Source organism: Bradyrhizobium sp. LHD-71, assembly GCF_031157255.1.
Classification (GTDB): domain Bacteria; phylum Pseudomonadota; class Alphaproteobacteria; order Rhizobiales; family Xanthobacteraceae; genus P52-10.
On the sequence record NZ_JAVIFX010000041.1, the window covers coordinates 1 to 56,182 of the forward strand.

A 56,182-nucleotide genomic window follows, 5' to 3' on the forward strand; every position below is an offset into this window, starting at 1 on the left:
CGTTTATGGATCAGAAATTCGCACGTTGGACTCGCGGCAACGATGGTGCGAATTTCTGATCCACGACACTAGGGCGCATTCCGTTCAAATCGACGGAATACGCTCTGGTTTTTTGTGGTCGCATTTTCTTGCGGAAAGCCGGTATCCACCTTTCCGGAAAATGCTCTAAGCTGGAGTGAACGATGCCGGGGCTATATTTCGAGGAATTCCACGTCGGGCAGGAATTTCACCATGCGTTCAGCCGCACGGTGACCGAGATGGACAACACCATGTTCAGCCTGCTGACCATGAACCCGCAGCCGCTGCACATCGACGCTCATTTCTCCGAGAACACCGAGTTCGGCCAGCGGCTGTTCAACTCGATGTACACGCTCGGCATCATGATCGGCATGACGGTCTATGACACGACGCTCGGCACCACGATCGGCAATCTGGGCATGACCGAGGTGCGGTTTCCCAAGCCGGTGTTCCACGGCGACACGCTGAAGGCGCACACCAAGGTGGTCGGCAAGCGCGAGAGCAAGTCACGCCCGAACCAGGGCATCGTCGAGTTCGAGCACACGGCCACCAACCAGCGCGGCGAAGTGGTGGCGATCTGTCGCCGCTCGGGGCTCATGCACTGCAAGCCAAAGGCCTAAGATCGATGCGGTCCTTCCTGTTCGTTCCCGGCGACAGCACCCGGAAATTCGAAAGCGCGCGCAAGACCGCGGCCGACTGCCTGATCCTCGATCTGGAGGACTCCGTCGCCCCGGACCAGAAGGCGGGCGCGCGCGCCATCGTGCGCGAGATGCTGAACGCGCGCGAGGATCGGCAGAAGATCTACATCCGCGTGAATGCGCTCGATACCGGCCTCACGCTGGCCGACCTCGCCGCGGTGGTGCCGGGCAAGCCGGACGGCATCATCCTGCCGAAATGCGAAGGTGGCGCGGATATCGACAAGCTGTCGCTTTATCTCGACGCATTCGAGGCGGCCCACGGCATCGAGAACGGGCACATCAGGATCATTCCGGTGGCGACCGAGACCGCCATGGCGGTGCTGAAGCTCGACACGTTTGCCGGTGCGAGCCGGCGGCTGTGGGGACTGACGTGGGGCGGCGAGGATCTGTCGGCCGCGCTCGGCGCGACCCGCAATCGCACCGACGGCAAGTTCCACAGCCCCTACCTGCTCGCGCGCGATCTTTGCCTGATCGGCGCGGTGGCGGCCGGTGTGGTGCCGATCGACACCATCTACGCGGATATCGACAATCTAGAGGGCTTGAAAGAGGAAGCGATCGCCGCGCGGCGGGACGGCTTTCTCGGCAAGATGGTGATCCATCCCAAGCACATCGATGTCGTCAATGCGGCGTTCACGCCGTCCGATGAGGAGATTGCGCACGCAAAGAAGATCGTCGAGGCGTTTGAACAGAACCCGACCGCGGGCGTGGTGCGGATCGACGGCAAGATGGTCGACAAGCCGCACCTGCGGGCGGCGCAAAAGGTTCTGGGGCTCGGATAATGTCGGGCCACGCACCCGTTGCGCGAGCGCTTGGCGGCGATTTCGATTACGTCGTCGTTGGCGCCGGCACGGCCGGCTGCATCCTTGCCAACCGCCTGTCCGCCGATCCCAAAAAACGCGTGCTGTTGCTTGAAGCCGGCGGCAAGGACAACTGGATCTGGTTTCATATTCCGGTCGGTTACCTGTTCGCGATCGGCAATCCGCGTTCGGACTGGATGTTCAAGACCGAGGCCGAGCCCGGTCTGAACGGCCGTGCGCTGGCCTATCCGCGCGGCAAAGTGATCGGCGGCTGCTCGGCGATCAACGCCATGATCTCGATGCGTGGCCAGGCGGCCGATTACGATCACTGGCGGCAACTGGGCCTGACGGGCTGGGGCTGGGACGACGTGCTCCCCGCATTCCGCCGGCTTGAAGATCATTTCCTCGGCGAGACCGAGCACCATGGCGCCGGCGGCGGCTGGCGCATCGAGGAGCCGCGGCTGTCATGGGAAATCCTCGATGCTGTCGGCGATGCCGCGCGCGAGATGGGCATTCCGCAGCTCGCCGATTTCAACACCGGCGACAACGAGGGCTTTGGCTACTTTCACGTCAACCAGAAGCGTGGCCGCCGCTGGTCGGCGGCGCGCGGCTTCCTCAAGCCCGCGCTCGACCGCCCCAACCTGAAGCTTTTGACGAACGTCCTCGTCGACAGGTTGTCGATCGAGCAAGGGCGCGCGACCGGCGTTCACTTCATGCTCGACAACGAGCCGCTCGAGGCGCGCGCCAGGAGCGAAGTCATTCTCGCGGCCGGTTCGATCGGCTCCACGCAGATCCTGCATCGCTCCGGCATCGGTCCGCACGAGTGGCTGAGCGCGCTCGGCATCAACGTCGTCCTCGATCGCCAGGGGCTCGGGCGCAACCTGCAGGACCATTTGCAGCAGCGCGCGATTTTCAAGGTGCACGGCGTGCGCACACTGAACGAGACCTACCATTCGCTGTTCGGCCGCGGATTGATGGGCCTCGACTACCTGCTCCGCCGGCGCGGGCCGCTGACGATGGCGCCGTCGCAACTCGGCATCTTCACCCGCTCCGATTCCAGACAGGAGCGCGCCAACATCCAGTTCCACATCCAGCCTCTGTCGCTCGACAAGTTCGGCGATCCGCTGCACAGGTTTCCGGCGATCACGGCCTCGGCCTGTAACCTGCGACCGACGTCCCGCGGCACGATCCGGCTGCGCAGCACTGCGCCCGGTGACACGCCGGTCATCGCGCCGAATTACCTGGCGACGCCGGAGGACAGGCAGGTCGCCGCCGACGCAATCCGCGTCACGCGCAAGCTGATGAAGCAGGCGGCGCTCGCGAAATATCGTCCCGAGGAGTTCCTTCCCGGCCCTGCCGTCGGCGACGACGATGCCGCGCTGGCGAAAGCCGCAGGCGACATCGGCACCACCATCTTTCATCCGGTCGGCACCGCGAAGATGGGGACCGCCACCGACCCGCTGGCCGTTGTCGATGAGCGGTTGCGCCTTTACGGCATTCAGTCCTTGCGCGTCGTCGATGCTTCGGTGATGCCGACGATCACGTCGGGGAACACCAACACACCGACAGCGATGATCGCCGAGAAAGGCGCGGCAATGATCCTGGAGGACGCGAAGTCGTTTGGTTAGAGCGCCGACCTCGGCGAGATGGCCAATCCAAGGAAGACCAATAGCGCTTGATTCAAGCGCAGGACGTCTTCGTCGTCGAGCCTGCCGATCGTCTCGCCGATCTTCGATTTCGGAACAGTTGTGATCTTGTCCACCATGAGACGGCAACGGAATCGAAGTCCGTTTCGCGCGTTGGGCTCAACTTTGATCCGAAACAAAGGCGCATCGGTCTCGTTGGTTGTGAAAGCGCAAATCGTGATCGAATTCGTGCGATCAAACCGATCGTCTTGGACGATCACCACGGGACGCGGTTTGCTGGCGTAAGCCCCACCACCCGCAACAGTACAAACGTCGCCGCGTCTCACGCGTCGCCCTGCTCGGAAATCGAATCGATAAACGCTTGATCTTCCGCGTCCTGTGAACTCTCAGCTACAGCTTGCGACTGCTTTCGAGCGGCAGCGCGAAATGCGGGCGCGCGAACATCCGGCACCCAAATCTGAATAGGTCGCAAACCCTTGCGCCGCAGACGTTCGCGGTGCGCGCGAACCTTCGCGCGCGAAGTCGACGTCTTCGATTTTGAAATACCGGGCATAAGACAAACCCTCCGGTTACATGTAACCTAGCATGCCTTCCCAGCGAAGTCCACAGCCCAACGAAAACAGCCGGCGGACGGTGCCGCCGGCTGCTTCATCACGCCGCCCTCTCGATCCGGCGTGATACTTCTCAGGGAGGTCTTAGACTTCCAGAACCGCCACGATCTTCAGCGTGCGCGGCTCAACGATGACGATCTCATCGTTGTAGACGAAGTAGCGATAGCCGCGCCATGCCGGACGAACCTTGACGATTGCCGGCGGCACCTCGACCACGCGGACGTCGCGCGGAACCACCGTGCCGACGTTGACCTGGAAGTTCACGTTGTTGGCGCGCGGCGCGCGTTCGGTCAGCACCTGCTGACGGATCGTGGTGCGCTGCTCGGTGCTCAGATTCACTGCACCGGAGCCCGCCGCGCCGACCGTCGCGCTGTCCTTTGCGCCTTGCCGGCCTTCCCGGCTCATCTGCGACTTGCCGTCCATGCCCGGGGCGCGTTCCTGCGCCTGGTTGGACCTCGGGGCGTCCCGGCCCATCTGGTTGCCCTGCGCCTGGGACTTCTGGCCATCCTTACCCATCTGCTGGCCTTGCGCCCTATTCGCCTTCTGGCCGTCCTGTTCCCGCTGAGCCTGTGGCGGGCTCATGCGATCACCAGACGTCGAAGGATTCTGAGTCGAGGGCGCGCTTGAGCCGCTGGTCGGCCCATCCTGACGCTGCATCGTGTTACCCGCCGGCGCGCCGCCGGAGGAGCCCGGCGACGAGCCCGGCGAAGTGCCTGTCCCCTGAGCAAGCGCGACACTCGAAATGCCGAGCAACGCTGCGGCCGAAACCGCGGAAAGCAACCTTGTCGTCTTCATCGTCGTATCCCTTTGATGATTGCGACGCCCCTAGGTACTCAACTGGCCGGCTAACGTCACATCGATGTCGGCGTTCCTCTGGAGTTGCGTTCCCACAGCAATATCCCGCGAGCGACTGATTTTCGTTGCAGAGATGAACTCGTGTTCACGCGTGAACGGCGCAGACACACGCAGGCATAGCGTCCTCGCCGAAACGCCGGCCGCATGCTCTTCAACGCAGCGCTTTCCAAAGGTTGGAACAGGCAGACGTTCGCAGCTGCGAACGTTTCCACGAGGAACATGGGCCCCATGAATTTCCGCCGCGCGAACGCCCTTGACGTCCTCATTGCATGTGGAACAACAGAAACGAGCATCCGCAGCTACCGTCCTAACAAACAGGGAGAATACCCATGCATCTGAAGGGCAAATCGGCGATCGTCACCGGCGCAGGACGCGGCATCGGCCGCGACATCGCGCTTCTGCTCGCGAAGGAAGGCGCAAGCGTCATTGTCAACGATCCTGGCGTGGGCCGCGGCGGCGAAGCGACGACCGAGCGCCCGGCGGACGACGTGGTCGCCGAAATCAAGGCTGCGGGCGGCAAGGCGCAGGCCAACTACGACTCAGTCTCCGACTATCAGAAGGCTGGCGCCATGGTCCGCCAATGCGTGGAGGATTACGGCAAGATCGACATCCTGGTGAACGTGGCCGGCATGCTGCGCGAGAAGATGATCTGGAACATGTCCGAGGACGATTTCGATGCAGTCGTCAACGTGCATCTCAAGGGCCATTGGAACATGTCGCATCACGCGATCAAGTACATGCGCCAGGCCGGCTACGGCCGCATCATCAACTTCTCGTCCGACGCCTTCAAAGGCTCGGTCGGCCAGTGCAACTACTCCGCCGCCAAGGCCGGCATCATCGGCCTCACCCGCTCGATCGCCAAGGAATGCGCCAAGTTCGGTATCACCGCCAACGCGATCTGCCCGGCCGCCGATACGCGCATGATGATGAATGATGCGGTGATCGCCAACCAGAAGCGCAAGCTGGAAGCAGGCCTCATCACCCAGGAGCAGTACGATCGCTTCTTCGCCGGCCGCGGCCCTGAGCACATCGCACCGCTCATCGCCTATCTGGCGCTGGATCAGGCCGACATCATCAACGGTCACCTCTTCCACGTCGAGAAGGGTCGCATCAACACCTACATGTTCGGCGACGACTACAAATCGCTGTTCAACGACGGTTCGCTGTTCACCATCGACGAACTGATCGAGCGCATTCCGACCACGATCATGGTCGGCCTCACGCCCGTGGTCCCGGCCGTGAAAATGCAGGATGCGGTCAAGTCCGGCGAGATGAAGAAGGCAAGCTGAGCGTCATTGCGAGGCATAGCCGTTCGAAGAACGGCGTCGCTTCGCTCGCCTATGGCGGACGAAGCAATCCAGCGCAGCATTTGCGGCAAACTCAGACTGGATTGCTTCGCTTCGCTCGCAATGACGAGGGGGACATATCGATGCCAACAACCAACCGCACTGCCTTCATCACCGGCGCAGGCAAGAACATCGGCCGCGCGTGCGCGCTCGATCTCGCCGACCGCGGCTATAACGTCGTCATCAATGGGCGCGCCGACAAGGCCGCGTGCGAACAGGTGGCCAAGGAAGCGCAGGCGAAGGGCGTGAAGGCCTCCGTCATCATGGCCGACGTGGGTCTCGTTCCCGAAGCGCGGCGTGCGGCGAAAGAGGCGCTCGAGGCCTTCGGAACCATCGACGTGCTGGTCGCCAACGCCGCCATCCGGCCCGACAAGCCGTTCCTGGAGAATACGGAAGAGGACTGGCGGCGGGTGATGGGCACCAATCTGGAAAGCGCCATTTTCCTCTCACAGGCGTTCCTGCCCGGCATGATCGCGAAAGGCTGGGGGCGCATCGTCGTCATGACCGGACGCAACGCCATGCGCGGCTATCCGGGACACGTCACGACCTCGGTCGCCAAGCACGGGCTCTGGGGCCTGACGAAGACGCTGGCGCGCGAGTTCGGCCCGCAGGGCATCACGATCAACGCGATATCGCCCGGCGTCATCGACACGACCGACGATCCGGCGTGGGTCGCAAGGATGCAGAAGGTCGCCCAGACGGAGATCCCGGTGCGGCGGATCGGCACGCCGGCGGAAATCGCAGCGATGTGCGGCCTGCTCTGCTCGGATCAAGGCGGCTTCGTCAACGGTCAGATGATCGGTATCAACGGCGGCATCGATACATGAGCGCAGCGCGCTCGCCTGCGCGCCTCACCGGCAAAATGACGGTATAGTCGCCCGGTTCAGGTGGATCGAATCGGGGCGAGACATGCGTGCCTACATTGACGTTGCGATCGTCACACTGCTCGCAGGAGTGGTTTACTTCTGGATGGCGGCGCAAGTCGCGCGCGCCCGGCGCAAGGTCGGAATATCTGCGCCGGCAATGACGGGCGATCCGCTTCTCGAGCGAACCATTCGCGCGCATTACAACACGCTGGAATGGATGCCGATCTTCCTTCCGTCACTGTGGCTTTTTGCCATTTACTGGAACAGCACGATCGCGGCCGTCCTGGGCTTGGCCTGGATCATCGGACGGATCATCTACTTTCTCGGTTACGCAGCCGACGTCTCCAAGCGGGCGCCCGGCTTTTTCATTCAGGCGTGCGCCGCCGGAATTCTCCTGTTCGGCGCGCTCGGTCGCCTCGTCTATCTCGCCGTGACATCATGAACATGGCATCGGCGAGCTGATCGAAGCAACCTGACGCTGCACGCACCTCACTCCGGGAACGGGTTCTTCTCGCCTTCCGGCAGCGCCACCTGCGCTGTATTCAGCACCATCGAGACCAGCGTGTAATAGCCACAGATGCCGAGGATCTCGACCACGCCGTTCTCGCCGAACGTCTCGACGGTCTTCTTGTAGGTCGCATCGCTGACGCGCTTGGTGTCATGCAGCTCGGTGCAGATGTCGTACAGCACCGTTTCATCCGGCTTCATGCCGGTGGGCCGCTTGCCGAGGCGGATGGCCTCGATCACGTCCTCGGCGAGCCCGCCCTTCTGCGCCAGTGGTGCGTGGGCATACCACTCGTATTGCGCGCGCCAGTTGTAGGCCGTGATCAGGATCGCCATCTCCGACAGGCGTGGCGGCAGCGACGTACCGAACCGCATCAGCTCGCCGAGAACCGCCGCGCGCTCGCACAGCTCAGGGCTGCGCAGCAGCGCCGGAAACGGCCCGCGCACGCCGGCGCGCTTGCCAGCCGTCACCGCCTGGATGGCGCGGCGCTGCGCATCTGTGAGCTTGTCTTCGGCGGGCATCGGCAGGCGGGTCATCGCGATCTCCAACGCTTGGATCAACGTTTCAGGTTCACGCCCTGCATACGCAATCGCGCGGTGTTGCGGAAGGGCCTGTCACGCATGCAGGTTCCGCCCCCCAAAGGCCGAGATTTTTGCATCTGGCAAATGGGACCGCGCTGCGGACCGAAGCGTCCCGAACCGCGCCGCGAACGCGGCCGATCAAAGTGAGCGGCTTATCCGGACGCTACGCAGGTCGCGGTCCCAACGCCTCAACGAGCACCTGAGGTGGCAGCTTCTGCGACAAGGCTGTCAAAAGATTGGCCTCGAGATGTCGCAGCTTTTCGTCGAGTGTCGACAAGCCGGCAGCGCCGAACGCATCAACGTAACGCCCTGCCTCACCTTTGGCCAAGAACTCCACCAGCACGTTGCCGTCGATCCAGAGCTTTACGATCTTGAACAAGCCGGTCTCAATGTCCTCTGCCTGCCACCCCTCGCGTTTGGCGACGGCGTGTATCATCTCGCCTGGCACGGCGGCGCTCACCAGCACATGCGACGTGACCGGCTCTGATTTCGCAGGACGCTGACGCAGTCCGAGCGGCGCGTCGGGATCGAACACCGTCGTCGCCGGCAGGATCTCGAGAAAGGATCCCCGCTCGTCGCCGGACACGACCAACCAGGCGCCGTAAGGAAAAGGCGGCGCCGGGGCTCGTACGGGCTTTGCTTCCATCAGTTCGGCAAGGGCATGGGCGACACGATGGGGATCGCGCACGCCAAACGACATGTGGTGGATCACGGCGACCGATCTCTTTTGCTGGTCTCACGACGGCATCTGCATGGCCCCGGCCACACGGCGCAGACCACCCAGAGTAGTCTGCGTTGCGCGCCATAGGTTCATTGCTGCGACGTAACCAGATGAAGATCCGTGCGCCCGTCAGTCGAACGCGAGATTGTCGTTGCGAAGATCCATGAAATAGAAGGTGTAGGGACGCCAGGCGACGTTGCGCTTCAGTGCGTAAAATTCGGCGGGCTGATAGAGCACCGTGCCTGGCGCTTCGTCCTCCCATGCGTCCAGCATGGCCTTGAACAAGGCCTTGCGCTTCGCAGGATCGGTCTCCGCCTCCAGCGCCCGGCCGGCGGCATTGAACGCCTCGACACTGCGGAAGGCGCCGGATTTCTGGAATTCGGAACCCGGCCCCCATGAAATCCAGAGTGCGCCGATTGGATCGGGAAGCCGCGTGGAGTTGGAGTTGTTGCCGATCTGCGCCCCCTCGGCGCGCATCTGCGAAAAATTCTCGACAACCTGGAGACGCGCGTTGATGCCGACCGCCTTCCACATCTCGACAAGCACCTGGGCCGCGCGCAAGGCGTTTGTGTAGTAGTTCGGCATCGTCCGATAGACGATCTCCTCGCCGCGATATCCTGCGGCGCGCAGCAGGCGACCGGCTTCATCGGGATCGTAGCGAAGGCTCCGCCCCTCGAGGAACATCTGGCCGTATTCGGGATAGTTGTGCCCGTTCGGCACGACTGCCGAACCGTCCCAAAGCGTATCGACGAGCAGCTTGCGGTCGATCGCAAGCGCAAGCGCCTGGCGCACACGCTTGTCGCCCATCTGCGGCCCTCGCTCGTCGAATGTCAGGACATGCACGTTCGCGAGAACGACATTGCGGACGTCGATGCCGGGACTTTTCTTCAGGACGCTGACCTGATCCGGCGGAATATTCGTGATCATATCCACATCGCCCGCCTGCAATGCGGCGACCCGCGACGCCAGCTCCGGCACCTGCCGGAATTCGACGCTCTCAGCGTTTGGGCGCCCCATCCAGTACTGATCGAAGGCGTCGAGGACGATCTTCTGATCCCGCTGATGCGAGCGGTATTTGTAAGGGCCGGTGCCGACCGGTTCACGGGAGAAGCCGTCGAAGCCGCGCTCTTCATAGGCGCGCTTGCTGATGATCCAGCTGCACCAGGATGCCAGGCGCTGCTCCAGCAGCACGTCGGGAACCTTCGTGCGAAAGCGGACCGTCAGCGGCGCCGGCGAATCCACCGAGGCGAGCGTCGCGAAGTATGATCGCGCGTCCGGCATCAGCGGCTTCTCCCCGAACATGCGCGGCGACATGAACGTGTAGATGACGTCTTCGGCCGTCAGCCGGTCGCCATTGTGGAAGAGGACGTCGTCGCGCAGCTTCAGAACCAGTTCATCCGGCCCGTTGCGCGTCCAGGACACTGCCAGGTGCGGTTTGAGCCCCGCGCCGCCGCCGTCAGGCGCGCCCAGGAAGTCACGGCGGATCAGCGTGTCGAACATCGAATAGGTGACGCGCGTTCCGACATTGGAGAGCTCGCGGGCCGGCTCCAGAGTCGGAGGAATCTCCGCGACCGCGATGCGAAGCGCGGGCCTCGGCTTAATCGGTTCGGAGGACTGGGCGTTGGCTCTTGGTGCGAATGCAAGAGCCGATCCACCCGCCAGAACGCTACGGCGCGATATGGTCATTGCCAACTCCGGTTGTTCAGTTGGTTTACTTCAGGGTCGGATCGAGCCGGTCACGCAACCAATCGCCGATCACCGAAATGGCCAGCGTGGTGAGCACGATCGCCGCCGCCGGGCACAACATGATCCAGGGCGCACGCGTCAGGTATTCCCGGCCATAGCCGACCATGTTTCCAAGGCTCGTCATCGGCGGCTGCACACCCAGGCCGAGAAACGACAGGCCGGATTCCAGCAGGATCACCTCCGGAAACACCAGCGTCATCGAAACGATCAGCGTCGAGGCGATGTTCGGCAGGATATGCCTGAAGTAGATGCGGCTTGGACGCGCGCCGAGCTGGCGAATAGCGCCGGCGTAGCCCTGCGCGTTCGCGGAAATGGCAAGACCGCGCGAAATACGTGCGTAGCGCTCCCAGCCGAACAGGCCCATCAGCCCGACAAGCAGCGGAAGCGAGTTGCCGAAGAAGGCCAGCACCGCGAGTGCGAGAATGAGGAACGGCATGCTGGCCTGAAAGTCAGCCAGCATGAGAACGATCTGTTCCACCCATCCCCGGAAGTGCGCAGCGAGAAAGCCCAGAACGGTGCCCACGGTCGCGGAGATGATGGTCGCGCCGAACGCGATCAGCAGCGAGACGCGGATCGAGAAGACGAGGCGCGACAGCACATCGCGCCCGAGCTCGTCCGTGCCGAGCCAGTGGCCCACGGTCCCAGGTGGCGCAAGGCGGTTTCGCAGGTCAAGCTTGGTGAACCCATACGGAGCGATGATTTCGGAGAAGCACGCAAGCAGCAGCATCAAGGCGATCCAGCCGAGCGCGACGACAACGCTTACCGGCAAAGCCGGCCAGAACGCTTTGCGCGGCCGCGCCTCTCGATGGGCGACGACGACTTCGGTCATGCAGAGCCTGTGCGCGTTCGGAGCCGCGGGTCGAGAAAGCCGTAGAGAAAATCGACGATGAGGTTTGAGGTGACCATCGTCAGAGCCACGAGAAGCAGAATGCATTGAACCACGGCCAGATCACGGTTCGCGACGGCGACGACGAGAAGCCGCCCGACGCCCGGCCAGGAAAACACACTCTCCACGACGACGGCGCCCGCGATCAGCGAGCCAACCATGAAGCCGACAATAGTCACGGTCGGGATGGCGGCGTTCGGCAGCGCGTGGTTTGTCACCACCGCGCGCCACGGCACACCTTTGGCCGACGCGGTGCGAATATAGTGCTGGCCGAGGATCTCCAGCATTGCGCTCCGCGTGAACCGCGCGAGTACGGCCGCGCCGCCCACGCCAAGCGTGAAGATCGGCAGGATGGCATGGCGCCAGGAGTCCTGTCCGCCGGACGGCAGCCAGCCGAGCTGGACTGCGAAGACCAGCACCAGCAGCAGCGCCAGGACGAAGCTCGGAACCGTGAAGCCGGCCACCGCGGCAAGCATCACAGCCCTGTCGATCATCGAGCCGCGATGCAGCGCTGCATAGATTCCAGCCGGAATGCCAATGCCGATCTTGATGAGAAGCGCCGGCAACGTCAGCGCCAGAGTTGCGGGGATGCGTTCGACGACGAGTTCCACAGCGGGACGCCCGTCCCGCATGGAGCGGCCGAGCTCGCCCTGAGCGATCGCGCCGAAGTAGTCGAAATATTGCATCCAGATGGGATCATCGAGGCCCCAGGCTTTGCGGAAGGCCGCGATCACTTCCGGCGGCGCTTCAGGGCCCATGATCAACAGCGCCGGATCACCGGACAATCGAAGGACGACGAATGCGAAGGTGACGACGAGAGCGATCGTCAGCAAGGCCCGGCCGATCCTCAGCGCAAGAAAGCGAAGCATCACGCAGCGCTCCGCTGTCCATCCGCATAGAGGTGGCAGGCGACGCTGCGCGTCGCGCTCGGCTGCGACAGCGTCGGTTGCGTCACGCGACAGGCAGCAAGCGCATTTGCGCAACGCGGATGAAAGGCACAGCCCGACGGGCGGTCCGCTGGATTTGGCGGATCGCCCTGCAGAACAATGCGATCGGCGCTGCGCCGGCCGGGCGCGGGAGATGCCGAAACCAGAGCCCGCGTATAGGGATGAAGCGGGGCAGAGAAGAGATCGTCGGCCGATCCTGTTTCAACGATCTGGCCGAGATACATGACCGCAACGCGGTGGCTGACCTGGCGCACGACGCGCAGATCGTGGCTGATGAACAGCATCGTCAGCCCGAGCCGGTCCTGGAGATCGCACAGAAGGTTGACGACCTGCGCCTGGATCGAGACATCGAGTGCGCTGACCGGCTCGTCGCAGACGAGGAACTCCGGCCGTGTGGCGAGCGCGCGTGCAAGCACAGCACGCTGGCGCTGCCCGCCCGAAAGCTCGCCCGGATAACGGCGTCCGTGCTCGGCCGACAGATCTACCGACCGAAGCAGCTCAAGCGCCCGCTGGTCGCGTTCTGACCGTTCGCCAATGTCATGGATGTCCAGAGGCTCCCGAACCTGATCGAGAATGGTCAGACGCTTGTCGAGTGCGCCGAGCGGATCCTGATAGATCATCTGCACGCGGGCGCGCTGAGTGCGCCAGACCTGGGTACCCATTGACGGCATAGGCGCATCGGCAAACCGGACCTCGCCGTTGTCGGCCTGCTCGAGCCCGAGCACGAGGCGCCCAGTCGTCGATTTTCCGGAGCCGGATTCGCCGACGAGCCCGAGCGTTTCGCCTTTTGCAATCTCGAGCGACACGTCGTCGACCGCACGAACATGCGAGACGCGACCGAAGATGCCGCGCCGAGATGCGTAGACTTTCCTTAAAGCCCGCGCCTGCACCAGCGGCCCGGTCATTCCGCCGCCTGCCCGACATGCATCTGACGCTGCGCCGCGACCACATGACAGGCGACGTCGCGGCCCGGGCCGACCGGAACGAGCAGCGGCGGCACAGCTTTGCAGGCGGCGGTCTCAAGCGCGCAGCGCGGTGCGAACGCACAGCCGGCGGGCATGTTGCGCGGATCAGGCACCGTGCCGCCGATCGCCGTCAGACGCCGGCGCTCACCATCGAGCGGTGGCAGCGCGCCGATCAGTCCATTTGAATAAGGATGGCAGGGATCGTCGAACAGTTCGCCGGCGCGGGCCTTTTCCACCACCCTGCCCGCATACATGACGGCGACACGGTCGCAATTCTCCGAGACGACACCGAGATCGTGGCTGATGAGCACCATCGCCATGCCGGTCTCGCGTCGCACCCGGCCCAGCAGTTCCAGGATTTGCGCCTGGATAGTCACGTCAAGCGCAGTCGTCGGCTCGTCGGCGATCAGCAGGTCGGGATTACCCGAGAGCGCCATCGCGATCATGATGCGCTGGTTCTGCCCGCCCGAAAACTCATGCGGATATGCCGATAGCCGCCGCTCCGCATCGGGAATGCCGACGAGATCGAGCAGCCTTTTGCATTCAGCCTGCAGCGAGCGACCCGACAGGCCCCGATGCAGTGCCAGTGTTTCGGACAACTGGCGGCGGATGGTGAGAACGGGATTGAGAGCGCTGGCCGGATCCTGGAAGATCATTGCGACGCGACGACCGCGCACGTGATCAAGCGCGCCCTCCGGCGCGCCGAGAATATTCTGTCCGTCAAGAAGGACCCTGCCCGCCACTTTTGCCGACCGGGGCAGCAGGCCAAGCGCGGCAAGCCAGGTGACGGATTTGCCGGACCCCGACTCGCCGACGAGGCCCAAGGCCTCGCCCTTGCCGATCGAGAAATCGACACCGTGCAGAACCCGCGTCTCATCAAACGAGACCGTCAGGTTCTCGATCGCAAGCAACGGGCGCATCGTCAGGCTCCAAAGCTGCCGGGACGGAAGTCCATGGCGAACGCCGGCGATGCCTTCCACTTGATGGCCTTCGGCTTCGCGGTGAATGTCGCGTTCTGGTGCAGCACGGTGAAGGCAGGATCCTCCCGCTCGGCGATCTCGAGCATCCTGCGGAACGCCTTGCGGCGAGCCTCGCGGTCAGTCGAGGTCTCGAGGAACTCGGAGAGCTGGTTCAACTCGGCATTGGTCCACTCGCCGACCTGTTGTTGCTGGCCTTGCGGACCATGCTGCGCAACCAGCGACGACACGGGATCGTTGTAGGCGGCGGAATTGGACCAGTCGCGCACCGCGCGCGTGGGCGTGCGTTCGAAGATCTGTGTCCAGTTCTCCTTGGTCTCGATCTGAACGTTCAACCCGACGGCCTTCCACATCTCGACAAGGACCTGCGCCGTCGCCACCTGATTGGTGTAATAGTTGTTCAGAAGCCGATACGGGATCGGATCGCCCTTGTAGCCCGCTTGTCGAAGCAGATCCTGGGCAAGCTTCGGATTGTACTCCGGCACATTCCAGTCGGCGTGGAACATGTCCGCGTAGAACTCCCACTGCAGACCATGCGGCACGCGCGTGCGTCCCGCCCACAGACTCTCGACGATGGACTGGCGATCGATGGCGTGGGTGAACGCACGGCGAACCAGCGGATTGGCGAGCTGCGCGTGGTTCTTGTCGAACACCGTCAGGCGGTGATTGGAAATCGTGCCGCCCTGAACCTCGAACGCCGGGTTCTGCTCGATGGATGCGATCTGGTCCGGAGGAATGTCGCAGGCAAATTGATATTCGCCGGACAGGAGCCCGTTGATGCGGCTCGCCACCTCCGGCACCTCGACGAAGCGGATGCGCTTCAGCGGCGGACGGCCGCCCCAATATTCATCATGCGCTTCAAGCGTCAACGACACGTCGGGACGCATCTCCACGATCTTATAGGGGCCGGTGGTGACCGGCTTGCGCGCCCAATCCAGATAGCTTGACGCCTCGTCCCAGGCGCGCCGGCTTGCGATGTTCGACCCGGCACGCGACAGCCGCCCCTCGATGGTGACGTCCGGCGTCGCGTTGTAGAAGCGCACCGTATATTTACCGACGGCATCGACGCGCAGCAGGTCCGGCCAGATGCGCCGCGCGACGGCAGGAACTTCAAGCGGCAGCTCCTTGCCAGCCCGCGGGGTCGGAATGACCTCGAACGCCTTGATGGTCGACCGGCTCTTGGCTTCGGTATTGCCGAACATGCGCTCACGCCCGAAGCTGAAGACGACATCGTCCGCTGTCAGCTCGTCGCCATTGTGAAACTTGACGCCCTGGCGAAGCTGCAATTCGATGGTCTGATCATCGATCCGCCTCCATTCCGTCGCCAGCCCCGGAACTGCTTCCAGCTGGCCGCGCCAGTCTCGCGCGATCAGCCCCTCCCAGATCGAGGAAAAGAAGATGCGTTCGCCGACGTTCGACTGTTCGCGCAGCACATCGAGCACGTTGGAATTCGACACCTTCTGAACGGCAATCGTGATCGATGGGCGATTGTCCGCCTGTGCGATGGCGAAGCGGGGAAGGATCAGTGCGCCCGCGGCCGCGGAGCCCATGCCGAGAATCTGGCGGCGAGAATGTCCGGTCATCTTTGCGTTCCTGCTGCTCTAAGAATTCAATGCGGTGACCAACAGGACGGCGCGCGTGCGCGCAGTCGCGAGCTACTCGGCAAGGCCAAGCTCTGTCAGATGCCTGGCACCGGCCAGGACCGTGCCGTGGTCGCGCAATTCGATGATCAGACGCGGATTGGAGGTCAGCTGGCCAAGCGCGCGAAAGACCGCACCCCAGCGTATGGTTCCCTCACCTGGCGCCCAGTGGCGGTCGGCGTACCCGTCCGAGTCCTGAATATGAACGTGCGTGAGCATGTCGCCGGCAGCATCGACGTAGTAGTCGACCGGCGGCGCCCCGGTCGACGTGTAGGCATAATGAGCATGCCCGGTATCGAGCGACACGCGAACATTCTTGCTGTTCAGCGCCTTGGCGAGACGCACGCGTTCGTGCGGGTCCTTGTCTTCGATATTCTCAATGACCAGCTCGCAGCCAATCTGTTCGGCACGACGGATCACTTCGGACAGGGTCGCCTGGACACGCTCGATCGAGGCTTCCCGATTGCCGGGATAGAGATCGAGGTTGTTGTGGTCCCACGTCGTGTAAGGTGAATGGATGACCATCTGGGTGGCGCCGACAGCTTCCGCAGCTTCGAGGCCTTGCAGCATGCGGGTCCTGACGGCGTTGCGCACGAGCGGATCGTGGCTGTCGATCTTGAACCCCCAGAAAGGTCCATGGATTCCAAGCCGCCCTTCGAACCCATCAAGCGACTTCTTGAGCCTGGCAGCGACGTCCTGCCAGTCGCCGTCAAGCACGTCCGAGCGGAAGAAATCCTGCAGCTCCAGATCGCGCGGCCGCGACAGCAACCATTCACGATGGGCAGACAGCGAGGCGGTCGACAACGCCGCTCCAAGAACGGGCTTTGCTGGTGCGGGCATGGCAACTCCGGCGCGGTGACTCGTGCACGAACTGCTAGCCCCGCCACATGACGACGATATGAAATCGGCCGTATACGGCGATGTTCCCTGAGGAACACGGCGTCATTGCTGTTATCAGTCGGCCTTGGATGCCCCCGCTCTCGCAATGGCTTGTGCAAGATCCTCGCGCTCCTCGCATCCTTGCGGACACAACGTGGCAAGTCGCGCGAGGTTGATCTTTGCCTTGTCGAGCTGACCGAGCTCGACAAACATCTCGCCCTGGTATTCCAGCGCGCCCTTATGGTTTGAATCCAGATCGAGAGCCTTGGCGTAGAACGTCGCCGCCTGCGTCAGGTCGCCCGACTTGCGCAGGCTGAAGCCCATCAGATTGAAGACATCGGCATGTTGATGGGTCGCGAGCATCGGCGTCAGTTCGTCGATTGCCGCCTTGAAGTTCTTCGCCTCGATCTTTGCACGCACGGAAGCGAGATCGGGAGCATCGTTCGAGACGAGATTGTCGACTGCGAGCGCTGCAGTCGCGAAGAGCATCGATGTTCCAAGCACGATGACCTTGAGAATTGCCTTGCGCACGAATGCCTCCTATCGGACGGAACTCAGATGATCATCAGGCCTTGTCGACGGTCAACGCGTAGCCGTTGCCATCCCGGGCGATTGTACCGACGCCAGGAAATGGGAAGTGATAGCCGCTGATGCCGATCTTGTCGGCAATGACGCGATCCATCAGCTTGCGGCGTGAGGCTTCGGCGGAAGCACCGTCCTGATCGTAAACGCCGCGCCAACCTGGATTGGCGACAACGAGCGCCGGAACGTAGCAAGTGTCGTTGGAAAGCATCAACTGGCTCGCACCGGAGGCAAGATGGAAGGCGCGATGGCCCGGCGTGTGGCCCGGGGTCGCGACAAGGCGCATGCCGGGCGCAACCTCCGCCTCGCCCGCAACCTGCTTGATGTTTTTCCAGTTGGGAAATGTCGCCTGGATGCGGCGGGCAAGACCCTTGCGGGCGTCCGGCAGCCTGTTGATGACGGCTGGGTCGGTCCAAAACTTGTATTCGGCGTCGGCGATGATGATTTCGGCATTCGGAAACACCGGCCTGTTCGTGTCCTTCTCCATCAACCCGAAGATATGATCGGGATGACAGTGCGAGATGAGAATAGTGTCGACCTTATCGGGATCAAATCCGGCGGCCTTGAAGTTGGCCATGAACCTGCCCGCGGTGGGCTGCACCTGGCCCCCGGTTCCGGCGTCGCACAGAACCGTCTTGCCGCCGGTTCTGACAACGGCCACGGTGAACGGAATCGATACGAAATCTTCCGGCAGGCCGGCCTTTGCCATGGCGGCCTTGACGTCATCGACGGACGCGTTGGCAACGAATGCGGGGTCGTGCGGCTTCTCCCAGATGCCGTCATAGACGGCCGTCACGTCGGCCGTGCCGACCTTGTAGGTTACATGGCCCCTGGCCGGATCCGGCGTCTTTTGTGCGAGAGCCGGGGTTATGACCAGCCGCGATGACAGGCCAAACGCTGTTGCAAGGCCGGAAGCGATCACGACATCGCGTCGGGAAGCTTTGAACATGGCGAACTCCATGGAAGGTTTGGGTCTGGGGGCCGACATCCATGGAGATTCAAGGGCCTTCGCCTTTATTCCACATCGGGCGTACCTTTCTCTGACGTTCCAAAAAATTGGGGCGGACATGGAATAAATGTGACACCGCCTGAATCCGGATATTGAGAAGCTGGCAAGCGCAGGCAGCGAATGACCGACAAGGCGAGGTTCGAGCGGCTGACGCTTCCGCACATGGATGCGGCATACAATTTGGCGTCTCACCTGCTGCAGACGCGCGCCGATGCGGAGGACGCAGTCCAGGATGCCTTCGTCAGGGCCTATCGCGCGTTTCATCAGTTTGAAGGCGCGGATATCAGGCCTTGGCTGCTGACGATCGTGCGCAATGTCTGCTTTCGGCGTTTGCAGGAAAGGCGGCGTGCCGACAATGTGGTTTCGCTCGATGAAGTGAGTTCGCGCTCCACTGGCGCAGCCTTCGAGGCCGACATGGCCTCCGCGGACCGCTCACCTGAGCAGACAGCGATCGCAAGCTCCGATCAGGCCTTGCTCGCACACGCGATGGCAGAGCTGCCGCCGGTGTTCCGCGAGGTGATCGTGCTGCGGGAGATTGAGGACCTGTCCTATCGGGAAATTGCCGGCGTCATCGGCACGCCGGTCGGGACCGTGATGTCGAGGCTTGCGCGCGCGCGGACCGAACTGAAAGCCATCTTGAACAGGATGACGAACCAGGATGACCGCAATGCAATGTGACCGTGCGCACGAGTTGCTCGGCGCCTACAGAGATGGCGAGCTTGCGCCCGAAGAGCGGCGCGCAGTGGCCGGCCATATCGGAACATGCAGGACATGCAGCACCGCCGTGGCTGACGATGAACGAATTGGACGATTGGTGAAGAAGTTCGGGCGGATCGCGCCCCCACCTGCGCTTGAACCGCGCCTGCGCGCTGCGCTCGATCGCGCTGAAGAAACGTCGCTCCCCGGGAAGCCGGTGGAAACGCCGCACCTTGGGATGGACGCGCCAAAGGCCCGGGCGCTTGCCAAGCGAGTCGCAGCGCTGGCGGCAGCATGCCTCGTTGCGGTGATGGCAACGTGGTGGGTCATGGACACGACCCGCCATGCCGAGCAGATCGAGCATGACATCCTTTCCGCGCATATCCGCTCGTTGTTGCAGGATTCGCCGACCCAGGTCGCCTCGTCCGATCAGCATGTCGTGCGGCCATGGTTCGCCGGCCGCGCCGACTTCGCGCCCGCGGTGAAGGATTTGACCGCTGAAGGATTTGCATTGCTCGGCGGGCGCCTCGACTATGTCGCCGACCGTCGCGTGGCGGTGGTCGTCTACAAGCGCCGCCTGCATCTCATCAACGTCTTCATGTGGCCGTCGTCGGTCGCGGCGACCGAGAGCCTTGCCCCGGCCACGTCGAGGAACGGCTACAATCTTTTGATTTGGAGCAGAAACGGAGTGAGCTACTGCGCCATTTCCGATCTCAACGCCGCTGAAATGCGGGAGTTGCAACACCTGCTCTGACCGGCGATGCCCGCACCGTCATTGAGCCGCACCGCGCACACGATCGATCAAGGCCAGCGGATCCCTCGGCAGCGCGGCGCCGCGCCACGCAACGTGCTGATCCGGACGCGAAAGGACCAGGTTGTGGCCGGTGAACTCGGCTGCATCATCCGCACTGATGTCCAGCACCGTCAATGGTACGCCCCGGTGCTCGGCCGCAGCAACCAGTGCCGCCGGGTCGATCGTCTGGTCAAGTCGCAACAGAGTGAATTCCGGACCAAGCGCATCGTAAAGTGATGTCTTCCTGGGCAGCCACACATGCGGCGTGCGGCATCCGGGCACGGTGGACGATTGATAAGTCGCCATCGTGTACGGCGGGAACTCGGTGCCATCGTAGGCGATGATCGGCGAGCGGTCGTAATACGTGCCGAAGTTGAGACCGGCACAGGCATATTGCTGCACGTTGATCGCATAGGCCGTGTGACCCACGTCAGCACGCACCCGTTCGCCGTCGGGCCCGGCGTCCTCGATCCCGTCCGGCACGGCGCCGCGCCTTCGGATCTCAGCCTCGGCATGGCTCATGGCGAACCGTGAGACCTGATCGGTGATGGGCAAGCGCTCAGCCTCATAGGCGTCCAGAATAGCCTGGGGCGCCCAGCCATTGAGGTGGGCCGCAAGCAACCAGGACAGGTTTGTCGCGTCCGCTATGCCGGCGTTCATGCCGTAGCCGGCATAGGGAACCCAGATGTGGGCGGCGTCGCCGGCGATGAAGACGCATCGATCGCGAAACTTGTCGGCCATCAGCCTGCGGCCGTACCAGTCCTCCTTCGAGATGATGTCGTATTGGAAATCCGCGCCGACGCCGAGGATCGTGCGAATGGCCCAGTCGCGATCGACAGAATCGAAATCCGGCTCGTCGGGCCGCAGATAATTGTGCAACAGCCATCGTTCGCGCCCGTCGATGGCGTACACCATCCCGGAGCGGCGCGGATTGATCACTCCGGTGCCCCAGGCCGGTGCGTGCCGTTGGCGGTCGATCAGGTCCGCGGCTCGAAAGTAGGTCGACTGCACGCGCTGAATGACCGCATCGCCCTGCAGCTTCGCGCCGATCGCTTTGCGAACGACCGATCGCGCGCCATCGCAGCCGACCACGAAGCGGAATTCTCGTCGCTGCACGGATTCATCGTCGAGGTCGCGAAGCGACACTGTCGCGGCTTCGTCCGCGATCTCGACATCCTCGACCGCGGTTCGGTTGAGAATCTCGATGTTTGGCTGGCTTTCCGCATGCGCAAACAGGATGGGCTCGAGAAAGATCTGATTGATGCGATGCGGTGGCTCCGCCGTCGGCCAATTGCCGTCGGCACCGCTGGTGTCGGTGAACCGGTCGCGCCGACACGGAATTGGGATGCGCGTCAGTTCCTGGCCGGTGAACGTCGTGCGATAGCTGATGTCGTGCGGGTAGTCGGGAGGCAACCCGGCATTGCGAATCTTTTCGGCAACGCCAAGGCGCCGGAAGATTTCCATCGTCCTCGCCGCGACGTGGTTGCACTTGGGCTCCGGCGGCTCGGCGCGCCGGCGCACTTCGGCCACCTTGACCTTGATGCCACGCCAGGCGAGATCGATCGCCAGCGTGAGCCCGACCGGTCCGGCGCCCACAATGAGAACGGGGGCATCATCGTCGCGCAGCATCAGCCTGCTCCAGTTGTGCGCTCGCGTGGCCGGCGCTTCATTCCAGCGAGGCACCTGATGCCTTGACGATCGGCGCCCATCGCTCGATTTCGCTCGTCACGTATTTTGCGAAGGTGTCAGGCGTCGATCCGATCAGCGGCTCAAGCGTCAGTGCGTTGAGCTTGGTGCGCGTCTCGGGCGCGGCCAGGAGCGTCGCGATTTCCCCCGCCAGCCGATCGACAATGGGCCGCGGTACGCCCGCAGGTGCAACCACGCCCTGCCACGCCACAAGCTCAAACCCGGCGAGCCCGGCATCGGCCAGCGTCGGAATATCAGGCGCAGACCCGACACGGCCTGCGGTCGTCACACCCAAAACTTTCAGCTTGCCCTCTTGGATCTGAGGCAACGCAGGTTGCAGATCGACCACCATGAACGGAATGTGCCCGCTGATCACGTCCTGCATCGCCTGCACGCTGCCCCTGTACGGCACGTGCTTGATGTCGAGCGCGGCGGCGGTCTTGAGCATTTCGGCGCCCAGATTCTGCGGGCTGCCGTTCCCGGCCGAGCCGTATGACAGTTCACCCGGCTTCGATTTCGCATAGGCGATGAAGTCGCTGAGGGAATTGACCGGCAGCGACGGATTGACGACGAGCGCGAAGGGCACGGCAGCCACGAGTGCGATCGGGGTGAAATCGGCGACCGGATCGTAAGGCAGCTTCCGGTACAGCGTCTTGTTGATGGCCAGGGTCGTGGAGGTCGCCATCAAGAGTGTGTGGCCGTCGGGCTGCGCTTTCGCGACCTGGCTGGCCCCAAGGGTGGTGCCGGCGCCGGGTTTGTTTTCGACAACCACAGTGGCACCCATCCCCGTCCGGAGTTGGTCGGCGACGAGCCGGCCGAGAAGATCGGTTGTCCCGCCGGCAGGATACGGCACGACAAGAGTGATCGTGCGTGACGGATAAGCGGATTGCGACCTGACCGATGACCCGGTCAGCGCAACCGCGCTTGCCGCACTACCCGCTATCACCTTCCGACGTGTCAAAAGCATGCGCGGCGCTCCGGTGTACCGTGAATGGTCTGCGCCGCGCCGACGCCCTAACGTTCGTCGTCCCGAAACTACGGCGCCTTACTCTCCCACGAACGTCACGGCTTCGGAAAGGGGCGCGCGGGACGTGCGGTAGCTGTTGATGATGTGGTCATGCTTTGGATGACCGAACGAGATGCCGCAGACGACGCGCCGGTCCTCGGCGAACTTGAGATAGTCCCGCACCACATCCGAGCGCCGCGCCAGCGCAGCCTGCGCGATCGAACCGACGCCGAGCGCCTGCGCCGCCAGCATGAAGTTGGCGACATAGGCGCCGCAATCGACCGCGCCATAGACACCGAGCGGCTCGGTGGTGGTGATGATCGCCACGTGCGGCGCGCCAAAGAAGTTGAAGTTCTCCAGCGCCTGTTTGGCGGCCGCGGCCTTGTCGCCCTTGGCGATACCGACCGCGTCGTAAAGCTGGAAGCCACTTTCGCGCCGCCGCGCCTGATAGACGCCGACATATTCGCGCGGCCAGGGGAAATCCGGCGCGGAGTCCGCGCCCGACGCCGCCGTCTCGTACATCATTTTGCGGAATCGCTCGGTTTCCGCTCCGCTCATGATCGTCACATGCCAGGGCTGGCTGTTACACCATGACGCGGTGCGTTGGGCGGCGCGCAGGATGCGCTCGATCACCGGGCGCGGCACCGGATCGGGCTTGAAAGCCCGACACGAGTACCGCGCGGCCAGAAGCCCCTCGAGCACATCGATGGCGTCCACCGCGTTGGTGGACGCCGCGTTGCCCTTCGCCGTCGCTGCGCTCATGCCCGGCCCTTGGTCGGGATCTTGTTGAACGGCACATCCTTGTCCACGCGGATGTCACCAGGCAGGCCAAGCACGCGCTCCGCGATGATGTTGCGCATTACCTCGTCGGTGCCGCCGGCGATGCGCGAGGACGGCGACGACAGCACCATCTTCTGGAACTGACCCGCAACCTCCTTCTGATCGTTGTCGACCAGCACACCGGCCGCGCCCTGCAGGTCGAGCGCGAAAGTTGCGATCTCCTGCAACATGCTGCCGGCAACCAGCTTGCCGATCGAGTTCTCAGGCCCGGGCCGCTCGCCGCGCGACAGCGCCGAAATCGTGCGGTAGGTCGTATACTTCAGGCCGCTGGTGCGCGTCGCCCATGTGGCAAGCTTGGAGCGTACAGCGCGATCGTCGATCGCAGGCCCATCCTCGGTCATCAGGCTGTTGCAGTAGTCGAAGATTTCCGGGAAACCGGTGGCAACGCCCGAGCCGATGGCGTAGCGCTCGTTCATCAGCGTGGTCAGCGCCACGTTCCAGCCCTCGCCGACATTACCGAGCCGCTGCTTGTCGGGGATACGCACGTTGGTGAAGTACACCTCGTTGAATTCCGACGCGCCGCTTGCCTGCTTGATCGGGCGGATTTCGACGCCCGGGCTCTTCATGTCGAGAAAGAACATGGAAAGCCCCTGATGCTTCGGCACGTTCGGATCGGTGCGCACGACCAACAGCCCGTAGTCCGAGTAGTGCGCGCCCGAGGTCCAGATCTTCTGGCCGTTGACGATCCAGTCGTTGCCGTCCTTTTCCGCACGGGTGCGCAGCCCCGCCACGTCCGAGCCGGCCGAAGGCTCGGAAAACAGCTGGCACCAGATCTCGTCGCCGGAGGCGAGCGGCGGCAGGTAGCGCTTTTTCACGTCATCATTGGCGTAGGTCATCAGCACCGGGCCACACATGCCCTGGCCGATCAGGAACGGGGCGCCGAGCTTGTTGTAGATGCCCTCCTCCTGCTGCCAGATCACACGCTCGATCGGCGTCGAACCGCGGCCGCCGTACTCTTTCGGCCACTGCAGGCAGGCCCAGCCGCCTTTCGCCTTTTTCTTCTGCCACTCCTTCGAGAGCTGCAGCACGTCACCGCTCTTTAACTTGATGCGGCCGAGCGAAGCTTCCTTCAGCTCGCTCTCCAGCTCCTTCGGTGCGTTCGCGGCGATCCAACTGCGAACTTCGCTGCGGAATTTGGCTTCCTGCGGGGTGTCGTCGAAATTCATGGTCAAAATCCTTTCGCTGACATCTCAGGCGGCTTCGGTGTTGCGGGTGCGCATGCGGTCGATCAACTGGTCCTCCCAGTAGGACATGCTGCCGAGGCCGAGTGCGAGCGCGTTGGAGCGGCGGTAGTACAGATGGCAGTCGAATTCCCAGGTGAAGCCCATGCCGCCATGCACCTGGATGTTCTGCTTCGAGCAGTGCTGGAACGCCTGTGTGGCGCTGATGCGCGCCGCGGCCGCAGCTTCCGCCAATTCCGACGAGTTGGTCGAGAGCGCCCAGGCGGCATAGTAGGCGTTGGAACGCGCCAGCGTCGCCGACACATACATGTCGGCGAGGATGTGCTTGACCGCCTGGAACGAGCCGATCGGACGGCCGAATGCCATGCGATCGAGTGCATAGTCGCGGCCCATCTCCAGCGCCCGTTCGGCGCCGCCGACCTGCTCGAAGGCGACGAGCACGGCGGCACGATCCAGAACGCGCGTCAGGTTGCTCCAGCCTTCGTCGGCGCGGCCGAGCAGCTCGGCCGGAGCACCGTTGAACTTGATCTCGGCCTGATTGTGGGTCGGATCGATGCTCTGCAGCGAGCGACGCTCGACGCCCTTGCCCGTCAGATCGACGATATAGAGCGCGATGTCGCTCTCGCGGCCACTGTTGCCGGAGCGCGCCACGACGATCGCGAAATCGGCGATCTCGCCGTCCGGCACCGGTGTCTTGGTGCCGCTGACGGCGCCATTCGCCACTTGCGCCTTGATCGCGGCGGGAGAGAGCTTGCCCTTGCCTTCAAACAACGCCAGCGTGCCGATCTTCTCGCCGGATGCGAGCCCCGGCAGATACTTCCGCTTCTGCGCATCAGTGCCGGCCAGCATGATCGCTTCGGCAGCGAGATAGATCGAGGACGCGAACGGTACCGGGGCGACGACGCGGCCGAGCTCCTCGGCAATCACGCACAGTTCGAGATGGCCTGCACCGGAGCCGCCGAACTCCTCGGGAATGGCGACGCCGAGGAAGCCGAGCTCGGCAAGCCCCTTCCACAGCGAGCGGTCGTACGTATCCTTCCCCTCGAGCACCTGCCGCACGGCCTTGCTCGTGCACTTTTCGGCGAGAAACCGCCGCGCCTGATCGCGCAATTGCTTCTGGTCGTCGGAAAAATCGAAATTCATGGTGAGTGTGGCTCCCTCTCTTCTTATTGAGCGTATTATTGCGCTAGCGCGGCGCCATGCGGATGGCGCCGTCAAGGCGAATGGTCTCGCCATTCAGCATCGGATTTTCAACGATGTGAACCGCCAGCGCTGCATACTCGCTAGGATCGCCGAGCCGTGCCGGATGCGGCACCTGGGCGCCGAGGCTCTTGCGCGCCTCCTCCGGCAGCCCCATCAGCAGCGGAGTGAGGAACAGGCCGGGCGCGATGGTATTGACGCGGATGAACATCGAGGCGAGATCGCGGGCAACCGGCAGCGTCAGCCCGACCACCCCGCCCTTTGACGCCGAATAGGCCGCCTGCCCGATCTGGCCGTCGAAGGCTGCAACACTCGCGGTGTTAATGATGACACCCCGCTCCTCGCCGATCGGCTCGGCAGTGGCGAGCCGCTCGGCCATGAGGCGCAGCACGTTGAACGTGCCGATCAGGTTGATGCTGACGACACGCGTGAAGACGTCGAGCGGAAACGGACCGCTCTTGCCGACCGTGCGGGACGCGTTGCCGACGCCGGCGCAGTTCACCAGCACTCGGGTTATGCCATGCGCCGACTCGGCCTTGGAGATCGCCGCCTTCACCTGCTCTTCGCTTGTGACGTCGGCACCGAGCGCCAGACCCTTGATCTCCTCGGCAACCTTGTCCGCATTCTCCTTGCGCACATCGAGGACGGCGACCTTCGCGCCCTTCGCGGCCATGGCCCGCGCGGTCGCAGCACCTAGTCCCGAACCGCCACCGGTGATGAGAACAGGAACGTCTTTCAGTTGCATCGAATGGCCCCTTCCAACTTTTTACGAAACGGATCTCAGGCGCGCGCTCGCCGCGCGGGGCTATCGCCCCAGTCTGCGAGAATGTCCGACACCTGCAAGGCATCGACTCCTGCCGAATGCTGGATCGCCGACGGCGTGCGCGAGAAGCGCGGCGCAGGCGCCGGCTGCACACCGCCGGCGTGCTCCACAAACGTCTTGCGCGCGGCCAGGTGCGGATGCTTCGGCGCATCGAACAGGCCGACGATCGCGGCGGCGCAGGCGTCACTGCCCTCGAGTAGCTTTGACCACTCGTCGCGCGTCTTCGTCAGGAATATGGCTTCGAGCTTCCTCTGCAGCTCCGGCCACTTTGCGCGATCGTTCTGTGCATCGAACGCATCGTCGGCGAGGCCCGCGAGCTTGCGGAGCTCGGCATAGAACTGCGGCTCGATCGCGCCGATCGACATGTAGTTGCCGCAACCGCACTTGTAGGTCCGATAGAAATGCGCGCCACCGTCGAGCAGGTTGGTGCCGGCCTCGTCGGTCCAGCGTCCCATGGCTTTCAGGGCATGGAACATGGTCAGCATGTTCGAGACGCCATCGCACATGGCAGCGTCCACCACCTGCCCCTTGCCGGAGGACCGCGCCTCGATGATCGCCGCAAGCAGACCGACGACGAGAAACAGAGCGCCGCCGCCGTAGTCACCGACGAGATTGAGCGGCGCCACGGGCTCACCGTCATGCGAGCGAAAGGAATCGAGCGCGCCGGTGATCGCGATGTAGTTGATGTCATGGCCGGCAGCCATGGCCAGCGGCCCCTCCTGGCCCCACCCGGTCATGCGAGCATAGACCAGGCGCGGATTGCGCTTCAGCGCCTCATCGGGTCCAAGCCCGAGCCGCTCCATCACCTGCGGGCGAAAGCCTTCGATCAGCGCGTCGGCGGCGCCGATCAATTCCAGGGCCTTGGCGATGTCGTCCTTCTTCTTCAGATCGAGCTCGACCGGACGACGCCCGCGATTGACGAAATTGCGCGCGTCGTTTTTCCACTGGCCCGGCCGCGCGATCGTCACGACGTCGGCGCCCATGTCAGATAGCATCATGGACGCATAAGGGCCGGGACCGATCCCGGCGAACTCGATGATCCGTACGCCGCGCAGCGGACCGGTCGCCTTATCCTTGCTCACGATGTCCTCCTAAAACTGTTCTTGTTATCGTTCGTCGGACGTCCGACGCCTATTTGTACTTGCTTGTCTTCCCGCTCTTCACGGCAGGCGCTCTCAGTATGCCGCCGCAAATCAGCTCTGTCATGTGCGCTACATAGCGGCGGCGCACGTCGTCCGTTACACCACCGAGGCCAAGTGCCGGCGACATCGCCGTCCGGCCATGGAACAGATGGTCGCAGGCGCCGATCAGGCTGATATAGAACAGCATCGGATCCACTTTGCGGAATTCGCCCGCCTCGACGCCTTCCTCGAGCAAGCGGCGCTGGAACTCGAATACTGGTCTCGCGAAGACATGCGAGACCTCCTTCGCCGCCTTCTCGTTGCTTTCATAAAGCAACCGGTGGATCAGCCGGTTCAGATATGGAAAGCGGTGGTAGGCCTTGATGATGCCCGCGATGTGCAGCTTCAGCTTCTCGGTCGGCGAGATCGGCTGCCGCATCAGGTAGTCGAGGTTCGCGATCTCCGACTGCGAATCCCGCGTGAGCAGCGCCAACAGGAGCCCGTCCTTGTTGCCGAAATGATACTTCACCAGCGCCGCGTTGACGCCGGACTTCTTCGCCAGTTCGCTCAAGGAGATGTCGATCGAATTGCGCTCGATCATCAATTCGCCTGCAGCCTTCAACAGCTTCGCGGCAGTTACGTTCTGCTGCTGTGGCGCCTTCTGTGTGGCAAGGGCTGTATCGGTTCGCATCTTCTTCCAGGCAAGAGACGGCGCGCGCAGCTAAGCTCATCGCTGCACCGGGCTCAAGAGTTAATTGAACGATTGACTAAATCGAGGCCGGTCCGTTTAATTGGAAGCAACGACCCCACAAAAACGCAAAGGGAGAGACGCCATGGCCGAGGCCTATATCGTCGCCGCAGCTCGTACCGCCGGTGGCCGCAAGGGAGGCCGCCTCTCTGGCTGGCATCCGGCCGATCTCGCCGGCCAGGTGCTGAACACGCTGGTCGACCACACAAAGATCGATCCGGCGCAGGTCGAGGACGTGATCATGGGCTGCGTGATGCAGGCCGGCGAGCAATCCACCAACATCGCACGCAATGCGGTGCTTGCCTCAAAACTGCCGGAGAGCGTGCCGGCCACCTCGATCGACCGCCAGTGCGGCTCCTCGCAACAGGCGTTGCATTTCGCTGCGCAAGCGGTGATGGCCGGCAGCATGGACGTGGTGATTGCAGCCGGAGTGGAAAGCATGACGCGGGTGCCCATGGGGCTGCCCGCCTCGCTTCCGGCCAAGAACGGCTTTGGCCACTACAAGAGCGGCGAAATCGAGAAGCGTTACCCGAACATCGAGTTCAGCCAGTTCACCGGCGCCGAGATGATGGCGAAGAAATACGATCTCTCCAAGGAGGAGCTCGACCAGTATTCTTATGAAAGCCACCAGCGGGCGATCGCAGCGACGCAAGGCGGCCTGTTCAAGGATGAGATCGTTCCGCTGCCGATCACGCGAGCGGACGGGACGTCCGACACGCACAGCATCGACGAAGGCATCCGCTTCGACGCGACGCTGGAAGGCATTCGCGGCGTCAAACTGATCGCCGAGGGCGGACGCATCACCGCGGCCAGCGCAAGCCAGATTTGCGACGGCGCGTCCGGCGTCATGGTCGTCAACGAGAAGGGCCTGAAATCGCTTGGGCTGACCCCCATGGCCCGCATCCACCACATGAGCGTGCTCGGCCACGATCCGGTCATCATGCTGGAAGCGCCTCTGCCCGCCACCAAGCGGGCTCTCGACAAGGCCGGCATGACGATCGACGACATCGATCTGTTCGAGGTGAACGAGGCGTTCGCCTCGGTCCCGACCGCGTGGCTGAAGGCGACCGGCGCCGATCCCGCGCGGCTCAACGTCAACGGCGGCGCGATCGCGCTCGGCCACCCGCTCGGCGGCTCCGGCACCAAGCTGATGACGACGCTGGTGCACGCGCTGAAGCAGCGTAACAAGCGGTACGGGCTGCAGACCATGTGCGAAGGCGGCGGCATGGCAAATGTGACGATCGTGGAGCGGCTGTGAGAAGAGCGAATGACGAGTAGCGAACGCGAACCGACCCGGTGACACTGCCGTGGTTCTTTCCTCCCGTTCGCCACTCACTCGTCGCTGTTCGCCAGGAACCGGTCCATGACCCATCCCTCCGTCCACGCCCGTACCCGGCCGGACAAGCTCGCCTACATGATGGCGGAGACCGGACGGGGCATCACCTACCGTCAGCTCGAGGACCGCTCCAATCAGGGCGCGCAGCTCTTCCGCAGCCTCGGTGTGCAGCGCGGCGACCATATCGCCATACTGCTGGAGAACTGCACCACCTTCATGGAAATCTGCTGGGCAGCGCAGCGGTCCGGCGTCTATTTCACCGCCATCAGCCGCTATCTCACCGGAGATGAGATCGCCTACATCGTCAGGGACTGCGGCGCGAAGATCTTCATCACTTCGCTTCAATGCCACGACCGCGTATCCGACCTGCTCGACAAGGAGCTGAGCGGCGTCAAGCTGTTCATGGTCGGCGGCGTCAAGCCGGGTTTCCAGTCGTGGGAAGCGGCGATCGCAGAGCAGCCGGCCAGCCGCATCGCCGACGAAGCCATCGGCCACGACATGCTCTATTCATCCGGCACGACGGGACGGCCGAAGGGGATCAGGCGCGTGGCATCCACCGATCCGATCGACATGATCAATCCGCTGATGAAAATGCTTTGCGTCACGGGCTGCGGCATGTCGGAGAACACCGTCTACCTGTCGCCGGCGCCGCTCTACCACGCGGCTCCGTTGCGCTTCAACTTGATGGTCGGCTCGCTCGGCGGCACCTCGGTGATCATGGAGCATTTCGACGCAGAGACCTATCTGCGCATGATCGAGAGGTACAAGATCACCCAGTCGCAGCTGGTGCCGACCATGTTCGTGCGCATGCTGAAGCTGCCGGACGATGTGCGCAAGAAGTACGACCTTTCGACTCTGACGGGTGCGATCCACGCCGCGGCCCCCTGCCCGATCGACGTGAAGGCGAAGATGATCGACTGGTGGGGACCGATCCTGGTCGAATACTATGCGGGCTCGGAAGGTAACGGCGTCACGGTGTCGACCTCGAAGGACTGGCTCACCCATCGCGGCACCGTCGGACGCGCGGTGGTCGGCAAGGTGAAGGTCCTCGACGAGGAAGGCAACGAGCTGCCGCCGGGCGAGATCGGCACGATCTACTTCGCCGACGGGCCACAATTCGCCTATCACAATGACCCGGAGAAAACGAAGCGCGCGTTCAACGACAAAGGCTGGTCGACGCTGGGTGACGTCGGCTATGTCGACAATGACGGCTTCCTCTATCTCACCGACCGCAAGGCCTACATGATCATCTCCGGCGGCGTGAACATCTACCCGCAGGAGACGGAGGATGTGCTGATCGGCCATCCGGAGGTGGCGGACGTCGCGGTGTTCGGCGTGCCCAACGAGGAAATGGGCGAAGAGGTGAAGGCGGTCGTGCAGCCGCGCGACATGGCGAAGGCCAGCAAGGCCTTCGAGGCGGAGCTGATCGCCTTCTGCCGGCAGAAGCTGTCGGCGCTGAAGTGCCCGCGCTCGATCGACTTCGAGGCGGAGTTGCCGCGCACGCCGACGGGCAAGCTGGTCAAGCGCCACCTGCGCGACCGGTATTGGGCCGAAAGGAAGGCGGCGAAGGCGTAAACCTCGCCATTGCGCGCCTATTTCCGCGCTCGCGCCTCATGCTTGGCTGCCTGGCGCAGCACATTGCGGGCGCGCTCCACCACCGGCACGTCGATCATCTTGCCTTCGAAGGTGACGGCGCCGAGGCCCTTGGCCATGGCGTCGTCGTAGGCCGCGATCATGCGCTGCGCGCGGTCGACGTCCTCGGCCGAGAAACCGTATTCCTCGTTCAGGATCGTGACCTGGCTCGGGTGCACGCAGGTGCCGCCGGCGAAGCCGAATTTCCGCGAGCGCTTGATCGTCTCGCGGAAGGCATTCAGATCGGCGAACTCGGCAACGGTTCCCATGAAGCCGAGCGGCAGGATGCCGGCGGCACGCGCGGCGACGATCATCGTCTGCTTGGCAAGCTGCAGCGTCTCGCCGATCGGCTCCATCGACAGTGCCAGCGCGAAGTCCTCCGCGCCCAGCGACAGCGCCACCACACGAGGCGAGGCTTTGGCGATCTCGCGCAGGCGGAAAAAGGCGTCGGCGGTCTCCACCAGCGGAACCAGCTTCGTATGCCCGTTCGGCAGGCCCTTCTGCGCCTCGAACGTGTCGAGCAGCTCGGCGATCACGCCGATATGCTCGGCACTTTCGGCCTTGGGACACATCAGGGCCATCACGCCGGGACCGACCGCCGCCTCGATGTCGAGAAAGGCCTGGTGCCAGGGCCGGTTGATGCGCACGACCACGTCGGCGCCGGCCTTGCTGACCTCCTTCGCCGCCGCATGGATCAACGTACGCCCGCGAGGCTTTTCAGCCTCGGGTACACTGTCTTCGAGATCGAGGATGTAAGCGTCGGCGCCACGCGTGTGCGCTGTCGCAACGAACTTCTCGCGCGTGACCGGAACGAACATGAGCGACCGCCAGGCCGGCAGGTCGTCGCGCAACAGAGCCATCAGATCAATCCCTGTGAACGGAGATGGGCCTGTTTATCAATCGGACTGCGGCCGACACAAGGGCTCATCGCACCATTAGCGCCGAGTCCGCTTCGCCCAGCCCTCTCCCCATCCGAACTCGGGTTTACCGAGGTTCGGCGCTATCAAGTGGTCGAAGTCGGAAACATCCGACTTCGACTGGAGAGGGAGCGCGACGCGTCCGTCGCCATCTCTGATCAACCGATATCCGATAGCCCTGCTAGCGCAGGTGGCATGCCACGAACTGCCGGGGCGCGATCTCGCGCAACAACGGGGTCTCGGATCTGCAGCGATCGACCGCATAGGGACAGCGCGTATGGAAGTGACAGCCGCTCGGCGGCTTCACAGGGCTCGGCACGTCGCCCTGCAGCACGATCTTGCTGCGCTTGATTTTCGGGTCCGGGACCGGCACTGCCGACAGCAGCGCTTCGGTGTAGGGGTGACCCGGATTGGTGAAGATCGTGGTCTTGTCGGCGTATTCGACGATACGGCCGAGATACATCACCGCGATCCGCTGGCTGATGTGCTCGACCACCGAAAGATTGTGCGAGATGAAGAGGTACGACAGGCCGAGATCGCGCTGCAGATCCATCAACAGGTTGATCACCTGCGCCTGGATCGACACGTCGAGCGCAGATACCGGCTCGTCGCAGATGATCAGCTTCGGATTGAGCGCGAGCGCACGCGCGATGCCGATACGCTGGCGCTGGCCGCCAGAAAACTGATGCGGAAAATTCGCCATCTGCGCACGCGACAGTCCGACGCGGTCGAACAGTTTGGCGACGATCTCCTCGCGCTTCCTGCCGCTGGCGATGCCATGCGTGCTCAGCGGCTCACCGACGATGTCGCCCGCGGACATGCGCGGGTTGAGCGAGGAGTACGGATCCTGAAAGATGATCTGCATCTGCCGCCGGAACGGCTTCAGCTCGCGCTTGCTGAGCTCGCGGATGTCCTCGCCGCCGATCCGTATCACGCCGTCGGTCGGCTCGATCAGCCGCAGGATGGCGCGGCCGACCGTCGACTTGCCGCAACCGGACTCGCCCACAAGGCCGAGCGCTTCGCCCTCGCCGATCGTGAAGCTGACGCCGTCGACCGCGAGCACATGGCCGTGCGTGCGGCGGAGGAAACCCTTCTTGATCGGGAAATGCTTCTTCAGACCCTCAATCTCAAGGACCGGGGGACGCGTCGCCCGTACGGCGGCTTGACCGGCCTCAGCCATGGGCACGCTCCTTCCCTTCGCCGGCATGCCAGCATGCCGCCCAGTGTCGACTGTGCTTCTCCTCGTAGGGCGGGAATTCGCTCCGGCATTTGTCGTCGGCGCGCGGGCAGCGCGGTGCGAACACGCAGCCCTGTGGCAGGCTGTAAAGCGCCGGCACGATTCCGGGGATTTCCTGCAGCCGCTCGGTCTTCGCGCTCTCGCCGCGCATCAGGCCGAGACGCGGAATCGAGGCCATCAGGCCCTGCGTGTACGGATGGAGCGGACCCGCGAACAGGTCTTCCGCCGAGGCCTCTTCGACCTTCCGTCCGGCATACATGACGATCACCCGCTGCGCCATTTCGGCGACCACGCCCAGGTCATGGGTGATGAGGACCACCGCGGTTCCGAGCTTGCGCTGCAGGTCGGCGATCAGTTCGAGGATCTGCGCCTGGATCGTCACGTCGAGCGCGGTCGTCGGTTCGTCGGCCAGCAGCACCTTCGGACTGCACGCGAGTGCCATCGCAATCATCGCCCGCTGGCGCATGCCGCCGGAAAGCTGATGTGGATATTCCTTGGCACGCTGCGCCGGTTCCGGAATACGCACCAGTGCCAGCATTTCGACGACCTTCTTCTGCAGCTCGTCGCGCGGCATGGTCTTGTGCATCGTCAGCACTTCGCCGATCTGCCTGCCGATGGTCATCACCGGATTGAGCGAGGTCATCGGTTCCTGGAAGATCATCGAGATATCACGGCCGCGCATGGCCCTCATCTCGTCTTCCGGCAGCTTGAGCAGATCGACGCCATCGAGCACCACCTCGCCGTCGACGATACGGCCCGGCGGATCGGCCACGAGCCGCATCAATGACAGGGCGGTCATGCTCTTGCCGCAGCCGGACTCGCCGACGATCGCCAGTGTCTCGCCGCGCGCGATCGCGAATGACACGCCGTCGACCGCTTTTGCCGTGCCGTTTCGGGTGAAGAAATAAGTCTTCAAATCAGCAACGGTGAGCAAGGGATCGGCGACCGCAATGCCGGCGATACTGTCAATCGGCTTGGCCTGGCCGCCGGCGGCGGCCGATGGTTTGGCTTGCAGGGCTCGTGAGTGGGACATGAACGCGAATTCCTTGGGTAGAGCCTTTACGTCCGCAGCCGCGGGTCAAGCAGATCGCGCAGCGCATCCCCGAGGAGATTGGCGCCGAACACGACAAGACTGATGGCGACGCCCGGGAAGATGACCAGCCACGGCGCCGTGCGCATGTATTCGGCCGCCGATTCCGACAGCATCCGCCCCCAGGACGGATAAGGCTCCGGCACGCCGAGGCCGAGGAACGACAGCGACGCCTCAACCAGGATGGCCGAGCCGAACTGCGCGGTAGCGAGAACGATCAGCGGCGCCAAGGTGTTCGGCAGCACATGCCGCGCGGCGATCCAGGTTTCGCCGATGCCGATCGCGCGCGCGGCTTCGACGAACGGCATCTCCTTCAGCGCAAGCGTATTGGAGCGGACGATCCGCGCAATGCTCGGCACCAATGGAATCGCGATGGCGATGATCGTATTCCGCAGGGACGGGCCGAGCGAGGCCGCCATCACCAGCGCCATCACCAGCAGCGGCAGCGACTGCATGATGTCGATGAAACGCTGAATGATGAGATCGAGCCAGCCGCCGAAATAGCCGGAGGCCAGACCGATCGGAATGCCGACGCTTAAGCCCAGCACTGTCGCACCGATACCGACCGCGAGCGAAATCTGTGCCCCGCCGATGATGCGACTGAGAATGTCCCGGCCCATGAAGTCCGCGCCGAGCCAGTGGGCAGCACCCGGAACCGCAAGTGACGCGCGGGCATTGGTCAGGGTCGGATCATAGGGGCTGATCCAGTGCGCGAGCAGCGCGGTCAGGATGAAAATCAGAATGATGAAGGCGCCGAATGCGCCAAGTGGATATCGGCGCGCCAGGAACCGTATCGCCTGCCAGCGGGTCGACACGTTGGCGCCTGCTCTCGCAAGCTCCGCACTGTGATCGAGCGTCGTCGTCATGCGTAAGGCTCCGTTCACGACTCCAGCCTGATCCGCGGATCAAGCATGGTGTAGGTGATGTCGACGATGAAATTGACGGTGACGACCACGAAGGCGATGAACATCACCAGGTTCTGAACGATCGGATAGTCACGCGAGCGGATCGCCTCCACCAGGAAGCGGGCGACGCCGGGAATGTTGAAAACCGTTTCGGTGACGATCAGCCCACCGAGCAGGAACGCGGCCTCGATACCGATGATGGTCACGACCGGCAGCAGCGCGTTGCGCAACGCATGATCGTAGTTCACCGTCTTCTCTGAAGCGCCCTTGGACCGCGCTGTGCGGATGTAATCCTGCTTCAGCACCTCCAACATCGACGAACGCGTCAACCGCATCACCAGAGCGGAACTGCGGAAGCCGACCACAAACGCTGGAATCGCCAGTAGGCCGATCTCGGCCCAGATGCTGTCAGGCTGACGGTTGTATATCGGGATCCACCCGAGCATCTGAACGAACGCCATCAGCACCAGAAGACCGAGCCAGAACGAGGGCATCGACAGGCCGCTCAGGCTGATCACCCGCATGAGATAATCAAGAAAGGTGTTGCGGTGGACGGCGCTGATGACACCGAGCGGCACCCCGATCAGTACCGAGAACACCAGCGCCAGCACCGCAAGCTTCGCCGTGACCGGCAGGCGCGGGAGGATCTCCTCGATCGCCGGGCGTTCGCTGACATAGGCGTAGCCGAGATCGCCGCGTGCGAGGCCGGAGATCCACTGCCAGTACTGAGCAATAAGCGGCCGGTCGAGGCCGAGTTCCTGTTCGATCTTCAGCTTCTGCTTGGGATCGACGATGCCCGCCGAGTCGACAAGGATATCGGCAATGTTGCCGGGCACCAGCCGCATCACGAGGAAGATCAGGATCGACATCCCGAACAACGTGAGCAGCATCAGCGCGAAACGGCGCATGAGATAACCGGTCATCGGCTCGCGCCCTCCCGCGCTCCCTGGTTTCATCCGATCGCGTCAAGTCCGCGCGATCACCCAGCTCTCTTTATCCTTCATCCTTCCCTCGCCGAAGCTATTTGTCCAGCCAGGTGTCCTCGAAGCGGGTGTTATTATAGATGCTGTTTGTGTGGGCGGTGTAACCCTTCACATGCGCGTGCCAGCAGTTCCCCGAAACTCCGTGTGTGATCATTGGCCGCGCCGCGTCTTCCACAAGAATGCGCTCGATATCCCAGACGAGCTTCCGCCGCTTCTCTCTGTCCGCCTCACGCGACTGCGTCGCCAGCAACCTGTCGACGTCCGCGTTACAATAGTGGGTATAGTTCCGCTCCGACTTGCACGAATAATTCTCGACCAGGTTGGCGTCCGGATCATCGACGCTGACGCCGGTCAGGTTGAAGCCGATGGTGTAATCCTTGCGCGCCACTTTGGCATACCACTGCGGCGTGTCGACGATCTCGAGCTCGGCTTCGATATAAATCTTCTTGAGCTGGTCGAGCAAAATCACTGCCGGATCGCGATAGGTCGGCAGGTTGCGCGTCGGCAGCTTCATCCGGATAGGCTTGGCCGCGCTGTAGCCGAGCTTCTCCATAATCGCCTGGGCCTCGCGCAGACGCCCCTTTACGTCGGCGCTGTAGCCCGGCAGCGTGGAGATCACCTCCTCCGGCATGCCCCACTGACCGGCCGGCCGCGGCAGCATGGCGCCGCCATAGGTGGCCTTCCCTTCCGACAGAATGGTGTTGAATTCGTTGCGGTCGAACGCCAGCGACATCGCCTTGCGGATGTCCGGATTATCGAACGGCGGCTTCTCCCTGTTGACGATCAGGTTCGCGCTCACGCCCGAGGCATTTAGCACGCAGGTCGCGGTCGGCGCCTGAGCCTTCATGTCTTTCATCAGCGGCACGGTGACATCGGAGGGATAGGTGAGATCGAATTCACCGGTCGCGAAAGCCAGGAGCCGCGTAGACCGGTTATCGATCACCTTGAAAGTGATGCCGTCCAGGTACGGCTTGCCAGCCTTGAAGTAGTCCCCGTTGCGGCTCAACGTGATCGATTCGCCGCGCTTGTACTCGACAAACTTGAACGGCCCGGTTCCGACGGGTTTGGTGCGCATCACCTGCTGCGGCACGTGGCAAGGATAGACGGCGGAGAAGCCGCTCGCGAGCAACATGATCAGCGCGGGTTGCGGCGCCTTGAGATGGAACGTCGCCTCGTAATCGCCGCTGATCGTCACCTCGCTTAGATTCTCGTACCAGACCTTACGCGGATTCTTGCGGAAATCACCAACATCGCCCTTGCCGATCAGCATGTGCCAGGTGCACTGCACGTCCTTGGCGGTAAAAGGTTTGCCGTCGTGCCATTTCACCCCCTGGCGCAGCTTGAAGGTCAGTTTGGTGCCGGTCGGAGCCCACGCCCAGCTCTCGGCGAGATCGGGAACGATCGTGTCGGGGCTCTCTTCGGGCTTCAACTGGTCGAACATGACCAGGTTGTTGAAGACCGCCATGAACGGCCCGGTGGCGGAGACCGTCGACTCTTCCAGCAGGGAGGCGCTCGGCGGATTGTCGTTGTGATACATCCGCAAGATGCCGCCGCGCTTCTGCGCCTCGGCCGGAACGCTGGCCATCGCCATGATGGCGGCGCCCAGCATGACGGAAACGTTTCCAGCCCAGCCGAGACATCGTCGGACGCGCATCAGACCCTCCCTGAATGTCCTGGTCATTCAGCCGCGCGCCGACGGGGCGCGTCGGCTCTTCATTTGTCGAGCCAGACGTCCTCGAACCGCGTGTTGTTGTAGATGGCATTGTCGTGGACGACGAAGCCCTTCACATGCGGATGCCAGCAGGTTCCGTTGATGTTGTGGTCGATAATCGGGCGGGCGGCATCATCGACCAGCAGCTTCTCGATCTGCCAGACGATCTGCTTGCGCTTTTGCTTGTCGGACTCCTTCGACTGCTCGGCCAAAAGTCGATCGACCTCCGGATTGCAATATTTGGTGTAGTTGCGATCCGACTTGCAGGAATAATTCTCGACCAGGTTGCCGTCCGGATCGTCGACGCTGACGCCGGTGAGGTTCATGCCGACCGAGTAGTCTCCGCGGGCGACCTTGGGATACCACTGCGGCGTGTCGACGTTCTCAAGCTCTCCCTCGATGTGGATCTTCTTGAGCTGATCGATGAGGATGACGGCCGGATCGCGGTAGATCGCGATGTTGCGCGTCGCGACCTTGACCTTGAGCGGCTTGTCGGGTCCATAGCCGAGGCCTTGCATGATCTTGCGCGCTTCAGCCTGGTTCTTCTCGACGTCGCCGCTGTAGCCGTCGAGTTTCCTCAGCACGTCCTCCGGCATACCCCACTCGCCTTCCGGCGCCGGCAGCATCGCGCCGCCGATCTTTGATTGCCCCTCCGCCAGGATCTTGCTGAATGCCGCACGGTCAAGCGCAAGCGACATGGCCCTGCGAATCTGCGCGTTGTCGAACGGCGGTGCCGAGCGGTTGACGATCAGGTTGTTGGCGACGCCCGTAGGCGCGAACTCGCAAACCGCCTTCGGTGCCTGCGACTTCATGTCTCGGCCGAGCGGAACGGTCACGTCGGTCGGAAACGTCATGTCGAAATCGCCAGCCGCGAAGGCGAGCATTCGGGTCGAACGGTTCTCGACGATCTTGAAATCGATGGCGTCGAGATAGGGCCTGCCCTTCTTCCAGTAATCAGGATTCTTCGCCAGCCTGATCGATTCGCCCCGCTTGTACTCGACGAACTTGAACGGTCCGGTGCCGATCGGCTTCGTGCGCATGTCGCGCTGGGATACGTGGCAGGGGTAGACCGGGGAGTAACCGGAGGCGAGCAGCAACGGAAACGCCGGCTGCGGCTCCTTCAGCACGAAGGTCGCCTCGTAGTCGCCATTGATCGTGACCTCGCTGAGGTTCTGGTACCAGATCGCACGCGGGTTCTTGCGGAAGTCCTGCACGTCGCCCTTGCCGATCAGCATATGCCAGGTGCACTGGACGTCCTTGGCCGTGAACGGCTTGCCGTCATGCCATTTCACTCCCTGGCGGAGCTTGAAGGTCAGCTTCTTCTTGCTGTCGTCCCAGGACCAACCCTCGGCCAGATCGGGAACGATCGTGTCGGCGCTCTCGTGCCGCTTCGCGTTATCGAACATCACGAGATTGTTGTAGATCGACATGTAGGGGATCGTGACCGAGATGGTCGACTCTTCCAGGGGCGATGCGCTCGGCGGATTGTCGCGGTGCGGGAGGCGAAGCGTGCCGCCCTGCTTCTGGGCCAACGCAGCACCGACATCGATGACCAGGAAAGAAACGACGACCGCTGCAGCGGCCAAGGCACGTCCAAACATAAACCCTCCCAAGACGACGATCTCCGGCGCTTGGAGCGCTCTTGCAGAGACCAGTTTTGCAGAGCGAACCTAACACGGCTGGGGGCCGGAGCAATGGGCTCCGTCAACGCGCGCAACCGCGCTGCAACAATCGTACGAAATCGGACTTGCCATCGCCCCTGTTCGATCGTCATGATCCGGTCCGTGGGGCGAAACGAACAGCCGAGTCGTAGGCCCTTCACCCTTTCCCATTGCAATCGAATCTCATGCGACATTTTCCGCCACGCCGGATCGTTTGTTTGACCGAGGAGACGGTCGAGACCCTCTATCTTCTCGGCGAGCAGGACCGGATCGTCGGCGTCTCCGGCTATGCGGTGCGACCGCCGCAGGTCCGCAAGGAAAAACCGCGGGTCTCCGCATTCATTTCCGCTGACATTCCGAAGATCCTTGCGCTTGAGCCGGACCTGGTGCTGGCGTTCTCCGACTTGCAGGGGCCACTCGCCGCCGACCTCGCCAAGGCCGGTGTTGCGGTCCACGTCTTCAACCAACGCGACATTGCCGGCATCTTCGCCATGATGCGCACCGTCGGTGCGCTGGTGGATGCATCCGCGAAAGCCGAGGCCCTCGCCGAGCGGCTGGAGCGCAAGCTTGATGCCGTCGCAGCAGCGGCACCGCAGGTGCGGCCGAAGGTCTACTTCGAGGAATGGAATGATCCCCTGATCAGTGGCATCTGCTGGGTTTCGGAGCTGATCGAGATTGCCGGTGGCATTGACGTCTTCCCCGACCTTCGCCGCGAACAAGGCGCGAAGCAGCGGATCATCGAGCCGGCCGCGGTCGTTGCCGCGGCGCCCGACGTCATTCTCGCGTCCTGGTGCGGCAAGAAAGTCCGTATGCGGGATTTTTATGAGCGGCCGGGCTGGAGTGAAATTCCCGCGATGAGAGACAACCGGATCGTCGAGATCAAATCGACCATCATCCTGCAACCTGGGCCGGCTGCGCTGACCGACGGCCTCGACGCGATTTCGGCGGCGCTGCGCGATGATGGCATGCAAGCATTGAAGCGCGCGCGGCCCTAAACCATTGCCTGCGAGATTCCTGAAGTCCACTATCAGAACAACAAGAGGACGAGGAACGATGGACGAGGAAACACCGAAGGGTGCGCGGCTGCCGGATGCGGGAATCCGCGCACTCTATACGCTGGAGAACCGCTGGCAGGCGTGGCTCGACGTCGAAGCGGCTCTTGCACGCGCGCAAGCCGACCTCGGTATCGTGCCGAAGGAGTCTGCCGAGCGCATCGCCGCCTGCGCGAAGCTGAGCCTGCTCGATCGTGGCCGCATCGACGAAGCCGACAAGCGCACCGGCCACACGATCGTGCCGCTGGTGTGGGAGCTGTCGCGCGTGTGCGGCGAACCTGCCGGCGGCTGGGTGCACTGGGGCGCGACAACGCAGAACATCGTACAGACGGGCGACCTTCTGGTGCTCAGGCAGGCACACAGGGTCTTCATCCAGCTCATCCACAAGACCTTGCGGGCAATGGCGGACCTTGCAGACCGCTCGGCCGATATGGTGATGCCCGCGCGCACGCATGGCCAGCACGCGGTGCCGGCGACCTTCGGCTTCAAGGTCGCGGTCTGGATCGACGAACTGATCCGGCATCTCGAGCGCTTCCGCCAGCTTGAGCCACGCGTCTTCGTCGCCATGCTCGGCGGCGCGGCCGGGACCTATGCGTCGCTCGGCGCGCAGGGACCGGCAGTGCAGGCCGGCATCGCCAAGTATCTCGACATGGTGCCGATGCGGGTGCCGGCGCGCACGCTCGGCGATCACCTTGCGGAATACATCTCGCTCCTGGGTCTGTTCGGCGCGAGCGGCGGCAAGATCGGCCGCGAGATCTACACGTTGATGAAGACCGAGTTCGGCGAGGCCGAGGAGCCGGTGCCGCCGGGCACGGTCGGAAGCTCCACCATGCCGCAGAAGCGCAACCCGAAAGTCTGTCAGGAAATCATCGCGCAATCGGCCGAGCTTCGCTCGCTGGTGCCGCTGGCGCTGGAGGCGGCGATGACCGAACACGAGGCCGATCGGGCCACAAGCCTGATGATCCGCGAGGCGACATCGCGTGCCTGCATCCTGACCGGCGACATGCTGATCCGCCTTGATTACGTGCTGTCCGGCCTGCAGCTTGATCCTCAGCGCATGCGGGCCAATCTCGATCTCGGCGGCGGGCTGATCATGGCCGAAGCCGTGATGCTGAACCTTGGCGCCTCCATCGGCCGCCAGCACGCGCACGACATCGTCTACGATGCGGCGCAGACGGCCTTCGTCGACAGGAAATCGTTTGCCGAGCTGCTCGCCGCCGACAAGCGCGTCACGCAGCATCTTTCGCCCGCGGCCATCGGCGAGCTGATCGATCCGGTCGGATATATCGGCCTGTGCGCCGAGATGGCGCGCGACGCCGCCGCGCGAGCAAGGGCGCTGTCATGAGCGCCATCGCATTCGATCTGCCTGAGGACGTCCTCACCGTTCGCGACGGCGTCATGCGCTTCGTCGAGACGGAAATCGTTCCGCGCGTCGAGAGCAACCATGCCCTGTTCGAAGACCAGCGCAGGCTTTATGATCAGCACGGACGCTATTCCGCAGATGTCCAGCGACTGATCCGCGAAACACGCAGTCTGTCGGCGAAGGCCGGGTTCTTCGCCATGTGCGCACCGGAGGAACTCGGCGGTGGCGGCTTCGGCCACCTCGCCTACTATGTCGCGTGGGAAGCCATCAACCGGCGGCTTGGGTCTCACACCATCCTGACGCCATGGGTCATCGCGCACTGGGCATTCGGGCCGAGCCGGGTGCTGACCCAGGTGACACCGGAAGCGTCGAAGCGCTGCCTCGCCGGCATGATGTCCGGCGAGACCTCGATGTGCTTCGGCCTGTCGGAGCCAGGGGCCGGCTCCGACGCCAGCATGCTGAAGACCCGCGCCGTCCGTACCGACAAGGGCTGGCGCATCTCGGGGCGAAAGCTCTGGACCACCAACAGCCCGACCGCGGACTGGTGCATCGTCTTTGCGATTACCGACGCGGAAAAGGCCGAGCGCAAAGCGGGCGGCATCAGCGCCTTTCTCGTGCCGACCAGCGCGCCCGGCTTCAGCGTCGAAAGCATCGTCAAGCTGTTCGGCGACGCCGGCGGTAACGAAGGCGCGCTGGTGCTCGAGGACGTCGAGGTCGAGCCCTGGCAACTCGTCGGGAAACTCGACGAAGGTTTCAAGATCGCCGTCTACGGCGTCTCGCTCGGGCGCATCTACAATTCAGCCCGTGCCGTCGGGCTTGGGCGGTGGGCACTGGAGCGCGCGATCGAATACTCGCAGCAGCGCGAGGCGTTCGGCAAGACGATCTCGAACTATCAGGCCGTGTCGCACCCGCTCGCCGACGCCGCAACCGAGTTGCATGCGGCACATCTGCTCGGATTGAACGCCGCCTCCCTGCTCGACCGCGGCGGGCGCGCCATCAAGGAGCTGTCGATGGCGAAGAGCTATTCGGTGCAGGCCGGCTTCCGCGCCATCGACCGGGCAATGCAGACATTCGGCGGCATGGGCCTGACCAACGAGATCGGTCTGGTGCACATCTGGCACACGCTGCGCATCATCAATATCGCCGACGGCACCAACGAGATTCTCGCGCGCACGATTTCCCAGCGCCTGCTCGCCGGCGATGTGGAATTGTGATCACCTTCCCGTCATTGCAAGCGAAGGAAGCTCAGCCAACTCGTCATTGCGAGCCATAGCCGTTCGAAGAACGGCGTCGCTTCGCTCGCCTGCGGCGGCGCGGCAATCCAGCGCGGCGATTGCCGCAGATTGAGACTGGATTGCTTCGCTTCGCTCGCAATGACGGAGTGGGACGATTTTGCACAGGACTCCCACGGGCGGGTTTCGCTTTTGCGAAACGGCCGCCTACTTCTGCGTGATCTTGTCGGGCCGTGTGTACTGGTTGGTCTGGCCGACGTAGTCGATCCCCTTCTTGAACGCCCACGTCGTCACTTCGAAATGCAGCGGGATGACGCCGAAGTCACCCATCACGATACGTGAGGCCTGCGCCAACATGGTGTTGCGCTGCTTGTCGTCGACGGTCATGAGCGCTTTCTTCAAGAGGTCGTCCATCTCCTTGTTGGAGTAGCCGCCCGGATTGGTCGCGCCGAAACCGATCTTCGTGTCCGGCGTGGCCGCGAGCGCGCGCAGAGGGTTGGACATCTCGCCGGTGTCGGCGCCCCAGCCGGCCAGCCAGATGCCGAATTCGCGTTTGGTGCGGCGGTTGAAGAAGGTCGTGGCGGTCATCGCATCGACCTGCGCCTTGATGCCGATGCGGTTGAGCATCTGCGCGACCGCCTGGGCGATCTGCGCATCGTTGATGTAGCGGTCGTTCGGAGTGCCGATGGTGAGCCCGAAGCCGTTCGGATAGCCGGCTTCCGCGAGCAGCTTCTTGGCCTTGGCCGGATCGGGCTTCGCCGGCTGGATGCCCGGGTTGGTGCCGTCCAGCGGGTTGGGCAGGAATTCTGCGGCAGCCTTCGCCTCGCCGGCCATGATGCGGGCGACGATGGCTTCGCGGTCGATCGCCAGCGAGATCGCCTCCCGCACGCGCTTGTCGCGGAACGGGTTCTTTTCGCCGGCATCGGTGAGGCCCGGCGGCAGGTCGGCAATGTAGTTGAAATGCAGATAGATGATGCGGCTCGACAGCTTCGAGGTCAGCGCAAAATTCGGATTGGACTTGATGCGCGGCAGGTCCTGGATCGGCGGGTTCTCGATGAAATCGACGTCGTTGGCGAGCAACGCGGCCACCCGTGACGCGGCGTTGGTGATCGGCCGCAGCGTCACCTTCTTCCACTTGGGCTTCTTGCCCCAATAGGTCTCGTTCTGCTCCATCACGATACGGTCGCCCGGCGTGAATTGGGTGTATTTGAACGGACCGGTGCCGGCAAATTTCAGCTTGTTGAAATCGTCGGTCTTCGGCCAGGTCGCGACGCCTTCGCAGCCGGCCTTGTTGAACTTCAGGTCATCCGGCGCGCCGCCGTTCTTCGACGAGATGATCGCCACGTTGCTGACCGTGATCGCCATCAATGGAAAGGGTTCGGCGGTCGTGATGATCAGCGTATGCGGATCCGGCGCTGTCATGGTGTCGACCATGCGGGTCGAGGCGATGAACGACGATGGCGAGTTCTCGACTTTCGGTACGCGGCAGTAAGAAAAGATCACGTCGCGCGCGGTGAAGTCACTGCCGTCGGAGAACTTCACGCCCTTGCGCAGCTTGAACTCCCAGGTCTTGTCGTCGACGGCGCGCCAGCTCTCGGCCAGGCTCGGCCCGGGCTTCTGGTTCTCGTCCTGCTCGGTCAGCCGCTGGTAGACCTGTGTCGCAATCTGGTTGTTCGGCGCCAGCTGGTGATAGTGCGGATCAAGCGCGCTCGGCTCAGCCGAAAGGCCGATGCGAAGCTCCTGGGCGCTCGCCGGGGCAAGCATCATGAATGTTGCCGCAAGGGGCGCAGCGACCTGGACCACGGCGCGGCGGATGAGATCTGTCATTGGTCTTCTCCGGTAAGTCAGAAATGTCTTGCAAATGATCAGTCGGCCGGCATCGCCGTCTCGACGAGGCGCGCCCAGTAGCTCATGCCGACGGGTAGCGCTGCGTCGTTGAAATCATACTTGGCATTGTGCAGGCCTGCACTCTCGCCGTTGCCGATGAAGATGAATGCGCCCGGCCGCTCCAGCAGCATGAACGAGAAATCTTCCGCGCCCATCGACGGCGCGATCGCGACATCCACGCGCGCCCCGCCTACGATGTCCTTTGCAACGCGTTCGACGAACTCGGTCTGCTCCGGATGGTTCTCCGTGACCGGATAGCCGGTGGTGATCGTCACCTTGGCCTTGCTGCGATGCGCCGCTGCGATGCCCGTGGCAATCTCCTCGATCCGCCTCTCGGCAAATTGCCGGGTGGCGTTATCCAGTGTGCGCAAAGTGCCGGCGACATACACCCTGTCCGGTATGATGTTGAACGCCGTCCCGGCGTGGATCTGCGTGATCGACAGCACCGTGCCTGCAAGCGGATCCACATTGCGGGAGACCACAAGCTGCAAGGCGGTGGCAATTTCAGTCGCGACAACCAGCGGGTCGACGCAAAGGTGCGGCTTCGCCGCATGGCCACCACTGCCCTCCACCTCGATCTCGATGCGCGTGGATGAGGCCATCAAAGCCCCCGGTCTGAGCGCAAAGGTGCCGACCGGCATGCCCGGCATGTTGTGCATGCCATAGACCTCCTGGATGCCGAAGCGATCCATCAGCCCGTCCTGCACCATCGCCTTGGCGCCGGCGCCGCCGTTCTCCTCGGCCGGCTGAAAGATCACCACGGCCGATCCGTCGAAATTGCGGGTCTCGGCCAGATAGCGCGCGGCACCCAGCAGCATCGAGGTGTGGCCATCATGGCCGCAGGCGTGCATCACGCCCTTGTTCTGCGAGGCATAAGCCGCGCCGGTTTCTTCCAGGATCGGCAGCGCATCCATATCGGCCCGCAGGCCGATCACCTTTGATGAGGCCGACTTGCGGCCCTTGATGACGCCGACGACGCCGGTCTTGCCAATCCCCGTCACCACCTCGTCGCAACCGAAATCCCTCAGATGCTGCGCCACGATGCCTGCGGTCCGATGCACGTCGTACTGAAGCTCCGGATGAGCGTGCAGATCTCGTCGCCACGCGGTCACGTCGTTGGTGAATTCGTGGATACGATTGACAATCGGCATTAGCTGCTCCGGATGGTGTTTGCTGCGATCCGCTGGAGGCGGCCGCCAACGCATGAAGCAAGCTTCATTCCAACAAATCGGTCAAGGCGTGGCAACCGGCCAGACCGTGACATTTTCGTCTAAGATGACGTCTAAGGGGAAAAAGCCGGGGCGACCACGTGCACGGCATTTTCCCTCTTCTCGGGGGCGCGCCAAGTTCGTCGCTATCTCTGACCAGCGGCCTATTCTGCAGCGATTCCGGCGCCATGCGGGGGGCCGACGAAGCCTGCCGGGTCCCCGAAACGCTCGGTCATCACTGCCGGCAGATCCTTCGCCTTGTGCGTCACGCATGCGCCGGATCGCACCGTGTAGCGATCCTGGCGGCCGACCTGCTCCGGCTCCGTGCCCTGCTGCAGGGCGCGCGCGGCATCCATCACGAATTTGCGGAAATGCATGATGCCGAGATCGGTCGGCCCGAGGTGCTCGCGCGTGCGGTCCGCAATCGGACCCTGGCTGTCCTGCACGGCGGCGTCCTGTTCTGATACGCCTTTGATGCCGGTGTAACTCTTCGTCTTCTGCAACGCGCGGTCGATGAGGTAGTCGTTGCCCTTGTGCCGCCGCGGCACATAGTTCTCGTCAACGTCCGCTATCACACCATTGCCGCGCTTGTAGGCATCGCGCTCGTCCCGGGTCAGCGGCCGGTGCGGATTCCAGGCGTAGGTGTAGATCCAGCAATTGGTGTCGGTCACGGGCACGAAGCTCTGGCCGAAGATCGTCTCACCGGGCATCGCGCTTGGTGCGTAGGCATGCACAGGCATCAGGAACTGGGCAATGCGCCAGTAGATGTTCTCCGAGCCGGTCAACCGACCGCCGGCGATCGTCAGTCCCGCATCGTGGGGATTGATCTTGATCACCGGGCGCGGATCTTCGGCGATCCAGCGCATGTGATCGGTGTTCACGCGCGTGAGCGGATTGATGAAATGCTTCTTGATGTCGAGGATCTCGTTTTCTTCCTTCTCGAAGCTCAGATGCGCGAAGGTGAAATGAGCGGTGTCGATCGAACCCTCAAGCGCCTGCACCCAGTTGCAGTCCTGCCACTTCTTCGACACGTACCGGTGTTCTGCGGGCAGCAGCGCCATCTCCAGCGCCGGCAGCTCCGGCTGCACTGCAGCCGGACCCATATACGCCCAGATCATGCCGCCCCATTCGCGCACCGGGTAGGCCTTGATGCGCATCTTGTCCTTGGCGTTGAGATCCGGATAGGACGTCGGCATGTCGACGCACTGGCCGTCGGTATCGAACTTCCAGCCATGATACACGCAGCGGATGCCGCATTCTTCATTGCGGCCGAGCCAGAGATTGGCGCCGCGATGCGGGCAGTACTGATCGATCAGCCCGACGACGCCGCGGCTGTCGCGAAAGGCGAGCAACTCCTCGCCCATGACGACGACCTTCTTCGGCTCGCTATCGGGCTCAGGCAGTTCTTCGCTCAGCAGCACCGGCAACCAGAACCGCCGCAACAGTTCTCCCATTCCACTTCCTGCACCGCTTTCGGTCAGGAAGCGATTGTCCTCCGCACGGAGCATGAGCGACCTCCGGATCGTTTTTGTGATTTGTCGCGGAAGCTTGGCGCAGCACCCCGTCATCGTCAACGCCACGAAGCGGCGTCCTTACATCCCGTGAAAGCGCTTCATCACAAGGAGGTAAACGTCACGCCCGATCATTCAAATGACAGGCCGACATCCATCCCGGCGCGATCTCTTTCAGCGGCGGAACCTCCTCGCTGCAGCGCGGCATGGCGTGCGGGCAGCGCGGGTGGAAGTGACAGCCGCGCGGCGGGTCGAGCGGGCTCGGAATTTCACCCTCGAGCGGCGCGAAGGCATGCTTGCCGGTCTCGACCCGCGGCATGTTGGCAAGCAGCGCCTGCGAATAAGGATGATTGGGAGTCGCCAGCACCTTCTCGGCCGCGGCGAACTCGACGACGCGCCCGAGATAAAGGATCGCGACCCGGTCGGCGATGTGCTGGACCACACCGAGATCATGACTGATGAACAGGTAGGCCAGGTCAAAGTCCGTTCGGAGCTTCATGAACAGGTTGATCACCTGCGCCTGAATTGACGCGTCGAGCGCGGCAATCGCCTCATCGGCGACGATCATGCGCGGCTTGACCGCAAGTGCACGGGCAATGCCGATACGCGCGCGCTGACCGCCGGAGAACTGATGCGGGTAACGTTCGGCATAGGCGGGGTTGAGGCCGACCGTGTTCATCATCTCGGAAACATAGCTGCGCGCCTCGGCGCGGCCGACCACGCCGTGAAACAGCGGCGCCTCGCCGATGATGTCGGCGATCCGCAAGCGCGGATTGAGCGACGACATCGGATCCTGGAACACCATCTGCACTGCGAGGTAGGCGCGCTTGCGCGCATCGGCATCGAGCGTACGGCGGTCCTTGCCCTCGAACATCACCTCGCCGTCACTCGCGTCCTGCAGGCCGGCGACGATGCGACCGAGCGTCGACTTGCCGGAGCCGGATTCGCCGACGAGGCCGACGACTTCGCCGGGCGCCACGGACAGATCGACGTGATCGAGTGCGTGAACGACCGCTTGCTTGACCGGTGCGCCGAGCATGCCGGCGATCTTTGCAGCAAGATCCGGCTTGCGCACGAAGCGCTTCGAGACGCGACGAGCTTCAATCAGGTTCATGGCGACTCACGCAGCCTCGGCTGCCGGCAGCGGGTTGTAGCAGCGCAGCCGCCGCGCATTGCCGGCGTCCGTCTCCGCCGGAGCAACCTGCCGGCAAATGTCGACGGCGCGGATGCAGCGCGGCGCGAACGGACAACCGGGCGGCAGCGCCAGCAGAGATGGAGCCGCGCCCGGGATCTGATTGAGCGGTCGCCCGCGCGGATTGCGCACCGGCAGCGAATTGAGCAGCCCGAGCGTATAGGGATGCATCGGCCGGTTCAGCACGTCCGCCGTCGGCCCCTCCTCGACGATGCGGCCCGCATACATGACCGCGAGCTTGTCGGCGAGACCCGACACGACCGCAAGATCGTGCGTCACCCAGACCACGGCAGTCCCCATCTCGGCGGCGAGCTTCTGCACCTGCGCGACGATCTGCGCCTGAATCGTCACGTCCAGTGCGGTGGTCGGCTCGTCGGCGATGATCAGCTCCGGATTGTTGAGCAGAGCGATCGCGATCGCCACCCGCTGGCGCATGCCGCCAGAGAACTGATGCGGATAGGCGCTCAGTCGCTCATTGGGCGATGGAATGCCAACACGGCCGAGCGCGTCGCGGCAGCGCTGACGCGCGGCCTCTTGCGGTATCGCCTCATGGGCGAGGATGGCTTCCATCATCTGGGTGTCGATGCGCAGCACCGGGTTGAGCGTCATCATCGGATCCTGGAAGATCATCGCCACCTTGCGGCCGCGGATCATCCGCCACTCCTCCTCGCTCGCGCCGACCAGCTCCTGCCCTGCCAGGCGAATGGAGCCTGCGACGATCCGGCCCGGCGGATCGATCAGGCCGAGGATCGACAGGCCGGTCACGGTTTTTCCTGATCCGGATTCGCCGACCAGTCCCATCACTTCGCCGCGCTCCAGCGAAAAATCGACACCGTCGACCGCTGCAATGACACCGCGCCGGGTAAAGAAATGCGCTTTCAGATCGTGAACTTCGAGCACCGCAGACATGACTTTGCTTAGGCCTTGAGACGCGGATTGAGCAGGTCGCGCAGCCGGTCGCCCACCAGGTTGATCGCCAGGATCGTCAGCAGCAGCAGAAGCCCCGGATAAACGCTGATCCAGTATTTTCCCGACAGGATATACTTGTAGCCATTGGAGATCAGCAGCCCGAGCGACGGCTCGGTGATCGGCACGCCGACGCCAAGGAACGACAACGTCGCCTCCAGCGAGATCGCATGTGCCACCTGGATCGTCGCGACGACGACAAGCGGCGGCAGACAGTTCGGCAGCAGGTGGCGGAAGATGATGCGATGCGACGGCAGCGCAAGGTTGCGAGCCGCATCGATATATTCGCGCTGCCGCTCCACCAGCGCGCCGCCACGAATGGTTCGCGCATAGTACGCCCACTGAACGGCGACAAGCGCGATGATCACCTTGTCGACGCCTTTGCCCAGCAACGCCAGCAGGATCAACGCAATGAGAATCGCCGGGAATGAAAGCTGCAGATCGACAAAGCGCATGATCACCGTGTCGATGCGTCCGCCGAAATAGGCAGCGGTGATGCCTGCGGCGATGCCGATGGCGAGCGCCACAGCAGTGGAAACAATGCCGACGAAGAACGACAGCTTCAGTCCGTAGAACATCGCCGAGAGCATATCGCGGCCCTGGTCGTCAGTGCCGAGCAGATAGAGCTTGCCTTCCATCGACCGCTCCCCCGGCGCCAGCATATTGTCGAAGATCGAAAGCTGGGTGAGGTCATACGGGTTCTGCGGTGCAATCCACGGCGCCAGCGCCGAGAGCGTAATCAGCACCACGACGACGACCAGTGCGGCCACGGCCAGCCAGCTGCTGCAATAGTCGGCGACGAAGCGCGCAAACGGCGTTTCGACCTGGTCTCGCGGCAGGGTGCCCTTGATGCTGACGTCAGCCATCGCTCAGTTCCCCGTATCCGAAAGGCGGACGCGCGGGTCCAGCACCGAGTAGAGAATGTCGACGACGAGATTGATCACTGCAAACAGCGCGACGACGATCATCAGGTAAGCGACGATCACCGGCCGGTCGAGCCGGCCGATCGAATCAATCAGAAGCTTGCCAATGCCGGGCCATGCGAACACGCTTTCAGTGACGACAGCGAACGCGATCATCGAACCGAGCTCGAGGCCGAGTACGGTGACAATCGGAATGAGGATGTTCTTCAGGACATGCACGCCGAGAATGCGTCGGCGCGACAGGCCCTTGGCGCGGGCGAAACGCACATAGTCCTGCAACATCGCCTCGCGCGTGCCGGAATAGGCAAGCCGGATCACCAGCGAGACCTTATAGATAGCGAGCGTCAGTGCGGGCATCAGCAGGTTCGGCCAACCGGCCGGGTTGAGCAGCGACAACTCGATGCCGAACAAGCTGCCGGTCGGCCCGCGCCCGCCCGCGGGCAGCCACTGCAGCGTCACCGCGAAGAACAGGATCAGCATGATGCCGAACCAGAAGTTCGGCAGCGAGAATCCGACGATGGAGCCGGTCATGATGCTGCGACCGGCAAATCCCTCACTTTTCAGTCCAGCAATCACGCCGAGCGGAATGCCAACGACGACCGCGAGCACCAGCGCTACAAATGCCAGCTCCATGGTCGCCGGCAGCCGTTCGAAGATCAAACCGACCGCCGACGTGCCGTGCACGAAGGACGTGCCGAGATCGCCGCGGGCGAGGTCCGCAAGGAAGATGAAAAACTGCTGCCAGAGCGGCTTGTCGAGACCAAGCCGCACGATTGCCTCAGCGCGCTCCGCCTGGTCGGCGTCCGGCGCCAGCAGCACGTCGATCGGATTCCCGATGAAGAAGACGCCAAGAAAAACGAGAGCGGCCATCGCAAGGATGACAAACAAACTTTGACCGATCCGTCGGATCAGGAACGCCAGCATCGAATACTCCCGCCAGACTGCATGGTTGCACGGGCGGGCCACCCGGCGCAAACGTCTGTGAGGGCTTGCTCGCAGGAAACGTGCCACTTTAGACGAATGTCTCGGCACGTCGGTCCGGGCTGAAGGCCGCTGAACGGAACCGGCTAAACGTATTGCTACTTGTGCTGAAATTGGTCGGCAGGCTAGGAGTCAGGCCAACGGAAAGCAAAATCAGCTATGGCTTCGGGGCGGCGAACAATCAAGGATGTGGCGAGGCTCGCAGGCGTCTCGCTGGGCAGCGCCTCGCGCGCCCTGAGCGGCGCCAACAATGTCTCCGAGGACACGATTGCGCGGGTGCAGCGGGCGGCAGCGTCTCTCCGATACCGGCCCAACCATGCCGCGCGCTCGCTCCGCTCCCGCAGCACAAAGACCATTGGCTGCATGTTTTCCGATCTGTCCAACCCCCTGTATGCCCGATTATTCGGCACTCTGGAGGACCGGCTGGCGCGCGAGGGTTACGTGACGCTGATCTCGAACACCTCGAACCAGCTCGACCGCGAAATCCGCACGCTGAAATTGTTCACCGAGCGCGGCCTCGACGCCTTGATCATCGCGCCGGCCCATGAGCGGAACCGGGAGCTGAATGAGTTCATCGAGCATCTGCCGATGCCCTACCTCATTCTCGACCGGGAGATGCTCGTGAAAGCGGACACGATCCTGTTCGATCATGCAGCAGGCATCGCCCAAGTGGTCGATCATCTGGCCGAGCTCGGCCACACCAGGATCGGGCTCGTCACCGCCAATCTCAAGAGCCGGCCAGGCCGGCGGCGCATCGCCGCGTTCAAAGCTGCGGTCCGCGCCCACGGACTGAAACTGAGCGACGAGAACCTGGTCCTGCCGGAAAGCTCGATGAGCTCGGCCTATGATGACGTCATCAAGATGTTGTCGCGCAAGGACCGCCCCACCAGCATCATCGTTCAGGGGACCGGCGTTCTTTCCTCGACCATGAACGCAATCGCCCGGCTCGGTCTGCGCATTCCCGACGATATTTCGCTGGTCAGCATCGGCCGTGCCGATTTCATCCTGAATCACGTGCCGGCCATCAGCACCCTGCGGGTCGACTACGAAAAGCTGTCGGAGGAAATCACGGCGCGGCTGTTCGAACGGCTTGGGAATGGCAACGGACGCAAGCCGCCGCTGCGCCGCCTGTTCCCCTACGTCTTTGAGGTGCGCGGCTCGTCAACCGCGCCGCCTCGCGAATAGCGCTAAACGGTCGGCAAAAGAACCGGAGAACATCGTGCGCGTACAAGATCGGATCGTGGTCGTCACTGGAGGTGCGAAGGGCATCGGCAAGGCCCTCTGCGAACGCTTTCATAAAGAGGGCGCGCGCAAGGTGATCGTCGCCGATATCGACGAAGCTGGCGCGAAGGCCGTCGCCGCATCGATCGGCGGCGAGGCCTATCGCTGCGACGTGACGAAGGAGGCCGACATCATCCAGCTCGTCACCGACCTGGAAAGCCGGATCGGCCCGATCGATCTGTTCTGCTCCAATGCCGGCGTCGCCACAGCGTTCAATCCCAAGACCGAGAACGCGGCCGGCGACAGCAATGAGGTCTGGACGTTCGGCTGGCAGGTCCACGTGATGGCGCACGTGTATGCGGCACGCGTTCTCATCCCGCGCATGAAGGCGCGTGGCGGCGGCTACTTCCTGCACACCATTTCGGCTGCCGGCCTCCTGTCGCAGGTCGGAAGTGCCGTCTATTCGACTACCAAGCACGCCGCGGTCGGCTTTGCGGAGAACCTTGCGATCACCCATCGTGCAGACAACATCCGGGTCTCGATGCTGTGCCCGCAGGGTGTCGACACACCGCTTTTGCGCGGCCTGCCGACCGGGCCGCAATCAAAGGATGGCGTCCTCAGCGCCGAAGCCGTTGCCGACGCGACCATCGACGGGCTCGAACACGAGGCGTTCGTGATCCTGCCGCACAAGGAAGTGTCAGCCTACGTACAGAACAAGACCAGCAACTACGACCGCTGGATCGGCGGGATGGCGAAGCTGCACAACGCTGCAAGGGAGCAGAGCTTGGCGTCATTGCGAGCGAAGCGAAGCAATCCAGTCTGAGGTTGTGGCAAATTCCGCGCTGGATTGCTTCGTCGCTATAGGCGAGCGAAGCGACGCCGTTCTTCAAACGGCTATGCCTCGCAATGACGCCGCGACGGCGTCAGCTCACATGCAACACGGCCTTGCCGGCGAACTTGCGGTCGAGCAGGTCGGTGGCGATGCGGCCGATCTCGGTCCATGGTGCTTCGACCTCGATCTTCGGCGTGAGCATCTTTCGCTGCACGAGATCGGCAAGCAGTGCGAGACCTACCCCCGCCGGTTCAACGCGCGCAAGCTCGTCAAAGATGATCAGCCCGTAAAGTCGCACGCCGCCCAGCCGGAAGAAGTTTCCACTTTCGAAGGTCGAGGTCGGCGCTTCCGACACGCCGAACGTAACGCAGGTGCCGGTATTGCGCAGCATGGTCAACGTCGAGGCCAGCGTCTGGCCGCCGACGGAGTCGAGGATCAGATGGAACGGCCCGAGCTCGCGCGCGCTCTCGATTGAAGGGCCGACCGCGATGCCGCCGTTGCACCACGGCTCGATCGTCTTGCTTAACTCCTCTCGCCGCACATGGCCGAAGACCATCGCGCCGGACGCTGCCGCCAGTTGCACGGCAAGGTGGCCGACGCCGCCGCTGGCGCCATCGACCAGAACCTTCCGGCCGAGCAACAGCCCGCCCTGCCTAAGCGCGTGCAATGCGGTCAGTCCCGCGACCGGCAGCGTCGACGCCTGCGCATCGCTCACGCCGTCCGGAAGTGCTGCAACATTCTGCACCGGCACGCGGACGCGTTCGGCCCATCCGCCGCTGAGCAGCATGCCGACCACCCGAGCGCCGACCGGCGGGCCACCGCCCTGCTTGGCCGCCTCCTCAACGACACCAGCGAAATCCCAGCCCGGACGCGCGCCCGGCTCCGACGTCGTGACCGCGCGCTTGACCTCGCCACGGTTGAGCGAAATCGCGGTGACGCGCACGGTAACGTCGGTGGGTGCGGCTGGCGCGAGCTTCACCTGCTGCACCGACAGCCTCCCCGGCGCCCTGGCGTCGACAACGATGGCTTTGACCTGATCGGGCATCATCGGCTCCTTGTCTTCTGAACTCAGGCAGCAACAGCCTGCACCGGCACGATCACGCGTTCCTCCAGAAGCATGCTGCGGATCTCGCCGATGAAGGTTGAGCCATGGGCGAACCACGCCGTGCCTTCGGCAGACGCAATCATTTGTGCGCGTGAGGCAGGACTGTCCCACCAGCTTTCCGTGAATCCGTCCAATGGACCGTCGAGCTGGAACGGCGGAATGTCGGCACGAAACTGCTCCTCGACAATCTCGGAGAGCGTAAAACCGCGCAGGCCCGGCACGGCCCGCGCCATCGGCGCATGAACAACGGCCCACTCGTGATGAAACTCTTCAGCGGAAAGCTCCGGCTTGCGCTTGATCACCGACAGCGTCTTGAATGTCGGGCGCTTCGCCGGCAACGGCACGACGAAACGTTCGTTGGTGACGAACATTCGGATGCCGCCGATGATCGTGCCTCCGTCCGCGTGCCAGCGTTTGCCTTCGGCGGAAGCCGCCGCGTGCGCCCTCGCCGCGAGATCGTCAAACCAGACCTGTGCAACGCCGTCGAAATCGCCCATCGCCAGCCCTGGGACATCGGGACGCGACTGCTGCTCGACGACCGTCGAGACCGCATAGCCCCGCAGGCCCGGAACGGCGTGGCACATGGGCACGTGCACGTCGAGCCAGTGCCGCACGAAATCCTCGCGCGAGAGTCCTGGCTTTCGTTGCAGAAATGAGATCGATTTGATCAAGGGCTGCCTCCCGGTTTTTTGCTTTCGGGGAGTCATAGCACATGTATAGCGGTCATTGCGAGGAGCAGCCGTTCGAAGAACGGCGTCGCTTCGCTCGCCTATAGCCGTTCGAAGAACGGCGTCGCTTCGCTCGCCTATAGCCGTTCGAAGAACGGCGTCGCTTCGCTCGCCTATAGCCGTTCGAAGAACGGCGTCGC

General features: G+C 63.3%; 53 protein-coding genes. 15 read left to right on the forward strand and 38 right to left on the reverse strand.

The genetic code is table 11. The features are described from left to right. Window positions 1-182 precede the first annotated feature (182 nt). From RCO31_RS31385 to RCO31_RS31395, 3 genes are read left to right on the forward strand one after another with little or no spacing between them, the layout of a single operon-like run. On the forward strand, window positions 183-638 hold the full coding sequence (locus tag RCO31_RS31385) for a MaoC family dehydratase (protein ID WP_308972280.1): 456 nt from the start codon (window positions 183-185) through the stop codon (window positions 636-638). Between the two features lie 5 nt (window positions 639-643). Beyond that, window positions 644-1,495 carry a CoA ester lyase gene (locus RCO31_RS31390; protein WP_308972281.1) on the forward strand — a complete coding sequence of 284 codons (852 nt, stop codon included), beginning with the start codon at window positions 644-646 and terminating at the stop codon, window positions 1,493-1,495. Beyond that, window positions 1,495-3,141, forward strand: coding sequence for a GMC family oxidoreductase N-terminal domain-containing protein (locus RCO31_RS31395; RefSeq protein ID WP_308972282.1), 1,647 nt, complete (start codon window positions 1,495-1,497; stop codon window positions 3,139-3,141). The genes RCO31_RS31390 and RCO31_RS31395 overlap by 1 nt, the downstream gene beginning before the upstream one ends. Here RCO31_RS31395 and RCO31_RS31400 read toward each other — a convergent pair. The 3 genes from RCO31_RS31400 to RCO31_RS31410 form a co-directional block, all read right to left on the reverse strand. Beyond that, a complete protein-coding gene (locus tag RCO31_RS31400) occupies window positions 3,138-3,485 on the reverse strand; it encodes a type II toxin-antitoxin system PemK/MazF family toxin (RefSeq protein WP_308972283.1) in 348 nt (115 codons plus the stop codon). The two genes, RCO31_RS31395 and RCO31_RS31400, sit on opposite strands and share 4 nt — an antisense overlap. Next, window positions 3,482-3,712, reverse strand: a complete 231-nt coding sequence (locus RCO31_RS31405) for an antitoxin MazE family protein (protein ID WP_308972284.1) — start codon at window positions 3,710-3,712, stop codon at window positions 3,482-3,484. Before RCO31_RS31405 ends, RCO31_RS31400 begins: the two co-directional genes overlap by 4 nt. Window positions 3,713-3,854: 142 nt before the next feature. Then, entirely contained in the window at window positions 3,855-4,565 is a 711-nt protein-coding gene (locus tag RCO31_RS31410) for a DUF1236 domain-containing protein (RefSeq protein WP_308972285.1), read from the reverse strand. A gap of 389 nt (window positions 4,566-4,954) precedes the next feature. Between RCO31_RS31410 and RCO31_RS31415 the strand changes: the two genes are divergently transcribed. The 3 genes from RCO31_RS31415 (at window position 4,955) to RCO31_RS31425 (ending at window position 7,279) form a co-directional block, all read left to right on the forward strand. Further along, the gene (locus tag RCO31_RS31415; RefSeq protein WP_308972286.1) at window positions 4,955-5,914 is read left to right on the forward strand and encodes an SDR family NAD(P)-dependent oxidoreductase; all 960 of its coding nucleotides are present in this window, start codon (window positions 4,955-4,957) and stop codon (window positions 5,912-5,914) included. 140 nt (window positions 5,915-6,054) lie between these two features. Next, window positions 6,055-6,798, forward strand: a complete 744-nt coding sequence (locus tag RCO31_RS31420; RefSeq protein WP_308972287.1) for an SDR family oxidoreductase — start codon at window positions 6,055-6,057, stop codon at window positions 6,796-6,798. 82 nt (window positions 6,799-6,880) lie between these two features. Then, on the forward strand, window positions 6,881-7,279 hold the full coding sequence (locus RCO31_RS31425) for an MAPEG family protein (protein ID WP_308972288.1): 399 nt from the start codon (window positions 6,881-6,883) through the stop codon (window positions 7,277-7,279). A 47-nt stretch (window positions 7,280-7,326) separates the two neighbouring features. On the opposite strand, the gene RCO31_RS31430 is transcribed toward RCO31_RS31425, so the two are convergent. The 11 genes from RCO31_RS31430 to RCO31_RS31480 form a co-directional block, all read right to left on the reverse strand. Continuing rightward, window positions 7,327-7,878 (reverse strand): carboxymuconolactone decarboxylase family protein, encoded by a 552-nt coding sequence (locus RCO31_RS31430; RefSeq protein ID WP_308972289.1) that lies wholly within the window; start codon window positions 7,876-7,878, stop codon window positions 7,327-7,329. Between the two features lie 208 nt (window positions 7,879-8,086). Continuing rightward, entirely contained in the window at window positions 8,087-8,635 is a 549-nt protein-coding gene (locus RCO31_RS31435) for a hypothetical protein (RefSeq protein WP_308972290.1), read from the reverse strand. A gap of 138 nt (window positions 8,636-8,773) precedes the next feature. Next, on the reverse strand, window positions 8,774-10,330 hold the full coding sequence (locus RCO31_RS31440) for an ABC transporter substrate-binding protein (protein WP_308972291.1): 1,557 nt from the start codon (window positions 10,328-10,330) through the stop codon (window positions 8,774-8,776). 25 nt (window positions 10,331-10,355) lie between these two features. Next, window positions 10,356-11,219, reverse strand: coding sequence for an ABC transporter permease (locus tag RCO31_RS31445; protein WP_308972292.1), 864 nt, complete (start codon window positions 11,217-11,219; stop codon window positions 10,356-10,358). Beyond that, window positions 11,216-12,145 (reverse strand): ABC transporter permease, encoded by a 930-nt coding sequence (locus RCO31_RS31450; protein WP_308972293.1) that lies wholly within the window; start codon window positions 12,143-12,145, stop codon window positions 11,216-11,218. Before RCO31_RS31450 ends, RCO31_RS31445 begins: the two co-directional genes overlap by 4 nt. Next, on the reverse strand, window positions 12,145-13,128 hold the full coding sequence (locus tag RCO31_RS31455; protein WP_308972294.1) for an ABC transporter ATP-binding protein: 984 nt from the start codon (window positions 13,126-13,128) through the stop codon (window positions 12,145-12,147). The genes RCO31_RS31450 and RCO31_RS31455 overlap by 1 nt, the downstream gene beginning before the upstream one ends. After that, on the reverse strand, window positions 13,125-14,108 hold the full coding sequence (locus RCO31_RS31460; protein ID WP_308972295.1) for an ABC transporter ATP-binding protein: 984 nt from the start codon (window positions 14,106-14,108) through the stop codon (window positions 13,125-13,127). Before RCO31_RS31460 ends, RCO31_RS31455 begins: the two co-directional genes overlap by 4 nt. A 2-nt stretch (window positions 14,109-14,110) precedes the next feature. Beyond that, window positions 14,111-15,748: an ABC transporter substrate-binding protein gene (locus RCO31_RS31465; RefSeq protein WP_308972296.1), complete on the reverse strand. Its 1,638-nt coding sequence runs from the start codon at window positions 15,746-15,748 to the stop codon at window positions 14,111-14,113. A 72-nt stretch (window positions 15,749-15,820) separates the two neighbouring features. Continuing rightward, the gene (locus RCO31_RS31470; RefSeq protein WP_308972297.1) at window positions 15,821-16,645 is read right to left on the reverse strand and encodes a sugar phosphate isomerase/epimerase family protein; all 825 of its coding nucleotides are present in this window, start codon (window positions 16,643-16,645) and stop codon (window positions 15,821-15,823) included. A 114-nt stretch (window positions 16,646-16,759) separates the two neighbouring features. After that, a complete protein-coding gene (locus RCO31_RS31475; protein ID WP_308972298.1) occupies window positions 16,760-17,215 on the reverse strand; it encodes a hypothetical protein in 456 nt (151 codons plus the stop codon). Between the two features lie 34 nt (window positions 17,216-17,249). Beyond that, entirely contained in the window at window positions 17,250-18,215 is a 966-nt protein-coding gene (locus RCO31_RS31480; protein ID WP_308972299.1) for an MBL fold metallo-hydrolase, read from the reverse strand. 180 nt (window positions 18,216-18,395) lie between these two features. On the opposite strand from RCO31_RS31480, the gene RCO31_RS31485 reads away from it, so the two are divergent. Both RCO31_RS31485 and RCO31_RS31490 read left to right on the forward strand, forming a co-directional pair. Next, window positions 18,396-18,953: a sigma-70 family RNA polymerase sigma factor gene (locus RCO31_RS31485; RefSeq protein ID WP_308972300.1), complete on the forward strand. Its 558-nt coding sequence runs from the start codon at window positions 18,396-18,398 to the stop codon at window positions 18,951-18,953. Next, window positions 18,943-19,725 (forward strand): zf-HC2 domain-containing protein, encoded by a 783-nt coding sequence (locus tag RCO31_RS31490; protein WP_308972301.1) that lies wholly within the window; start codon window positions 18,943-18,945, stop codon window positions 19,723-19,725. The genes RCO31_RS31485 and RCO31_RS31490 overlap by 11 nt, the downstream gene beginning before the upstream one ends. A gap of 18 nt (window positions 19,726-19,743) precedes the next feature. Here the strand turns inward: RCO31_RS31490 and RCO31_RS31495 are convergent, their stop codons facing one another. From RCO31_RS31495 to RCO31_RS31530, 8 genes are all read right to left on the reverse strand, one after another. Beyond that, a complete protein-coding gene (locus RCO31_RS31495; protein WP_308972302.1) occupies window positions 19,744-21,393 on the reverse strand; it encodes an FAD-dependent oxidoreductase in 1,650 nt (549 codons plus the stop codon). A gap of 37 nt (window positions 21,394-21,430) precedes the next feature. Next, the gene (locus RCO31_RS31500) at window positions 21,431-22,417 is read right to left on the reverse strand and encodes a tripartite tricarboxylate transporter substrate binding protein (RefSeq protein ID WP_308972304.1); all 987 of its coding nucleotides are present in this window, start codon (window positions 22,415-22,417) and stop codon (window positions 21,431-21,433) included. Window positions 22,418-22,495: 78 nt separating this feature from the next. Then, entirely contained in the window at window positions 22,496-23,218 is a 723-nt protein-coding gene (locus RCO31_RS31505) for a nitroreductase (RefSeq protein WP_308972305.1), read from the reverse strand. Further along, entirely contained in the window at window positions 23,215-24,462 is a 1,248-nt protein-coding gene (locus RCO31_RS31510) for an acyl-CoA dehydrogenase (RefSeq protein WP_308972306.1), read from the reverse strand. Before RCO31_RS31510 ends, RCO31_RS31505 begins: the two co-directional genes overlap by 4 nt. Before the next feature lie 24 nt (window positions 24,463-24,486). Continuing rightward, a complete protein-coding gene (locus RCO31_RS31515) occupies window positions 24,487-25,620 on the reverse strand; it encodes an acyl-CoA dehydrogenase family protein (protein ID WP_308972307.1) in 1,134 nt (377 codons plus the stop codon). 43 nt (window positions 25,621-25,663) lie between these two features. Continuing rightward, window positions 25,664-26,422 (reverse strand): SDR family NAD(P)-dependent oxidoreductase, encoded by a 759-nt coding sequence (locus RCO31_RS31520; protein WP_308972310.1) that lies wholly within the window; start codon window positions 26,420-26,422, stop codon window positions 25,664-25,666. 35 nt (window positions 26,423-26,457) lie between these two features. Then, window positions 26,458-27,585 (reverse strand): CaiB/BaiF CoA transferase family protein, encoded by a 1,128-nt coding sequence (locus RCO31_RS31525; RefSeq protein WP_374991560.1) that lies wholly within the window; start codon window positions 27,583-27,585, stop codon window positions 26,458-26,460. A 46-nt stretch (window positions 27,586-27,631) separates the two neighbouring features. After that, window positions 27,632-28,312 (reverse strand): TetR family transcriptional regulator, encoded by a 681-nt coding sequence (locus RCO31_RS31530; RefSeq protein ID WP_308972314.1) that lies wholly within the window; start codon window positions 28,310-28,312, stop codon window positions 27,632-27,634. Between the two features lie 142 nt (window positions 28,313-28,454). Here RCO31_RS31530 and RCO31_RS31535 point away from each other — a divergent pair, with 142 nt between their 5' ends. Together RCO31_RS31535 and RCO31_RS31540 are read left to right on the forward strand one after the other, a co-directional pair. After that, window positions 28,455-29,627 (forward strand): acetyl-CoA C-acetyltransferase, encoded by a 1,173-nt coding sequence (locus RCO31_RS31535; protein WP_308972315.1) that lies wholly within the window; start codon window positions 28,455-28,457, stop codon window positions 29,625-29,627. Between the two features lie 105 nt (window positions 29,628-29,732). Beyond that, a complete protein-coding gene (locus tag RCO31_RS31540) occupies window positions 29,733-31,280 on the forward strand; it encodes an acyl-CoA synthetase (protein ID WP_308972316.1) in 1,548 nt (515 codons plus the stop codon). 17 nt (window positions 31,281-31,297) lie between these two features. Here the strand turns inward: RCO31_RS31540 and RCO31_RS31545 are convergent, their stop codons facing one another. The 7 genes from RCO31_RS31545 to RCO31_RS31575 all read right to left on the reverse strand — a co-directional run bounded on the left by RCO31_RS31545 (window position 31,298) and on the right by RCO31_RS31575 (window position 39,781). Continuing rightward, the gene (locus tag RCO31_RS31545) at window positions 31,298-32,197 is read right to left on the reverse strand and encodes a CoA ester lyase (protein WP_308972317.1); all 900 of its coding nucleotides are present in this window, start codon (window positions 32,195-32,197) and stop codon (window positions 31,298-31,300) included. Between the two features lie 238 nt (window positions 32,198-32,435). Further along, complete coding sequence (locus tag RCO31_RS31550) at window positions 32,436-33,434, reverse strand: dipeptide ABC transporter ATP-binding protein (RefSeq protein WP_308972319.1); 999 nt, start codon at window positions 33,432-33,434, stop codon at window positions 32,436-32,438. Further along, the gene (locus RCO31_RS31555; protein WP_308972320.1) at window positions 33,427-34,524 is read right to left on the reverse strand and encodes an ABC transporter ATP-binding protein; all 1,098 of its coding nucleotides are present in this window, start codon (window positions 34,522-34,524) and stop codon (window positions 33,427-33,429) included. Before RCO31_RS31555 ends, RCO31_RS31550 begins: the two co-directional genes overlap by 8 nt. A 26-nt stretch (window positions 34,525-34,550) precedes the next feature. Beyond that, entirely contained in the window at window positions 34,551-35,447 is an 897-nt protein-coding gene (locus RCO31_RS31560) for an ABC transporter permease (protein WP_308972321.1), read from the reverse strand. Window positions 35,448-35,461: 14 nt separating this feature from the next. Next, on the reverse strand, window positions 35,462-36,409 hold the full coding sequence (locus RCO31_RS31565; RefSeq protein ID WP_308972322.1) for an ABC transporter permease: 948 nt from the start codon (window positions 36,407-36,409) through the stop codon (window positions 35,462-35,464). A 97-nt stretch (window positions 36,410-36,506) separates the two neighbouring features. Beyond that, window positions 36,507-38,123, reverse strand: a complete 1,617-nt coding sequence (locus RCO31_RS31570) for an ABC transporter substrate-binding protein (RefSeq protein WP_308972323.1) — start codon at window positions 38,121-38,123, stop codon at window positions 36,507-36,509. A 59-nt stretch (window positions 38,124-38,182) separates the two neighbouring features. Further along, window positions 38,183-39,781 (reverse strand): ABC transporter substrate-binding protein, encoded by a 1,599-nt coding sequence (locus RCO31_RS31575; protein WP_308972324.1) that lies wholly within the window; start codon window positions 39,779-39,781, stop codon window positions 38,183-38,185. 245 nt (window positions 39,782-40,026) lie between these two features. Here RCO31_RS31575 and RCO31_RS31580 point away from each other — a divergent pair, with 245 nt between their 5' ends. From RCO31_RS31580 to RCO31_RS31590, 3 genes are read left to right on the forward strand one after another with little or no spacing between them, the layout of a single operon-like run. Further along, window positions 40,027-40,836: a cobalamin-binding protein gene (locus RCO31_RS31580; protein WP_308972325.1), complete on the forward strand. Its 810-nt coding sequence runs from the start codon at window positions 40,027-40,029 to the stop codon at window positions 40,834-40,836. A gap of 58 nt (window positions 40,837-40,894) precedes the next feature. Further along, a complete protein-coding gene (locus RCO31_RS31585) occupies window positions 40,895-42,238 on the forward strand; it encodes an adenylosuccinate lyase family protein (RefSeq protein ID WP_308972326.1) in 1,344 nt (447 codons plus the stop codon). Further along, the gene (locus RCO31_RS31590) at window positions 42,235-43,470 is read left to right on the forward strand and encodes an acyl-CoA dehydrogenase family protein (protein ID WP_308972327.1); all 1,236 of its coding nucleotides are present in this window, start codon (window positions 42,235-42,237) and stop codon (window positions 43,468-43,470) included. The genes RCO31_RS31585 and RCO31_RS31590 overlap by 4 nt, the downstream gene beginning before the upstream one ends. A 225-nt stretch (window positions 43,471-43,695) precedes the next feature. Here the strand turns inward: RCO31_RS31590 and RCO31_RS31595 are convergent, their stop codons facing one another. From RCO31_RS31595 to RCO31_RS31625, 7 genes are all read right to left on the reverse strand, one after another. After that, entirely contained in the window at window positions 43,696-45,315 is a 1,620-nt protein-coding gene (locus RCO31_RS31595) for an ABC transporter substrate-binding protein (RefSeq protein ID WP_308972328.1), read from the reverse strand. A 38-nt stretch (window positions 45,316-45,353) separates the two neighbouring features. Beyond that, complete coding sequence (locus RCO31_RS31600) at window positions 45,354-46,526, reverse strand: M20 aminoacylase family protein (RefSeq protein WP_308972329.1); 1,173 nt, start codon at window positions 46,524-46,526, stop codon at window positions 45,354-45,356. A gap of 221 nt (window positions 46,527-46,747) precedes the next feature. Next, a complete protein-coding gene (locus RCO31_RS31605; RefSeq protein ID WP_308972330.1) occupies window positions 46,748-48,091 on the reverse strand; it encodes a Rieske 2Fe-2S domain-containing protein in 1,344 nt (447 codons plus the stop codon). 124 nt (window positions 48,092-48,215) lie between these two features. Then, window positions 48,216-49,208, reverse strand: coding sequence for an ABC transporter ATP-binding protein (locus tag RCO31_RS31610; RefSeq protein WP_308972331.1), 993 nt, complete (start codon window positions 49,206-49,208; stop codon window positions 48,216-48,218). Window positions 49,209-49,214: 6 nt separating this feature from the next. Next, complete coding sequence (locus RCO31_RS31615; protein WP_308972332.1) at window positions 49,215-50,195, reverse strand: ABC transporter ATP-binding protein; 981 nt, start codon at window positions 50,193-50,195, stop codon at window positions 49,215-49,217. 8 nt (window positions 50,196-50,203) lie between these two features. Next, the gene (locus tag RCO31_RS31620) at window positions 50,204-51,118 is read right to left on the reverse strand and encodes an ABC transporter permease (RefSeq protein ID WP_308972333.1); all 915 of its coding nucleotides are present in this window, start codon (window positions 51,116-51,118) and stop codon (window positions 50,204-50,206) included. A 3-nt stretch (window positions 51,119-51,121) separates the two neighbouring features. Further along, a complete protein-coding gene (locus RCO31_RS31625; RefSeq protein WP_308972334.1) occupies window positions 51,122-52,099 on the reverse strand; it encodes an ABC transporter permease in 978 nt (325 codons plus the stop codon). A 246-nt stretch (window positions 52,100-52,345) separates the two neighbouring features. Between RCO31_RS31625 and RCO31_RS31630 the strand changes: the two genes are divergently transcribed. Continuing rightward, window positions 52,346-53,341, forward strand: coding sequence for a substrate-binding domain-containing protein (locus tag RCO31_RS31630; protein ID WP_308972335.1), 996 nt, complete (start codon window positions 52,346-52,348; stop codon window positions 53,339-53,341). Window positions 53,342-53,375: 34 nt separating this feature from the next. Continuing rightward, complete coding sequence (locus RCO31_RS31635) at window positions 53,376-54,200, forward strand: SDR family oxidoreductase (RefSeq protein ID WP_308972336.1); 825 nt, start codon at window positions 53,376-53,378, stop codon at window positions 54,198-54,200. Between the two features lie 100 nt (window positions 54,201-54,300). On the opposite strand, the gene RCO31_RS31640 is transcribed toward RCO31_RS31635, so the two are convergent. Further along, window positions 54,301-55,254 carry a zinc-binding dehydrogenase gene (locus tag RCO31_RS31640; RefSeq protein ID WP_308972337.1) on the reverse strand — a complete coding sequence of 318 codons (954 nt, stop codon included), beginning with the start codon at window positions 55,252-55,254 and terminating at the stop codon, window positions 54,301-54,303. 23 nt (window positions 55,255-55,277) lie between these two features. Then, window positions 55,278-55,985 (reverse strand): EthD family reductase, encoded by a 708-nt coding sequence (locus tag RCO31_RS31645; protein ID WP_308972338.1) that lies wholly within the window; start codon window positions 55,983-55,985, stop codon window positions 55,278-55,280. Window positions 55,986-56,182: the final 197 nt, after the last annotated feature.

Coding starts and splice junctions, on each gene's coding strand:
- RCO31_RS31425 (WP_308972288.1), top strand. CDS start 6,881: ATGCGTGCCTACATTGACGTTGCGATCGTCACACTGCTCGCAGGAGTG.
- RCO31_RS31605 (WP_308972330.1), bottom strand. CDS start 48,091: ATGCTCCGTGCGGAGGACAATCGCTTCCTGACCGAAAGCGGTGCAGGA.
- RCO31_RS31530 (WP_308972314.1), bottom strand. CDS start 28,312: ATGCGAACCGATACAGCCCTTGCCACACAGAAGGCGCCACAGCAGCAG.
- RCO31_RS31480 (WP_308972299.1), bottom strand. CDS start 18,215: ATGTTCAAAGCTTCCCGACGCGATGTCGTGATCGCTTCCGGCCTTGCA.
- RCO31_RS31490 (WP_308972301.1), top strand. CDS start 18,943: ATGCAATGTGACCGTGCGCACGAGTTGCTCGGCGCCTACAGAGATGGC.
- RCO31_RS31545 (WP_308972317.1), bottom strand. CDS start 32,197: ATGGCTCTGTTGCGCGACGACCTGCCGGCCTGGCGGTCGCTCATGTTC.
- RCO31_RS31620 (WP_308972333.1), bottom strand. CDS start 51,118: ATGGCTGACGTCAGCATCAAGGGCACCCTGCCGCGAGACCAGGTCGAA.
- RCO31_RS31470 (WP_308972297.1), bottom strand. CDS start 16,645: ATGCCCGCACCAGCAAAGCCCGTTCTTGGAGCGGCGTTGTCGACCGCC.
- RCO31_RS31410 (WP_308972285.1), bottom strand. CDS start 4,565: ATGAAGACGACAAGGTTGCTTTCCGCGGTTTCGGCCGCAGCGTTGCTC.
- RCO31_RS31415 (WP_308972286.1), top strand. CDS start 4,955: ATGCATCTGAAGGGCAAATCGGCGATCGTCACCGGCGCAGGACGCGGC.
- RCO31_RS31515 (WP_308972307.1), bottom strand. CDS start 25,620: ATGAATTTCGATTTTTCCGACGACCAGAAGCAATTGCGCGATCAGGCG.
- RCO31_RS31465 (WP_308972296.1), bottom strand. CDS start 15,748: ATGACCGGACATTCTCGCCGCCAGATTCTCGGCATGGGCTCCGCGGCC.
- RCO31_RS31560 (WP_308972321.1), bottom strand. CDS start 35,447: ATGACGACGACGCTCGATCACAGTGCGGAGCTTGCGAGAGCAGGCGCC.
- RCO31_RS31405 (WP_308972284.1), bottom strand. CDS start 3,712: ATGCCCGGTATTTCAAAATCGAAGACGTCGACTTCGCGCGCGAAGGTT.
- RCO31_RS31420 (WP_308972287.1), top strand. CDS start 6,055: ATGCCAACAACCAACCGCACTGCCTTCATCACCGGCGCAGGCAAGAAC.
- RCO31_RS31580 (WP_308972325.1), top strand. CDS start 40,027: ATGCGACATTTTCCGCCACGCCGGATCGTTTGTTTGACCGAGGAGACG.
- RCO31_RS31565 (WP_308972322.1), bottom strand. CDS start 36,409: ATGACCGGTTATCTCATGCGCCGTTTCGCGCTGATGCTGCTCACGTTG.
- RCO31_RS31575 (WP_308972324.1), bottom strand. CDS start 39,781: ATGTTTGGACGTGCCTTGGCCGCTGCAGCGGTCGTCGTTTCTTTCCTG.
- RCO31_RS31450 (WP_308972293.1), bottom strand. CDS start 12,145: ATGCTTCGCTTTCTTGCGCTGAGGATCGGCCGGGCCTTGCTGACGATC.
- RCO31_RS31595 (WP_308972328.1), bottom strand. CDS start 45,315: ATGACAGATCTCATCCGCCGCGCCGTGGTCCAGGTCGCTGCGCCCCTT.
- RCO31_RS31535 (WP_308972315.1), top strand. CDS start 28,455: ATGGCCGAGGCCTATATCGTCGCCGCAGCTCGTACCGCCGGTGGCCGC.
- RCO31_RS31500 (WP_308972304.1), bottom strand. CDS start 22,417: ATGCTTTTGACACGTCGGAAGGTGATAGCGGGTAGTGCGGCAAGCGCG.
- RCO31_RS31585 (WP_308972326.1), top strand. CDS start 40,895: ATGGACGAGGAAACACCGAAGGGTGCGCGGCTGCCGGATGCGGGAATC.
- RCO31_RS31550 (WP_308972319.1), bottom strand. CDS start 33,434: ATGGCTGAGGCCGGTCAAGCCGCCGTACGGGCGACGCGTCCCCCGGTC.
- RCO31_RS31390 (WP_308972281.1), top strand. CDS start 644: ATGCGGTCCTTCCTGTTCGTTCCCGGCGACAGCACCCGGAAATTCGAA.
- RCO31_RS31555 (WP_308972320.1), bottom strand. CDS start 34,524: ATGTCCCACTCACGAGCCCTGCAAGCCAAACCATCGGCCGCCGCCGGC.
- RCO31_RS31625 (WP_308972334.1), bottom strand. CDS start 52,099: ATGCTGGCGTTCCTGATCCGACGGATCGGTCAAAGTTTGTTTGTCATC.
- RCO31_RS31610 (WP_308972331.1), bottom strand. CDS start 49,208: ATGAACCTGATTGAAGCTCGTCGCGTCTCGAAGCGCTTCGTGCGCAAG.
- RCO31_RS31505 (WP_308972305.1), bottom strand. CDS start 23,218: ATGAGCGCAGCGACGGCGAAGGGCAACGCGGCGTCCACCAACGCGGTG.
- RCO31_RS31430 (WP_308972289.1), bottom strand. CDS start 7,878: ATGACCCGCCTGCCGATGCCCGCCGAAGACAAGCTCACAGATGCGCAG.
- RCO31_RS31445 (WP_308972292.1), bottom strand. CDS start 11,219: ATGACCGAAGTCGTCGTCGCCCATCGAGAGGCGCGGCCGCGCAAAGCG.
- RCO31_RS31455 (WP_308972294.1), bottom strand. CDS start 13,128: ATGACCGGGCCGCTGGTGCAGGCGCGGGCTTTAAGGAAAGTCTACGCA.
- RCO31_RS31395 (WP_308972282.1), top strand. CDS start 1,495: ATGTCGGGCCACGCACCCGTTGCGCGAGCGCTTGGCGGCGATTTCGAT.
- RCO31_RS31520 (WP_308972310.1), bottom strand. CDS start 26,422: ATGCAACTGAAAGACGTTCCTGTTCTCATCACCGGTGGCGGTTCGGGA.
- RCO31_RS31540 (WP_308972316.1), top strand. CDS start 29,733: ATGACCCATCCCTCCGTCCACGCCCGTACCCGGCCGGACAAGCTCGCC.
- RCO31_RS31510 (WP_308972306.1), bottom strand. CDS start 24,462: ATGAATTTCGACGACACCCCGCAGGAAGCCAAATTCCGCAGCGAAGTT.
- RCO31_RS31615 (WP_308972332.1), bottom strand. CDS start 50,195: ATGTCTGCGGTGCTCGAAGTTCACGATCTGAAAGCGCATTTCTTTACC.
- RCO31_RS31570 (WP_308972323.1), bottom strand. CDS start 38,123: ATGCGCGTCCGACGATGTCTCGGCTGGGCTGGAAACGTTTCCGTCATG.
- RCO31_RS31590 (WP_308972327.1), top strand. CDS start 42,235: ATGAGCGCCATCGCATTCGATCTGCCTGAGGACGTCCTCACCGTTCGC.
- RCO31_RS31495 (WP_308972302.1), bottom strand. CDS start 21,393: ATGCTGCGCGACGATGATGCCCCCGTTCTCATTGTGGGCGCCGGACCG.
- RCO31_RS31460 (WP_308972295.1), bottom strand. CDS start 14,108: ATGCGCCCGTTGCTTGCGATCGAGAACCTGACGGTCTCGTTTGATGAG.
- RCO31_RS31640 (WP_308972337.1), bottom strand. CDS start 55,254: ATGCCCGATCAGGTCAAAGCCATCGTTGTCGACGCCAGGGCGCCGGGG.
- RCO31_RS31440 (WP_308972291.1), bottom strand. CDS start 10,330: ATGACCATATCGCGCCGTAGCGTTCTGGCGGGTGGATCGGCTCTTGCA.
- RCO31_RS31600 (WP_308972329.1), bottom strand. CDS start 46,526: ATGCCGATTGTCAATCGTATCCACGAATTCACCAACGACGTGACCGCG.
- RCO31_RS31485 (WP_308972300.1), top strand. CDS start 18,396: ATGACCGACAAGGCGAGGTTCGAGCGGCTGACGCTTCCGCACATGGAT.
- RCO31_RS31385 (WP_308972280.1), top strand. CDS start 183: ATGCCGGGGCTATATTTCGAGGAATTCCACGTCGGGCAGGAATTTCAC.